The sequence below is a fragment of the Streptomyces sp. NPDC001393 genome (assembly GCF_053597455.1).
Window position 1 is genome coordinate 1 of record NZ_JBSFIH010000065.1, and the last position, 44365, is coordinate 44365.

General features: G+C 69.7%; 39 protein-coding genes and 1 rRNA gene. 9 read left to right on the forward strand and 31 right to left on the reverse strand.

What is annotated here, in order from left to right; translation table 11 throughout:
• Positions 1-114: 114 nt before the first annotated feature.
• Positions 115-1854: a lysine--tRNA ligase gene (lysS, locus tag ACWC2T_RS39690; RefSeq protein WP_450675190.1), complete on the reverse strand. Its 1740-nt coding sequence runs from the start codon at positions 1852-1854 to the stop codon at positions 115-117.
• Positions 1855-2003: 149 nt separating this feature from the next.
• Here lysS and argS point away from each other — a divergent pair, with 149 nt between their 5' ends.
• On the forward strand, positions 2004-3782 hold the full coding sequence (gene argS / locus ACWC2T_RS39695) for an arginine--tRNA ligase (RefSeq protein WP_450675191.1): 1779 nt from the start codon (positions 2004-2006) through the stop codon (positions 3780-3782).
• A 98-nt stretch (positions 3783-3880) separates the two neighbouring features.
• On the opposite strand, the gene ACWC2T_RS39700 is transcribed toward argS, so the two are convergent.
• Positions 3881-4840: a helix-turn-helix transcriptional regulator gene (locus ACWC2T_RS39700; RefSeq protein ID WP_450675192.1), complete on the reverse strand. Its 960-nt coding sequence runs from the start codon at positions 4838-4840 to the stop codon at positions 3881-3883.
• A gap of 72 nt (positions 4841-4912) precedes the next feature.
• On the opposite strand from ACWC2T_RS39700, the gene ACWC2T_RS39705 reads away from it, so the two are divergent.
• Positions 4913-5311: a VOC family protein gene (locus ACWC2T_RS39705; RefSeq protein ID WP_450675193.1), complete on the forward strand. Its 399-nt coding sequence runs from the start codon at positions 4913-4915 to the stop codon at positions 5309-5311.
• Here ACWC2T_RS39705 and ACWC2T_RS39710 read toward each other — a convergent pair.
• Positions 5308-6507: a hypothetical protein gene (locus ACWC2T_RS39710; RefSeq protein ID WP_450675194.1), complete on the reverse strand. Its 1200-nt coding sequence runs from the start codon at positions 6505-6507 to the stop codon at positions 5308-5310. The genes ACWC2T_RS39705 and ACWC2T_RS39710 overlap by 4 nt on opposite strands.
• Positions 6508-6603: 96 nt before the next feature.
• Here ACWC2T_RS39710 and ACWC2T_RS39715 point away from each other — a divergent pair, with 96 nt between their 5' ends.
• On the forward strand, positions 6604-7437 hold the full coding sequence (locus ACWC2T_RS39715) for a DUF4253 domain-containing protein (protein ID WP_450675195.1): 834 nt from the start codon (positions 6604-6606) through the stop codon (positions 7435-7437).
• Positions 7438-7450: 13 nt separating this feature from the next.
• Here ACWC2T_RS39715 and ACWC2T_RS39720 read toward each other — a convergent pair whose 3' ends face one another.
• The 3 genes from ACWC2T_RS39720 to hemB form a co-directional block, all read right to left on the reverse strand.
• Positions 7451-8653 carry an aminotransferase-like domain-containing protein gene (locus ACWC2T_RS39720; protein ID WP_450675196.1) on the reverse strand — a complete coding sequence of 401 codons (1203 nt, stop codon included), beginning with the start codon at positions 8651-8653 and terminating at the stop codon, positions 7451-7453.
• A 115-nt stretch (positions 8654-8768) separates the two neighbouring features.
• Positions 8769-9134, reverse strand: coding sequence for a DUF805 domain-containing protein (locus tag ACWC2T_RS39725; protein ID WP_450675197.1), 366 nt, complete (start codon positions 9132-9134; stop codon positions 8769-8771).
• 309 nt (positions 9135-9443) lie between these two features.
• Positions 9444-10436: a porphobilinogen synthase gene (hemB, locus tag ACWC2T_RS39730; RefSeq protein WP_450675198.1), complete on the reverse strand. Its 993-nt coding sequence runs from the start codon at positions 10434-10436 to the stop codon at positions 9444-9446.
• Between the two features lie 206 nt (positions 10437-10642).
• Here hemB and ACWC2T_RS39735 point away from each other — a divergent pair, with 206 nt between their 5' ends.
• A complete protein-coding gene (locus ACWC2T_RS39735; RefSeq protein ID WP_450675199.1) occupies positions 10643-11635 on the forward strand; it encodes a phospholipase D-like domain-containing protein in 993 nt (330 codons plus the stop codon).
• A 47-nt stretch (positions 11636-11682) separates the two neighbouring features.
• Here the strand turns inward: ACWC2T_RS39735 and ACWC2T_RS39740 are convergent, their stop codons facing one another.
• The 5 genes from ACWC2T_RS39740 to ACWC2T_RS39760 all read right to left on the reverse strand — a co-directional run bounded on the left by ACWC2T_RS39740 (position 11683) and on the right by ACWC2T_RS39760 (position 15903).
• Positions 11683-12384: a hypothetical protein gene (locus tag ACWC2T_RS39740; RefSeq protein WP_450675200.1), complete on the reverse strand. Its 702-nt coding sequence runs from the start codon at positions 12382-12384 to the stop codon at positions 11683-11685.
• Positions 12385-12491: 107 nt separating this feature from the next.
• A complete protein-coding gene (locus tag ACWC2T_RS39745; RefSeq protein WP_450675201.1) occupies positions 12492-13247 on the reverse strand; it encodes a hypothetical protein in 756 nt (251 codons plus the stop codon).
• A gap of 13 nt (positions 13248-13260) precedes the next feature.
• A complete protein-coding gene (gene dprA, locus ACWC2T_RS39750; RefSeq protein WP_450675202.1) occupies positions 13261-14145 on the reverse strand; it encodes a DNA-processing protein DprA in 885 nt (294 codons plus the stop codon).
• Between the two features lie 71 nt (positions 14146-14216).
• On the reverse strand, positions 14217-15200 hold the full coding sequence (locus ACWC2T_RS39755; protein ID WP_450675203.1) for a helix-turn-helix domain-containing protein: 984 nt from the start codon (positions 15198-15200) through the stop codon (positions 14217-14219).
• Positions 15201-15432: 232 nt separating this feature from the next.
• The gene (locus tag ACWC2T_RS39760; protein ID WP_450675204.1) at positions 15433-15903 is read right to left on the reverse strand and encodes an ATP-binding protein; all 471 of its coding nucleotides are present in this window, start codon (positions 15901-15903) and stop codon (positions 15433-15435) included.
• 127 nt (positions 15904-16030) lie between these two features.
• On the opposite strand from ACWC2T_RS39760, the gene ACWC2T_RS39765 reads away from it, so the two are divergent.
• A complete protein-coding gene (locus tag ACWC2T_RS39765; RefSeq protein ID WP_450675205.1) occupies positions 16031-16864 on the forward strand; it encodes a helix-turn-helix domain-containing protein in 834 nt (277 codons plus the stop codon).
• Positions 16861-17040, forward strand: a complete 180-nt coding sequence (locus ACWC2T_RS39770; protein ID WP_450675206.1) for a DUF397 domain-containing protein — start codon at positions 16861-16863, stop codon at positions 17038-17040. Before ACWC2T_RS39765 ends, ACWC2T_RS39770 begins: the two co-directional genes overlap by 4 nt.
• Positions 17041-17098: 58 nt before the next feature.
• On the opposite strand, the gene ACWC2T_RS39775 is transcribed toward ACWC2T_RS39770, so the two are convergent.
• The 10 genes from ACWC2T_RS39775 to ACWC2T_RS39820 all read right to left on the reverse strand — a co-directional run bounded on the left by ACWC2T_RS39775 (position 17099) and on the right by ACWC2T_RS39820 (position 32213).
• On the reverse strand, positions 17099-20332 hold the full coding sequence (locus tag ACWC2T_RS39775; protein ID WP_450675207.1) for a type I restriction endonuclease subunit R: 3234 nt from the start codon (positions 20330-20332) through the stop codon (positions 17099-17101).
• A complete protein-coding gene (locus ACWC2T_RS39780) occupies positions 20329-21522 on the reverse strand; it encodes a restriction endonuclease subunit S (protein WP_450675208.1) in 1194 nt (397 codons plus the stop codon). The genes ACWC2T_RS39775 and ACWC2T_RS39780 overlap by 4 nt, the downstream gene beginning before the upstream one ends.
• Entirely contained in the window at positions 21519-23135 is a 1617-nt protein-coding gene (locus tag ACWC2T_RS39785; RefSeq protein ID WP_450675209.1) for a class I SAM-dependent DNA methyltransferase, read from the reverse strand. Before ACWC2T_RS39785 ends, ACWC2T_RS39780 begins: the two co-directional genes overlap by 4 nt.
• 94 nt (positions 23136-23229) lie before the next feature.
• Positions 23230-25410 carry an N-6 DNA methylase gene (locus tag ACWC2T_RS39790; protein ID WP_450675210.1) on the reverse strand — a complete coding sequence of 727 codons (2181 nt, stop codon included), beginning with the start codon at positions 25408-25410 and terminating at the stop codon, positions 23230-23232.
• Position 25411: 1 nt separating this feature from the next.
• Positions 25412-26092, reverse strand: coding sequence for a hypothetical protein (locus ACWC2T_RS39795; RefSeq protein ID WP_450675211.1), 681 nt, complete (start codon positions 26090-26092; stop codon positions 25412-25414).
• A 405-nt stretch (positions 26093-26497) separates the two neighbouring features.
• Complete coding sequence (locus ACWC2T_RS39800) at positions 26498-28210, reverse strand: uroporphyrinogen-III synthase (protein WP_450675212.1); 1713 nt, start codon at positions 28208-28210, stop codon at positions 26498-26500.
• Positions 28207-29175 carry a hydroxymethylbilane synthase gene (hemC, locus tag ACWC2T_RS39805; protein ID WP_450675213.1) on the reverse strand — a complete coding sequence of 323 codons (969 nt, stop codon included), beginning with the start codon at positions 29173-29175 and terminating at the stop codon, positions 28207-28209. Before hemC ends, ACWC2T_RS39800 begins: the two co-directional genes overlap by 4 nt.
• Positions 29172-30857 (reverse strand): glutamyl-tRNA reductase, encoded by a 1686-nt coding sequence (locus ACWC2T_RS39810; RefSeq protein ID WP_450675214.1) that lies wholly within the window; start codon positions 30855-30857, stop codon positions 29172-29174. The genes hemC and ACWC2T_RS39810 overlap by 4 nt, the downstream gene beginning before the upstream one ends.
• A complete protein-coding gene (locus tag ACWC2T_RS39815) occupies positions 30854-31642 on the reverse strand; it encodes a redox-sensing transcriptional repressor Rex (protein WP_450675215.1) in 789 nt (262 codons plus the stop codon). Before ACWC2T_RS39815 ends, ACWC2T_RS39810 begins: the two co-directional genes overlap by 4 nt.
• A 280-nt stretch (positions 31643-31922) precedes the next feature.
• Positions 31923-32213 carry a glutaredoxin family protein gene (locus ACWC2T_RS39820; protein WP_450675216.1) on the reverse strand — a complete coding sequence of 97 codons (291 nt, stop codon included), beginning with the start codon at positions 32211-32213 and terminating at the stop codon, positions 31923-31925.
• A 127-nt stretch (positions 32214-32340) separates the two neighbouring features.
• Here ACWC2T_RS39820 and ACWC2T_RS39825 point away from each other — a divergent pair, with 127 nt between their 5' ends.
• The 3 genes from ACWC2T_RS39825 to ACWC2T_RS39835 all read left to right on the forward strand — a co-directional run bounded on the left by ACWC2T_RS39825 (position 32341) and on the right by ACWC2T_RS39835 (position 36203).
• A complete protein-coding gene (locus ACWC2T_RS39825; RefSeq protein WP_450675217.1) occupies positions 32341-33258 on the forward strand; it encodes an HAD family hydrolase in 918 nt (305 codons plus the stop codon).
• Between the two features lie 694 nt (positions 33259-33952).
• Positions 33953-34735: an ECF subfamily RNA polymerase sigma factor, BldN family gene (locus ACWC2T_RS39830; protein ID WP_450675218.1), complete on the forward strand. Its 783-nt coding sequence runs from the start codon at positions 33953-33955 to the stop codon at positions 34733-34735.
• A gap of 235 nt (positions 34736-34970) precedes the next feature.
• A complete protein-coding gene (locus tag ACWC2T_RS39835) occupies positions 34971-36203 on the forward strand; it encodes a DUF5667 domain-containing protein (protein WP_450675219.1) in 1233 nt (410 codons plus the stop codon).
• A gap of 228 nt (positions 36204-36431) precedes the next feature.
• On the opposite strand, the gene ACWC2T_RS39840 is transcribed toward ACWC2T_RS39835, so the two are convergent.
• From ACWC2T_RS39840 to rrf, 10 genes are all read right to left on the reverse strand, one after another.
• Entirely contained in the window at positions 36432-37514 is a 1083-nt protein-coding gene (locus ACWC2T_RS39840) for a lysophospholipid acyltransferase family protein (RefSeq protein WP_450675220.1), read from the reverse strand.
• A 14-nt stretch (positions 37515-37528) separates the two neighbouring features.
• Complete coding sequence (locus tag ACWC2T_RS39845; protein ID WP_450675221.1) at positions 37529-38599, reverse strand: NAD-dependent epimerase/dehydratase family protein; 1071 nt, start codon at positions 38597-38599, stop codon at positions 37529-37531.
• A gap of 229 nt (positions 38600-38828) precedes the next feature.
• Positions 38829-38927, reverse strand: a complete 99-nt coding sequence (locus ACWC2T_RS39850; RefSeq protein WP_003948845.1) for a 30S ribosomal protein bS22 — start codon at positions 38925-38927, stop codon at positions 38829-38831.
• 147 nt (positions 38928-39074) lie between these two features.
• On the reverse strand, positions 39075-39287 hold the full coding sequence (locus ACWC2T_RS39855; RefSeq protein ID WP_159045602.1) for a helix-turn-helix domain-containing protein: 213 nt from the start codon (positions 39285-39287) through the stop codon (positions 39075-39077).
• Between the two features lie 129 nt (positions 39288-39416).
• Entirely contained in the window at positions 39417-40232 is an 816-nt protein-coding gene (locus tag ACWC2T_RS39860) for a phosphatase (RefSeq protein ID WP_450675222.1), read from the reverse strand.
• Between the two features lie 128 nt (positions 40233-40360).
• Entirely contained in the window at positions 40361-41533 is a 1173-nt protein-coding gene (locus ACWC2T_RS39865; RefSeq protein ID WP_450675223.1) for an acetoin utilization protein AcuC, read from the reverse strand.
• Positions 41484-42695, reverse strand: a complete 1212-nt coding sequence (locus tag ACWC2T_RS39870; protein WP_450675224.1) for an MFS transporter — start codon at positions 42693-42695, stop codon at positions 41484-41486. The genes ACWC2T_RS39865 and ACWC2T_RS39870 overlap by 50 nt, the downstream gene beginning before the upstream one ends.
• An 82-nt stretch (positions 42696-42777) precedes the next feature.
• Positions 42778-43476, reverse strand: coding sequence for a VC0807 family protein (locus ACWC2T_RS39875; protein WP_450675225.1), 699 nt, complete (start codon positions 43474-43476; stop codon positions 42778-42780).
• A 93-nt stretch (positions 43477-43569) separates the two neighbouring features.
• Positions 43570-44214: an HAD family hydrolase gene (locus ACWC2T_RS39880; RefSeq protein ID WP_450675226.1), complete on the reverse strand. Its 645-nt coding sequence runs from the start codon at positions 44212-44214 to the stop codon at positions 43570-43572.
• A gap of 59 nt (positions 44215-44273) precedes the next feature.
• Positions 44274-44365: ribosomal RNA gene (gene rrf / locus ACWC2T_RS39885) — 5S ribosomal RNA — on the reverse strand; the annotation flags it as partial.

Genomic DNA, 44365 nt, shown 5'->3' on the forward strand with positions numbered 1-44365 from the left:
GGGCAGGTGTCCCACCCGCTTAATACCCCCTAACCCCACCCCAACAAACCCCCGTTCCGATTCCCGCGGGGCGCCCCCCGGTTAACCCGGGCGCCCCCTCCTCGTATGTCGCGGTTACTCCCCGAGCAGGGCCCGCACCCGCTCCTGCCCCACCGCGAGCAGCAGCGTGGGCAGCCGGGGGCCGGTGTCGCGCCCGACGAGCAGGTGGTACAGCAGGGCGAAGAAGGACCGCTGGGCCGTCTTGATCTCGGCCGGCAGCTCCTTCGGTGTGGCGTCGGCCGGGAATCCGGCCTGCACCTTGGGCACTCCGTACACGAGGTGGGTCAGGCCGTCGAGGGACCAGTGCTCGGCGAGCCCGTCGAGCAGCAGCCGCAGCGACTGCTGGGAGGCCTCGTCGAGGGACTTCAGCAGGTCGGCGTCGGGTTCGTCGCGCACGATGGTCCGCTGGTCGGCGGGCACGTGCGTGTTGATCCAGGCCTCGGCCTTGTCGTAGCGCGGCCGGGCCTCGTCCAGGGAGGCGAGGGGCTGTTCCGGGTCGAGCTCGGAGAGGATGCGCAGGGCCTGGTCCTCGTGCCCGGCGGTGATGTCGGCGACGGACGCGAGCGTGCGGTACGGCAGCGGGCGCGGCGTCTTCGGCAGCTCACCGGCGGCCGTGCCGACGGCGCGGGTGTACGCGGCCACGTCGGCCGGCAGCGCGGAGCCGTCGGCGACCTTGGCCGCGAGCTTGTCCCACTCGTCGTAGAGCCGCTGGATCTCCTGGTCGAAGGCGATCTTGAAGGACTGGTTGGGCTTGCGGCGGGCGTAGAGCCAGCGCAGGATCTGCGGCTCCATGATCTTCAGCGCGTCGGCGGGGGTGGGGACTCCGCCGCGCGAGGAGGACATCTTCGCCATGCCGCTGATGCCCACGAAGGCGTACATGGGGCCGATGGGCTGCTTGCCGTCGAAGATGCCGACGATCTGCCCGCCCACCTGGAAGCTGGACCCCGGCGAGGAGTGGTCCACGCCGCTCGGCTCGAAGATCACGCCCTCGTACGCCCAGCGCATCGGCCAGTCGACCTTCCAGACCAGCTTGCCGCGGTTGAACTCGCTGAGCCGGACGGTCTCGGTGAAGCCGCACGCGGTGCAGGTGTAGGCGAGCTCGGTGGTGTCGTCGTCGTAGGAGGTGACGGTCGTCAGGTCCTTCTCGCAGTTGCCGCAGTACGGCTTGTACGGGAAGTACCCGGCGGAGCCGGAGCTGCCGTCGTCCTCGGAGGCGGCGCCGGAGCCCTCCTCGGCCTCCAGCTCGGCCTCGTCGACGGCCTTCTGCTGCTGCTTCTTCGGGGCCTTCTTGGTGCGGTACTGGGCGAGGATCGCGTCGATGTCGCCGCGGTGCCTCATGGCGTGCAGGATCTGCTCGCGGTAGACGCCGGAGGTGTACTGCGCGGTCTGGCTGATGCCGTCGAACTCGACGCCCAGCTCGGCGAGCGAGGCGATCATGGCGGCCTTGAAGTGCTCGGCCCAGTTCGGGTACGACGATCCGCGCGGCGCCGGCACGGAGGTCAGCGGCTTGCCGATGTGCTCGGCCCAGGTCTCGTCGATGCCCGCGACACCGGCCGGGACCTTGCGGTAGCGGTCGTAGTCGTCCCAGGAGATCAGGTGCCGGACCTGGTGGCCGCGGCGGCGGATCTCGTCGGCGACGAGGTGCGGGGTCATGACCTCGCGGAGGTTGCCGAGGTGGATCGGGCCCGACGGCGAGAGTCCGGACGCGACGACGACCGGTTTGCCCGGGGCACGGCGCTCCGACTCCTCGATGACCTCATCCGCGAAACGGGAGACCCAGTCGGTGGTCTCGGTGCTCTGAGCCACGATCGGCACGTCCTTCTTTCTGAACGGGGTGGCACTCCGTCTGATCGGGGTGACACTCCATTCTCACAGACCGGCTCGCGCCCGCGAAAACGGCTTTACCTCCCATGGGATACTGGCTGGGTCTATCCATCCCCACGAGGAGAACGGCACCCATTCCTATGGCCTCGGTCACGTCCCTCAGCGATTCCGTCCAGCAGCACCTCGCGTCCGCCCTCTCGGCCACCCTGCCCGAGGCCGCCGGCGCGGACCCGCTGCTGCGACGAAGCGACCGGGCCGACTTCCAGGCCAACGGCATCCTGGCGCTGGCCAAGAAGGCGAAGGCGAACCCGCGGGAGCTGGCGGCGCAGGTCGTCTCCCAGGTGGTGACGGGTGACGAGCTGATCAAGGACGTCGAGGTCTCCGGCCCCGGCTTCCTGAACATCACGATCGCGGACCGGGCGATCACCCAGAACCTGGCGGCGCGGTACGCGGACGAGACGGGCCGCCTCGGCGTGCCGACCGCCGAGCAGCCGGGCACGACGGTGATCGACTACGCGCAGCCGAACGTGGCGAAGGAGATGCACGTAGGCCACCTGCGGTCGGCGGTGATCGGCGACTCGGTGGTCCAGCTCCTGGAGTTCACGGGTGAGAACGTGGTGCGCCGACACCACATCGGCGACTGGGGCACCCAGTTCGGCATGCTCATCCAGTACCTGGACGAGCACCCGCACGAGCTGGACCACAAGGCGTCCGCCGAGGACACGGCGGCCTCCGGCGAGGAGGCGATGTCGAACCTGGACCGCCTCTACAAGGCCGCGCGGAAGAAATTCGACTCCGACGAGGAGTTCAAGACGCGCGCCCGGCGCCGGGTGGTGGACCTCCAGGCGGGCGACCCGCACACGCTGGCCACGTGGCAGAAGTTCGTGGACGAGTCGAAGATCTACTTCTTCTCCGTCTTCGAGAAGCTGGACATGGAGATCCGCGACGCCGACATCGTCGGCGAGTCCGGCTACAACGACATGCTGGCGGAGACCTGCCGCCTGCTGGAGGAGTCGGGCGTCGCGGTCCGCAGCGAGGGCGCCCTGTGCGTGTTCTTCGACGACATCAAGGGCCCGGACGGCAACCCGGTCCCGCTGATCGTCCAGAAGTCGGACGGTGGCTACGGCTACGCGGCGACGGACCTGTCCGCCATCCGCGACCGCGTGTTCAACCTGAAGGCGAACAACCTGGTCTACGTGGTGGACGCCCGGCAGGCCCTGCACTTCAGGATGGTCTTCGAGACGGCGCGGCGGGCCGGCTGGCTGAACGAGGACGTCACCGCCTTCCAGCTGGCCTTCGGCACGGTCCTCGGCAAGGACGGCAAGCCGTTCAAGACGCGTGAGGGCGAGACGGTCCGCCTGGTGGACCTGCTGGACGAGGCGATCGACCGCGCGTCGGCCGTGGTCCGCGAGAAGGCCCAGGACCTCTCCGAGGAGGAGATCGCCGAGCGGGGCGCCCAGGTGGGCATCGGCGCGGTGAAGTACGCGGACCTGTCGACGTCCGCGAACCGGGACTACAAGTTCGACCTGGACCAGATGGTGTCCCTGAACGGGGACACGTCGGTGTACCTGCAGTACGCGTACGCCCGTATCCGGTCCATCCTCCGCAAGGCCGGCGAGACCCGCCCGGCCGCGCATCCGGAGCTGGCGCTGGCGGAGGCCGAGCGTGCCCTGGGCCTGCACGTGGACGCCTTCGCGCAGACGGTCGCGGAGGCGGCCGCGGAGTACGCCCCGCACAAGCTCGCCGCGTACCTCTACCAGCTGGCGTCGCTGTACACGTCGTTCTACGACAAGTGCCCGGTCCTGAAGGCCGAGACGCCGCAGCAGGTGGAGAACCGCCTCTTCCTGTGCGACATCACGGCCCGCACCCTGCACCAGGGCATGGCGCTGCTGGGCATCCGGACGCCCGAGAAGCTCTGACGCACGGCCCTTCTCCGCCCTTGGGACGCTCTCTGCCCTTGGGGCGCGTTTTCCTCACCCTTGGGTCGCGGCTTCCTCACCCTTGGGTCGCGGCTTCCTCACCCCTGGGGCGCGTTGGCCTCGGCGAGCTCGTACGCGCGGCGCGCCAGGGCCTGCCGTACCGACTCCGGTTCGAGGACGCGCAGGGGTGAGCCCAGGCCGAGGAGGTAGCGGGCCAGGCCGTCCGGGTCGGGGCCGCCGATGTCGACCAGGGTGGCGTCGGGGCCGTCGGCGCGGTGGGTGCCGACCGTCGCCGGGACGAGCCGCAGCGCCTGGTCCAGGGGCAGGGGGAGGCGGACGGTCGCGGACAGGGGGTAGGGGCCGTTCGCGATGTTGCGGGAGACCAGGAGGGCCGGGTCCGGTGGGTCGGTGAGGTCTGCCGGATGGCCGGTGGGCTGGAGGCGGTCGACCCGGTCGGCGCGGAAGGTGCGCCACTGGCCCCGGGTCACGTCCCGGGCGACGAAGTACCAGCGCCGACCGGTGTGCACCAGGCGGTAGGGGTCGACCTCGCGGACCGTGCTCCTGCCCTCCCCGTCGGTGTACGACAGCCGGGACCGTTCGCCCTGGCGGCAGGCGACCGCCAGTTCCAGCAGCAGGCCCGGCCTGATCCGGGGGGCGTCGGCCCCGGGCAGCCGTACGAAGGCGTCGTCCAGCTCGCCGAGGCGGTCCGCGATGCGCCGGGGCAGCACCTGCCGCAGCTTCAGCAGCGCCGACAGGGCCGCCTGGTCGCCGCCGAGCGCGTCGCTCAGGGCCGCCTCGCGCAGGCCTACGGCGACGGCGAGGGCTTCTTCGTCGTCGAGGATCAGCGGCGGCACCCGGGACCCGGCGCGCAGGCGGTAACCGCCCCAGGGCCCGGCCTCCGAGTCGACCGAGTAGCCGAGGTCGCGGAGCCTCGCCATGTCCCGGCGGACCGTGCGGTCGGTGACCTCCATGCGCTCGGCCAGTTCGGCGCTGGTCCAGCAGGGGCGGGAGGACAGCAGGGAGAGCAGGCGGAGCAGGCGGGCGGAGGAGCTGAGCACGGCGGGAAGTCTGGCACATGGCCCACGTGACCAGGACCGGAACTGTCCTGGTCCTGTCCTAGTCTGCCGCTCATGACCACACAGACGACTTCCACGTCCCCTTCCGCACCCGCGTTCCGCTACGCCGCCGTCACCTTCGACTGCGCCGACCCTGCCGAACTCGCGGGCTTCTATGGCGAGTTGCTGGGCATGTCGGTCCTCTTCTCCACCGACGACTTCGTTCTGCTGGGCAAGGAGGGCGCGACCGGCCTCGGCTTCAACCGCCTCGCCGACTACCGCCGGCCGACCTGGCCGGACCCGGCGCAGGAGAAGCAGGCGCACATCGAGCTGGGCGTGGACGACCTGGACGTCGCCGAGAAACGGCTGCTCGAACTGGGCGCCGCGAAGCCGGAGTTCCAGCCGGGCGGGGAGCGGTGGCGGGTGCTGCTGGATCCCGCCGGGCACCCGTTCTGCATCACCACGCTCGTCTAGGACTCGCTCACCAGACTTCCCTGCGCGGGAACCCGGCTTTGTCGTCGGCCCCGGCGGCCGCGAGGTGTTCTCTGGGGCCAGAACAGCACGTAGGCCGCCGAGCCCAGGCAGAACGCCAGGCGGATGAGGCCCCGGGTGGAGTCCGAGGAGATCACCAGGACACTGCCGTAGAGGGAGATGAGAGCGATCCAGCTGACCCAGGGGACCAGCCGGCGCTGGCCGATCGAGTCCCAGATGAGGGTGCCCAGGAGGACCGAGGCGTTGTAGTACGTGTACACGCTGGGGTCGAGGAGGATGCGGGCGTCGGCGGCGAGGAAGATCACCGCCGGCCAGCGGCCCCGTCGTACCGCGAGGGCGCCGAGGCCCATGCCGAGCGCCATCTGGGCGGGGCGGTCCCACCAGGGCGTCACGGGGTCGTTCACGCCGAACCAGCGCAGTGAGGACGCCGGCTGGTTGGGGATGGTGAAGCGGGCCGCGTGCAGGGTTTCCAGGTGGGTCAGGTAGAAGGGCAGCCAGGCGATCGCGACCAGGCCGAAGGTCCAGGCCGCCGCGCGCAGGCGGGTCGGCCGGGGCAGGGCCAGGAGCAGGGGCAGGAAGCCCACGGCCCAGGGTTTGGAGTCGACCGCGAGGGCCAGGAACACGCCCACGGCCGTGGCGTTGCCCCGGACCAGGGCGCGGACGGCGAGCGTGGTGAAGAACAGGGCGAGGACGTCGTCGAGGTGGGCGAAGCGGACCGAGACCTCGACCCACATGGGGATGAAGGCGGCGCCGGCGATCAGGACGCGCTGTTGGAGGCGTTTGTGGTTGAGGCCGGTGCCGCGGTTGTGGTCGGCTGCGGCGCGGCCTATCAGGACGAGCATGTACAGGCCGAGGCCGGACATGAACGCGTCGGCGAGTTTCTCACCGAGATCGGGCCGGAACGGCGCGAAGAGTCCCGCGACCAGGAAGCTGACCGGGCCGATCTGCAGCTCGGGGTGGTTGGCGTAGAGGGCGAGGCCGCCGCCGGAGTCCTGGCCGAAGAGCAGCCGCTCGCCCTCTTGCAGATAGTGCCAGGACACAGCCGCGTGGCGTTCGGTCACGACGAACCACGCGGCCGTCCACAGCGTGAGCAGCACGATGTGCCACCGCACCGGGTAACGCCCGATCTGCACGTTCCTCCGTCCTCCCGTCACGCCGGTCACCGTGTGCCCAGACATCACAACACCCCCCGGTAAGAGAAGCTGAGGCGGGTTGGGGTTGCTCGGGACGGCAGGCCAACGCCGTTGTCAGTGGGGGCCCTTACAGTCACGGGTATGGCGACTCTTCCCAACCCGCTGCCCAGGCTGGCCACCGACCCCAGTGGCCGTTCCCTCGGGCTTCAGCTGCCGCCCGGCAGGCTCATCGACGAGGCGGACGACGGGCCCTGGCACGAGCCTCTGCTGTGGCAGGCGGACAAGCCGGCCGCGCCGGGCACGTGGAAGGCGCTGGGCGCGCCCGCGACACGGGCCGGTCTTCTGCCGGTGCTCGTGGATGTCGGGGGGCGCGAGGGCGGGCCCGCGGAGTGGGAGCTGATGCCCCGGCTGGCGTCCTACCCGGGGGATCACGACGCCGAGGACGTCCTGGTCGAGTACTGGGAAGACTGGACGGAAGAGGAGGAGGACGAGTCGGCCGAGTTGGTCGAGTTGGTCGAGCCGTTCGGGGCCGTGTGGCCGGGTCTGGCGCCCGCGCCCACCCCGACCGCGGATCCCGGCACCCGCGCGGCCCAGGTGGCCGACTTGCTGACGGAGGCCACCTCGGCGTGGTTCAAGGAGGCGCGGCTCGCCCTGGTCCCGGCCCGTCGGTCCGCCGACATACCGGCGGCGATCGGCTGGACCGGCCCGCTGAACCACGACAACGACGTGGCCCGGCTGTGCGCGGTCCTCCGCTCGTGGGAGGACCGCTTCGGCATACGCGTGGTGGGGCTCGGCTTCGACATCCTGGTGGTGTCCGTCGCGGCCCCGCCCAGCACGCCGGCGGAGGCGGAGGCGCTGGCCGCCGAACACTTCGCCTTCTGCCCGGACAACATCACCCAGAGCGGCCCGGGCAGCCTGCGGGACTACGCCAAGGCGCTGGTCGGGAACCCGACCTGGACCTTCTGGTGGGACTGACCCCTCGCGGCCGTCAGCCCTGAAGGCCCCGCCCCAGCCTGCGCAGCCCCTCCGCGATCTCCTCGGGGGTCTGGGTGACGAAGCACAAGCGGAGGGTGGCCGGGTCGGGGGTGCCTGCGTAGAAGGGCGCGCCGGGGACATAGGCCACGTTCTGCTCGACCGCGCGGGGCAGCAGGGCGAGGGTGTCGTACGACTCCGGCAGGCGTGCCCAGAGGAACATGCCGCCCTCGGGCCGGCTCCACTGCGAGCCGGGCGGGAGGACGGCGGGCAGGCCCGCGAGCATGGCGTCCCGGCGTTCGCCGTACACGGCCCGCACCCGCTCCACATGGGCGTCCAGCACGTCGAGGTAACGGGCGGCGGCGAGCTGGTTGAGCGTCGGGGTGTGCAGGTCCGCCGCCTGCTTGGCCACGGCGCAGGCCCGGCGCAGTTCGGCGGGCGCGCGCAGCCAGCCGAGGCGCAGTCCGGGGGCCATCACCTTGGAGAAGGAGCCGAGCAGGACGGTCCGGTCCTCGGCGCCGGGGAGGGAGGCGATCCAGGGGACGCGCTCGCCGTCGTAGCGGAGTTCGCCGTAGGGGTCGTCCTCGATGATCCACAGGCCCTGGCGGGCGGCCACGGCGGCGATCTCCGCGCGGCGCGGGGCGGGCATCGTACGGCCGGTGGGGTTCTGGAAGGTGGGGACGAGGTAGAGCAGCTTGGGGCGCTCGCGGCGGACCGCCTCGGCCAGAGCCACCGGATCCACACCGTCTGCATCCCCCGGCACGGCCACCACGCGCGCTCCCGCGAGCCCGAAGACCTGAAGTGCCGCCAGATAGCAGGGGTTTTCGACCAGGACCGTGTCGCCGGGTTCGAGCAGGGCCGTCGCCAGGAGGGACAGGGCCTGCTGGGAGCCGGTGGTGATGAGCAGGTCATCGGGGGTGGTGGGCACACCCCGGGCCGTGACGCGCGCCGCGAGACCGGCCCGGAGCGTGGGCTCGCCCTCGGTCGTGGAGTACTGCAGCGCCTGCGCCGGGGTGTTCGCCAGGACCTCCTGGAACGCGGCCGCTATGCCCTCCCGGTCGAACAGCTCCGGCGCCGGGAGTCCGCCCGCGAAGTTGATCATCTCGGGGCGTGCGGTGACCGCGAGGATGTCCCGCACGGGCGAGCCGCCCACAGCTCGGGCACGCGCGGCGAGCGACGGGAGGGGGGCGCGGGTCGGTGCGGGTTCGGTGACGGTCACGGCACGTGGCTCCTTCGGCTCCGGGGCGGTGTCTCCCACCGCCCCGGAGCCTAGGGATCAACGTGCTGTGTACACCGGTTCGTTCCGCGATCCGGACCGCACGGCCCCCGGGCGTTTACGCGAACGCCTGGATCTCCTTCGGGTTCGGGCCGTACTTGTTGGCGCCGGACTCGCTGTCCGTGCAGAAGAAGACCAGCAGGGTGATGCCGCCGACGAGCGGGACGATCCCGAACAGGAGCCACCAGCCGGAGCGTCCGGTGTCGTGCAGCCGGCGCACGCCGACGCTCCAGGCCGGCAGCAGGAAGAAGAGGTAGGCGACGCCGATGAGGCCGATGGCGGCCGGCTTACCGGCCACGGCGCCGATGATTCCGAGCACGGCGAAGACGATGTACATGAACAGCACGAACAGCCAGTACTCCTTGCGGCGCGCGCGTCCGCTGAAGACCGCGTACTTCTTGAGCGCAGAGATGAACCAGCTCATGACAACCCCCCTGGGTTCGATGTTCGGACCGCCCATGATGCGGATCCGGCCAGCGCAGAGAGTAGAGGTTTGTCGCGGCCGCGTCATTCCGATAAGGGAAGCGCAGGTCAGCGCCCAGGCCCGGCGTCGGAGCACAAATCGCCCCGCTTCAAACATCGTTTTCCGGACAGATCTCCTCGAGAGCACGGCCCGTTCCCCGGACGGCGGCGGGCCGTTCGGGGCACCGAGTTCGTTCCGTTGCCCAACCGAAGGCGAACCGAGGCCGATCCGCCACCACTTCGGTACCGGAACGAGCCCCGCCCGCGTCCATCAGCGCAGCTTCTGCGCCGCCTCGGTCGCCCAGTAGGTGAGGATGTTCCGGGCCCCGGCACGCTTGATGCCGGTCAGGGTCTCGAAGATGGCGCGGTCGCGGTCGATCCAGCCCTTCTCCGCGGCGGCCTCGACCATCGAGTACTCGCCGGAGATCTGGTACGCGGCGACGGGCACGTCCACGGCGTCCGCGACCCGGGCGAGGATGTCGAGGTACGGTCCGGCCGGCTTGACCATGACCATGTCCGCGCCCTCTTCCAGATCGAGGGCCAGCTCCCGCAGGGACTCACGCCAGTTGGCGGGGTCCTGCTGGTAGGTCTTGCGGTCGCCCTTGAGCGAGGAGGCGACGGCCTCGCGGAAGGGGCCGAAGAAGACGGACGAGTACTTGACGGTGTAGGCGAGGATCGCCACGTCCTCGCGCCCGATCTGGTCGAGCGCGTCGCGGACGACGCCGATCTGGCCGTCCATCATGCCGCTGGGGCCCACGACATGGGCGCCGGCGTCGGCCTGCACCTGGGCCATCTCGGCGTACCGCTCCAGGGTCGCGTCGTTGTCGACACGGCCCTCGGCGTCCAGGACCCCGCAGTGCCCGTGGTCGGTGAACTCGTCCAGGCACAGGTCGGACATGACGAGCAGGTCGTCGCCGACCTCGGCGCGTACGTCGCGCAGCGCCACCTGGAGGATCCCGTCGGGGTCGGTGCCGGCCGTGCCCTGGGCGTCCTTCTTGCTCTCCTCCGGCACGCCGAACAGCATGATCCCGGAGATCCCGGCCTCCACGGCCTCCAGCGCGGCCTTCTTCAGGCTGTCCCGGGTGTGCTGGACGACACCGGGCATGGCGGCGATCGGCACGGGCTCGCTCACGCCCTCGCGGACGAAGGCGGGGAGGATGAAGTCGGCGGGGTGCAGGCGCGTCTCCGCGACCATCCGCCGCATGACGGGCGAGGTCCGCAGTCGCCGGGGACGGGCCCCGGGAAAAGATCCGTACTTCGTCATGCCTTCTACGCTACGCCCGCCGCGCCCCCGCCTTTGCCGACGCCCTGTCGGCCGCCGAGGGGTCGCAACCGGGGCATAGCGGAACGCCGATACGAAGTTTTTGCGCCTCCCTGGCCGTCTCTGGAACCGCACGCCTCCCCAGCGTTCTACGCGCGTGGTGTCATGCACGCGCCACCCCTCCTCGCCCATGAGCCCAGGAGTCACGCATGCTGCGGAAGGTCCTCACCCGCGCGGCCATCGCCCTGACCGCCGGCACCGCCGTCGTCGCCACGGCCGTCCCCGCCAATGCCGCGAGCTACTCGGCGTTCGCGTTCTCCCAGACCGGCAACCAGCCCACGATCTACGACTTCATCGACTCGGCCACCAGCACGCTCGACATGACCATCTACGAGCTGGAGGACACCACGGCCGTCAACGACCTCATAGCCCTGAAGAACAAGGGCGTCACGGTCCGCGTCATCCTCGACCGCCAGCACCAGAGCGCCAACAACACCGCGTACACGTCCCTGAAGAACGCGGGCGTGGGCGTGGTCTGGTCCTCCTCGGCCTACGTCTACACCCACCAGAAGACGATCACGGTCGACGGCACGAAGTCCCTGGTCATGACCGGCAATCTGACCTCGCAGTACTACACGACCAGCCGCGACTACGGCGTCTTCACCGACGACACCCGCGACGTCGCCGCCATCGAGAAGGTCTTCAACGCCGACTACACGGCGACCTCGGTCACCCCCACCGACGGCGACCACCTGCTGTGGTCCCCCACCGACTCCCGCAACCACCTGGTGTCCTTCATCAACTCCGCCACCAAGACCCTCGACGTGGAGGAGCTGGAGTTCAGCGACAGCACGGTGGTCAACGCGATCGTGGCCCGCGCCAAGGCGGGCGTGAAGGTCCGCGTGGTCCTGGAGAATCCTTCCAGCTACTCCAGCGAGGTCTCCGCCGTCAAAGCCGCCGGCGGCACGGTCGTCGGCTACTCCGACCCCAACGGCTTCTACATCCACGCCAAGGCGATGGTCGCCGACTACGGCCTGTCCACCCAGGAGGTCGAGGCCGGCTCGATGAACATCAGCAGCAACTCCCTGAGCAACAACCGGGAGCTGGGCATCATCCTCACCGGCACCGGCGTGGCCCAGCCGGTGGCCCAGACGATCGAGACGACGTTCAACAGCGACTACGCGGGCGGCACGGCGGCCTGACCCGACAGCGGCCGGCGGGCCACCACTTCCCCGGGCCCGCCGGCCGCTCAGCACCCGCCGAACTCGGCGAGCACCCGGTCGGCGAGCTGGCCCCGGTCGCTGTCGCGCGGCATCCGGGAGCGGAACTCCTCCAGGCGGCGGACCACGCCGAGCGGAACGTGCTCCGCTCCCGTCTCCTCCACGCCTCGGCCGACCACGCGCAGCCCCCAGTACTGGTTGAAGGCGAGCGGCTCACTGGTCACCACGTCGACCAGCACACCCAGCAACTCCGGCTCGGGCAGCGCGTACAGGCGCGCGTAGGCCGCGAGCCGCAGCCCGGCGTCCGGGGAGCGCAGCAACGCCTCCGCGTCGAAGTCGCGCACCCGCTGCGTCGCTCGTACCAGACGGGCGAAGACCTGGTCCATCCGGTGGGTCCGCGCCGGCCCCTTGGGCAGTTCCTCGCGCACCCTCCCGTACTCGGCGGCCAGTTCCCGTACCGCGTCCCAGGCGGCCGTGTCGTCCACGTCGTCACCCTGCGGACCGTCACCGACGAGAGCCGCGTTCGCCGTCCGCTGGACCGCGGCGAGCTGATGTTGCATGTCCCGGAACTCGATCCGCCCGAGGCCCGGTACGTCGATGCTGCGGACCAGATCCCCGAGCCACGGCACCACCGCCACCGCGAGCAGCGTGACCGTGACACCGTCGATCTTCAGCCCGGGCGCCACGACGTGCACGACGGCGGCCCCCACCCCGACGCACGTGAGCACCACCGCCAAGGCCCGCCGCCGAAACCAGCCACCAACACCCTGGCCCCGCCCCCGATCCCCCTCACCCATACCGGTCAGCATCGCAGAGACGCGGTTACCGGGGGGATGATTCAGCCACCCGGATGGTTCCAGGGACGCAGGGCGCAGGCGTCCCAGGAATAGCGGCGTAATCGTGCCTGCTCGACGTGGTCGGCCGTGTTGCCGTAGTCGAGGTTGAGGTGGCGACCGAGAACCACGATGGCCACGCTGTTGGCACCGGCCGCTTTGAGCGCGGCGGCCGCGGACTGTGCGTGGTTGCCCGTGGTCCAGGTGTCATCGACGAGCAGGACGTTCTCGCCCCAGAGCGCCGCTGACGCATAGCGCCTGGCAGAGGCCGCCCGGCCCAGGTCGGCTGCCTCCGGTGTCGGCGCGAGCAGGTCACGATAACGGTCCCGAGTGACGCCGACCATTTCGGCGAGCAAGGTACGGAGGGGATGATCCGGACGCCCGCCGGTACTGGGCACCATGGTCACGGTGTCGAAGGAGGGCACGGCACAGCGATCCCTGATGCAGTCCTCGTGCAGAGAGAGGAAACGCCACAGAACGGCCGCCAGACCCATGCGGAAGTACTGCTGCTGAGGGCCTGCCGCATTCTTGTAACGCCAGAGTTCGTTGGCATACTGCTCGCCCTTAAGGGCCAGGCTGACAGGGACGACGGCATCGGCAACTCCCGTACCAAGAAGCTTGGCGGCCTCGCTGCAAGGCCAGCACATGGGATACCCGATCTTGGCTGGACCGCGGCAGACCTGGCATACGCCTGGGCCGGGCAGCAGCAGATGGACCAGGAAGTTGGCATAGCGGGCGGACAGCCCGACGACGGTTGCCACGCCGGTCCGCCGGCTAGGCCCAGGTCAGCTCGCCCGTGGTGGGGACGAGAGAGTCGAGGTGGCTGAAGACGTCGTCCGGGCCGTCGATCACCGTCGTGTTGGGCCTGGTGGCGTACTCCCTCGCCCATGTGTGAGTCATCAGAGAGCGCATGAGGAACACCCGGCGACCGTGCTCCAGGGCGAGTCGGGCCTGCATTCGGGCGCCGCTGCGGTAGGCGGCCTCGATCACTACGGTGGCCAGGCTGTACCCGCTCATCACCGCGTTGCGCATGGGGAAGGACGTCTTCGAGGGAGCAGCGTCCGGCCAGAACTGCGAGATCAGCAGCCCCTTCTGAGCGATCTCCTGCTGGAGCCCTGCGTTCTGGGCCGGGTAGACATGGCGCAGACCAGTGCCGATCACGGCGACGGTTCGGCCACCGGCGGCCAGGGCGCTGCCGTGCGCAGCAGTGTCGATGCCCGCGGCCAGCCCGCTGACAACGGTGACACCGCGCTCGGCAAGACCACCCGCGATGGTACGGGCATGGGCAACACCCTCCGGAGTGGGTGTGCGGGTGCCCACGACAGCGACCCGAAGGTCGTCGTCGGCTGTCGTCCCCCGCAGAAAGAGGAAGGGGGGACGCTGGTGGACCAGTCTGAGGTAGAGCGGATAGTCATCATCGAGGATGGTGACCAGCCGCATGCCCTCTTGCTCCCAGGCTGCGATCTCCGACGCGACGCTGTCCAGGTCGACCGAGGGTCCGGTGTCGAAGAGCTTCCCCTGCCCCGAGAGATCAAGCGCGTTTTCGAGGACGTCACGGGCGCTTCCCACCGCTTCGACCTGGTCGGTGACCTCGGACCAGGAACGGTCGCCGCGCCGCAGCAGTGCGACGAGGGCGGCCCGCTCCAAGTCTTGGTCCATGTCGCAAGTATAGGAACGGCTCCCCCTGACGCAGGCGGCTTGCGCAGACGGCACGAGTCGGTGCAGCAGACTCATGCGGCGCACGCGTTCTCGTCCGGGACCGTCCGGTCTGCGCGGCAGTCACGGCAGCGGCCGGGAAGTGGGGCGCGGAAGGCGCGCTCGCAGCCGTCGCAGGTCTGGAAGGGGGGCCGACGGCCGGCTCCGGACTGCATCCCAACCATCGCTGAGGGCATGGGACGGGCGGGGAGCGGTACTGGCAGCAACGCATGGAGCCGGTAGGCGAGCACACCGGCCGGGTGCGGCATGTCCTCAGGGAGACCCGTGGTCAGAGCGCGGTGAACGGCGGCCTCCGTGGCCCCGACCGTGAACCACGCGACGACGGCGGGAGCAAGTCGGTCCACCTGCCGCTGGGAGAGGGCGAGGCGTTCGTCGGTGCGGCGCAGCCTCGCGAGGAGGGCAACGGCCCTGTCGTGATGCCGGTCCGCGAGGGTGTCCGGTGCAAGCCGGGCGGGCGGCGCGGGCGCGGCTTCGGGTTCGAGTTCGGGTTCGTCTTCCCGGTGCGGGGCTTGGTCGTCCTCCTCGGGCGGTTCCTGTGCTTCCGCGCCTGCCTCAGGCCGACCGTCGCGGGTACCGGTCGTTGATACCGGACGCTCGGCCGCGCGCAGGGGCGCGATGGCGGCGGCGTGATCCGGGACGGGGGTGTGGTGGACGTACGTCCGTGTGACCAGGCGCCCCGACTCCGTGTGCTCGCGGACCCGCGCCAGATAGCCATGCGCCTCCAGCTCGCGCAGCGCGGACGCGATCCGGTCCCGTCCCTCGGGGAAGCGGTCGGCGAGGCTGCGGATGTCGACCGGGGTGCCCTCGGGCACCGACAGGATGTGGGTGGCGAGTCCGATGGCGGTCAGCGACAGCTCGCGGTGCTGGGCGAGGTGGTTGCCGACGACCACGTACTGGCCGGACTGGTACGTGCGTACGTGAGTGACACCGGAGTGGGTGGTGGATCGCCGAACACCCGGAATCGGGCGCAGGGCAGCGTTACGCTTCTTCTCAGCCATGGGGAAGGTGCTTTCTTCCTCGTTGGTCAGGCCCTCGCACTGGGATGCCAGTCCCGGCGGGGGCCGATGTATGTGTGGGCTTGTGGAGTTGTGACGGAGGCAATTGCCTCGGGGCGAGACTGCACGCCCGAGCCGCCGCCGCGCCAGCCAGATCGACCGCATTCACCCGCCCGGGTGACCTACGCGAGGTTTGGTTTGGTTGGTTGGTTTTTTTCCTGGGTTCTTTGGTCTTTTACGGCCCGCAGCCCCGGCCGGTGTGCGACCGGAGCACGTACTCCCCGGCGCCGGTCGCCAGATCCAGTTCCGCCCAGACCGTCTTGCACGGCGCCGGTCCGTGCCGCACGCCCCAGCGGTCCGCCATCTCCTCGATCAGCAGCAGCCCGTAGCCGGACTCGGCGGGCACGTCGGCTGCGGTCCGGCGTGCGGGCAGGTGATCACCGCGCGTGTCTGTCACCTCGATACGCAGAAGTCGCGGCGTGACCGAGAGCGCCAAACGGAAGCTCCGGCCGGTAACCCGGCCGTGCAGCGCGGCGTTCGCCGTCAGCTCGGCGACGATCAGCCGGGCGGGGTCCAACGGCAGCCCCCAGGCGCGCAGTTGCTCGGATGCCAGCAGCCGGCCGAGGCGGGCGCCGCGCCGGGTCGCGGAGAGCGGCACAAAGAACTGGCTCGCCGGGATGTGAAGGGTGGAGATTTGCTCGTTCACGTCACTCAGCGTGTCCGTGCGTGCTTAGCCTGTGAAGAACGGCAGCCCGTGCGGACGGGGGCTGTCCGTGCGGTGTCCGGCTGCGTCCGGGCCGTACGGGGTGAGTGGTGACGGGAGGACGGCTTACGTGAGCGACTGGGACGCAGGGCTGGAAGACGACGAGGCCGGGGCCGTCATGCGGACGGTCTCACGGCAACTGAAGCTGTGGCGGGAGGCGGCCGGCCTCACCCAGGCCGAGTTCGGGACAGCCATCGGCTACGGCGAGGAACTGGTCTCCTCGGTGGAGCGGGGGCGGCGGATTCCCCGGCCGGAGTACCTGGACGCGGCGGACGAGGTGCTGGGGGCGGGCGGGAGGATCGCGGCGATGAAGAAGGACCTGGCCGAGGTCCGGTATCCGAAGAAGGTGCGGGATCTGAAGAAACTGGAGGCGGAGGCGGTCGAGCTGTGCGCGTACAACAACTCCGTCGTTCATGGGCTTTTGCAGACCAGAGAGTACGCGCAGGCGGTCTTCAGCGCTCGTCGGCCGCCCTTCACCGCGGATGAGTTGGAGCAACGGCTCGCAGCCCGCGTGGCACGTCAGGAGATCATCGATACCACGACAGCTCGGCCCGTCTTCAGTTTTGTCCAGTGCGAGTCGACGCTGCGACGGCCCATCGGGGGCAAGATGGTCATGCGTGGTCAACTCGAACGACTGCTTCAGGTAGCCAAGTTCTGCAACATCGACCTCCAGGTACTCCCGCTGGACCGTGAGGAAAACTCGGGGCTCGACGGATCGTTCAGGTTGCTCAGGCTGAAGGACGGCACCACGGTCGGGCACATCGAGGTCCAGCCCATCAGCCGCGTGATCGCCGATCCGAAAGAGGCACAGCTCCTCGATATGCGTTATGGGATCATCCGGGCTCAGGCTCTCAGTCCACGGGAGTCGATGGCCCTCATCGAGAAAGTGCTTGGAGAGACATGAAGCTGGAGTGGATAAAGAGCAGCTACAGCACAGGCGACGGCCCTGACTGCGTTGAGGTGGCCACCCCCGACCCGGATCATGTCCTGGTCCGCGACTCCAAGAACCCCACCGGCCCCCGCCTCGCCCTCACTCCCACCGCGTGGGCGACCTTCCTGCCGTACGCCTCAGGGCACTGACACACGAGCGACCGTGCCCTCGCATCCGCCGCCGTGGGTGCGAGGGCACTCCTGTTGATCAGGCCAGCCCCTCCGCCATCTCCTCGGCCTGCTTCAGCACCCGCTCGATCGCCGCAGGCCGCTTGCCTGGCGGATAGCCGTGCTTGCGAAGCAGGCGCAGCACTCGGGCCATGATCCGGTCCCGTGCCTGTTCCTTCACCTTCCAGTCGACCGTGACGTCCTTCCGGATCTGCTCGTAAAGCTCATGGGCGATCTTGGCGAGGACGCCGTCCTCCATCTCTTCCAGCACGGAAGGATCGGCGGCAAGGGCGTCGTAGAAGGCGAGTTCGTCCTCGGTCAGGCCTAGCTTCTTCGCCCGGCCCCGGTCGGCCGACACCTCCCGTGCCAGATCCACCAGGAATTTCATGAACTCGGCGGCCGTGAGCAGGCCGTTGGTGTACCGGTTCATGGCGCGCTGCATCTTCTCGGTGAAGGTGTGCTGACGAGTGATGTTGTTCGGGTGGGCGTCCTTGATCTCCTTCATCAGTGCGCGCCTGAGGGCAGCGATGGCGAGGTTGGGATGCTTGCTGGCCTGGAGGTCGCGCAGTACCCGGTCGTCCAGGTGGGACAGGTCTGGCTTGGTCAGGCCGGCCGCGTCGTAGATGTCCACCACGCCGTCGGTCGCGACGACGGACTCGTTGAACTGGGCGATCAGGAGGCGTACGTCGGCGGCCGTGACGAGGCCCTGTTCCTCCCTCTCGTCCATGGCGTACTTCTCGCGCGAGGTGCGTACGGCCTCGAAGAAGCGGATGTCGGGGAGCAGGTCCTGCACCCGCCGGTCGGTCGGGCAGAGGGAGAACGCCTGCTGCAGCAGGTTGGCGTGGTGCATGAACCGCTGCCTGCGGGTGGCCCTGCCGGGTTCCAGCCCTGGTTCCGGCGTGATCAGGAACTCCAGCGTCTCCGTCAGGGCTTCCCGGTAGGCAGAGGGACCACCCGCATCGCGGATGCTCCGCCAGGCGCAGTCGGCGAGGAGCGCGTCGATGTGCTGGTGGCTCTCCCGTACGAGCTTGACGGCCCCGTCGAGGTCCGCGCCGAGCATCGGGTTTTTCTGGTCCTGCTCGGAGTACTCGGCCAGGGCTTCCTTGATCTCACGGATCACGCCTTGGAAGTCGACGACCAGGCCGGACGGCTTGCCCGGCCAGGTGCGGTTGACGCGGGCGATGGCTTGCATGAGCGCCGCGCCTCGCATGCGCTTGTCGAGGTAGAGGGTGTGCAGGGGCGGAGCGTCGAAGCCGGTCAGCCACAGGGACTGGACGATGACCAGCTCCAGTGGATCCTTCTCCTTGGTCACACGCTCCTGGATCTTCTTGAGCTGGGCGGGGGTTCGCACGTAGTCGGCGACCTCAGGGCCGTCCTTGGCGGCGTTGCCGGTGAACACCACCCGGATCCGGCCGGTGTTGTCGGTCAGCAGCTGGGTTTTCGGGTCGCGCTCGCCCGCCCACTCGGGTCGGCGGCGGATGATCTCCTCGAAGAGGCGGGCGGCGATGACACGAGACGCGCAGACGATCATTCCCTTGCCCCGGTAACCGGTGAGCTTGAGCATCTCACTGCTGCGCGCGTCCCAGTGGGCGAGCAACTTTTCGGCGAGTTCCCTGATCCTCTCCGGAGCGCCGATCAGGTTCTCGTACTCCCCGAACTGCTGACGGGCCCTGCGCTTCTCCTCCTCCGACAGCCCCTCTATCAACCCCTCGGCGCGGGCGTCGAGGTCGTCGAGGTCGACGTCGGCGGGCAGGCGCACCCGGACCAGGTGCGGCTCGTAGAAGACGGGGACGGTCGCTCCATCGTCCACGGCCTGGGTGAGGTCGTAGGTGTGGATGTCCTCGCCGAAGACACCCCGGGTGCTGCCGACGCGGTTCTCGATGGGCGTGCCGGTGAAAGCGATGAAGGTGGCGTTGGGCAGGGCGTCACGCAGGTTGCGGGCGTAGCCGTCGATGAAGTCGTAATGGCTGCGGTGGGCCTCGTCGACGACCACGATCACGTCGCGGCGGGGGGAGATGAGCGGGTGCCGGACACCGGCTGCCCGCTCCTCCTCAGTGAGGCGGAACTTCTGGAGCGTGGTGAAGATGACCCCGCCGGCCTGCCGTTGGAGGAGTTGCCGCAGTTGACCGGCGTCGTCCGCCTTCTCCGGCGGTTCACCGATGACCTTCTCCAGAGTGCGGCTGGTGGTGAAGGTCCTGCGGAGCTGGGTGTCCAGGTCGATGCGGTCGGTGAGGAGGACGAACGTCGGTTTGGCCAGCTCGGGGCTCCGGGTCGCCTTGACGACGTAGAAGAGCATCTCCTCGCTCTTGCCGGCCCCCTGCGTGTGCCAGACGACGCCGGCCCGACCGTCGGTGGCCACGGCGGATTCGGTGGCCCGTACGGCGGCGTTGACTGCGATGTATTGGTGCGCCTTGGCGAGCTTGACCGTGTCGACGGCACCGGACTCCGGGGCGGAGTAGGAGAGGAAGTTCGCGATCAGGTCCAGGAAGCGGACGGGCTCGAACGCGCCGTAGATCATCCGCTCCAGAGCACGGCCGTCCTGGCGCTCGTCCTTGCGGAGCATCACGTCGTGCTCGTCGGCGTGCCAGGGGGCCATGTGCTGCCAGGGCGTGAACGGGGTGCCCATGCGAGCGGTGATGCCGTCGGAGACGAGGGTGACGAGGAGCGTGTGGAAGGTGCCGGTCTCTTTCAGCTCACGCCGGTAGCCCTGGAGCTGGTCGTACGCAGTACGGGCGCTGTCGTTGCTGTCGGCCTTCTTCAGCTCTACGACGGCGAGGGGCAGGCCGTTGACGTACAGGACGATGTCGAAGACGAAGGTCCGGTTCTTGGTACTGCGCACCCGTACCTGGGAGGCGGCCACGAGGTCGTTGCCGTGCGGGTCGGCGAAGTCCACGGGGCGGATGGTGGCGTGGCGCTTCTCGCCGGTGGTGGGGTCGTCGTAGGGGATGCGGACGCCGCCGGTCAGGCGCTCGTAGAAACGGTGGTTCTCACGGAGGTCGTTCCGGGTGTGCCAGCGCAGCAGCTCGTTGACAGCGTCCTCGGCAACGTGCTCGGGCAGGCGCGGGTAGCGGTTGCGGATCGCCTTGAGCAGGCGCGGGCGGAGAACGAGGTCGTCCCAGTCCGCCCGCACGCCGTAGGCGGGGCCGAGCTCCGGCCCCGGAATGTGCCGCCAGCCGTATTCGGCGAGCAGTTCGAGCGCGTGCGACTCCAACTCCTTCTCGGTGAGCCGGTCTATCGGCGGCTCACCGAGCGACGGCTCGGCACCTGCGGTCATACGACCTCCTCGACGGTACGGACGGCGTCTTTGACGCGGAGCTTTCCGGAGAGCAGTTGGGGGAGGAGGGTGTCGCGGAGATCGGCGAGGGTGCGGTTCTCATTGGCTCCCTGTGTGACGGAGGCGTGCAGCGCGTCGAGCTTTGCGGACAGTCGCTCTCGCTCCCCTGCCGCGGGCAGCGGAATGCGCCAGCCGGGCATCTCCTTGAGCGGCAGTCGGTCGACCGTCGCGCCGTGAACGGTCCTCCGCTTGATCTCCTCCTGGAAGGCAGGACTGAGGTATGCGTGCAGTAGCAGGGAGCCGCTGACGCTAGCGGATTTGCTGCGCAACAACGCCATCCGACGCCCAAGGCTGCTGCGAACTCCGGACGGCATGAGCGCTGCATCACCGAGCCGCGTTTCGTACGAGAAGAGAACGTCTCCGGCTTGTGGTTGCACGCGCCGCGTCCAACGGGGAAAGTCCTCTTCGGAGAGGTGCGCCGACTCGGCAAGGTCGAGAAATCCGTTCTTCAGGCTACTGATGCTGAGGAACCAGGGGCCGGTCTCGGTCTTTTGCGGGGTGGCGTGCGGACCGTCGAAGACATCGGCGAGGTCACCGATGAGCTGCGGCTCACCGCCAATACCGGCGTCCTCGTAGCAGGCGCCGGCAAGCCCCAGAGCCGTCGCACGCATCTGCTCGTTGAGCGCGATCTTGCTGTCCAGGGCGCCGAGGACCGCGACAATGGCCTGCTGCTCAACGAGGGGTGGCACGTGCAGCACAAGCTTCTTTGCAGAGGTGACATTGAAGTGCTGCTGCACAGCCCCGACGGTATGCGCCCGTACGAATTGCTGAGCAGTCTCATTGATGGCATAGCTCAGAAACTGAGCAGATACATCACATCTCGGTTTGGCGATGACAAGATCCGCACAGTTCAGCGGTCCAAGCCCCTCGGGGACAACGGCTGCCGTACCTGGCTCACCCGTACGCACAATAACCAGGTCGCCAGCGTCGAGCTTCGACTTGGCCAACTGGCTATGAAAATCCTGATCGATGAATTTGAGTCCAGAGAGGTCCAGGCGACCGGGCTTGACGTTCTGAGATCGGAGAAAAGGGACCCCCGCTGACACATAGCGGGAAGCCATCGAACCAACATGTCCAACCGTGATCCGCTCGCACAAATCACCAAGCTCGCGCTTACTCCAGCCGTTCACGCCAACCTGCCCAACTGCTCATCCACAACCTTCGCCAACCGCTGCGACTCCGCGAACTGCTCCCGCAGCAGAGCCGTCAGGCGGGCGATCTTCTCCTCCACCGGCTCCGCGTCCGGGTCCACCTCCGCCTCAGCCGTACCCACGTACCGCCCCGGCGTCAGCACGAAGTCGTGCTCGGCGATGACATCCAGCGAAGCGCTCACGCAGAAGCCCGGCACGTCCTCGTAGGGACCGGCCCCCTCCACGCCCCGCCACGCACGCACCGTGTCGCCGATCCGGTGGACGATCTCCTCCTCCGTCAGCTTCCTCAGCGTGCGATTCTCCATCTCACCGAAGTCGCGCGCGTCGATGAACAGCACCTCGCTCTTGCGTCCGGGCGCCCACCCGGAGTGCCGTCCCTTGCCCTCCGCCAGGAACCACAGACAGGCCGGGATCTGAGTGGAGCGGAACAGCTGGCCCGGCAGGGCGATCATGCAGGCCACCAGGTCGGCCTCGACGATCGCGCGGCGGATGTCGCCCTCGCCCGACTGCTTGCTGCTCATCGAGCCGTTCGCAAGGACGACGCCCGCACGGCCGCCCGGGGCCAGCTTGCTGATCATGTGCTGGAGCCAGGCGTAGTTCGCGTTGCCGACCGGCGGGGTGCCGTACACCCACCGCTTGTCCATGCCGAGCAGTTCCCCGCCCCAGTCGGAGATGTTGAAGGGCGGGTTGGCCATGACCACGTCCGCCTTCAGCTCCGGGTGCTGGTCGTTGCGGAACGTGTCGGCCGGCTCGTCGCCCAGCTTGGCCTCGACCCCGTGGATCGCGAGGTTCATATGGGCCAACTGCCAGGTGGTCTGGTTGAGTTCCTGGCCGTAGACGGCGACGTCCAGCGGGTTGCCACCGTGTGTCTCGATGAACTTCTCGGCCTGGACGAACATGCCGCCCGAGCCACATGCCGGGTCGTAGACCCGCTCGCCCTGCTTCGGCTCCAGGACCTCGACCAGGAGCTTCACCACGCTCTCGGGGGTGAAGTACTCGCCGCCCTTGCGGCCCTCCTTCAGGGCGAACTCGGCGAGGAAGTACTCGTAGACCTCGCCCATGATGTCCCGCGCGCCCTTGCGCCTGCCGTCCTCGCCCAGCTGTTCCTGGAAGACCAGCCGGTCCAGCAGCTTCACCAGGCCGGCGAGGCGTTCCTCGTCCACTTGGCCACTGTTGTAGATCTTCGGCAGCGTCCGGTTCAGCGCCGGGTTGAACTTCTCGATGGCACGCATGGCCGCGTCGATGGTCTCGCCGACGCTCTCGCCCTCGACCGTGCCCCTCGCCCGCTCCAGCACGCTCTCCCAGCGGGCGGCCGGCGGCACGTAGAAGATGCCGGAGCCCGTGTACTCGCGGCGCTCCTCCAGGGTGGCGAGGATGTCCTCCTCGCTCCAGCCGCCCTCCTCGCGCAGTTCGGCCTCCAGTTGCGCCCGCTTCTCGGCCATGGCAGAGGAAACGTACTTGAGGAAGACCAGGCCCAGGACGAAGTGCTTGTACGCGGCTGCGTCCAGGCTGCCGCGCAGCTTGTCCGCCGAGGCCCAGAGCACCCTCTTCATGTCCTGCGGTTCAGCCGTCTTCTTCTTCCGTGGCGGCACGGGTGCCTCACTTCTTTCCTGATCGTGGTGTTCTTCCGCGTACGCCGTGGTGGCCGGCGCTGCCGTGTTTCTCATCGTCACGCCTGACCGCGCCTCAGGCGCTGCCAGGTCTGCGGCGCAGTGCCAGGTCTCCGTCGGCAACTCCGGCCGCCAGCCGCAGGGCCAGGTTGTCCAGCGCCGCCAGTTGCCGCCGTATGTCGGCTCGCTGCCGGTCCGTCTCGGTCAGGATCGCCTCCAACTCGGCGACCTCCTCGGGCGGCAGTTCGGGCAGGTCCATGTCCCGCACGCTCACCCTGCGGACCAGCGAGCCGCTGCCGCGCTGCTGGTTGCGCGGGGCGGCAAGCAGTTGGGCGAGCGGGTGCGGGCGCATCCACACCTCCTCGGGCCGGACCTCCTCGGCCAGGAACCTTCGGTACGCAGGAATCCGCAATCCCTGAACGGGTGCGAGCAGTACGCACCCGCCGGCGTCGTCCACCCGCGTGCGTACCCCGTGCTCGGTGAGCAGGAAGACGTCGCCGAGCTCAGTGGTCTGAGCCTGCGGGTACTCGGCCAGGTCTTCAAGCGCGATCCGCCGCTGCCCGAGCGGCAGGGCGCCGAGCATCTCCTCACGGCCGACGACCATCAGACCGGCGTCCCCTATGTCCGACTCGCGGATCCGATGCCCGGCCAGCAGCCTGAGCTGGCCGGCCCGCAAGTGTTCGCCGACCTTGCGGTGTGCCACCTCACCGCCATGGGTCCGCCTGGCAATACCGAGATCGCCGACCCACTCTTTGAGATGGGGCAGAGCCGTCGCGGCCTCGCGTCGTGCGTCCAGGGTGGCGGAGAAATGGTCAAGTCCCTGTTCCTTCGCGCCGAGCCGGTGCGCGGGCAGGACCGATCGGCCATCGAGGAGCGCTTCCCCTCTCGGGCCGGTGGCGGACACGGGAAAGTCCCTGGCCTCCTCGGCCGCCGGTGACCTTCCCTCCTCCAGCACCTTCGCGACGTACTCCGGCCACGTCCCTCCGACCCGGCGGGCGATCCGGTCGGCGTCGACCAGCAGCGCACGGCCTCGGTTCTCCGGTGCCGCCTCGTCGCGCAGCACGAGCAGCGCGTGTTCCGCTCCCGTGCGGAACCGGTGGATACGGCGCGGCAACTGGATGATCGCCGCGACGGCGTCCCGGCTCAGCAGCTCCTCACGCATCCGCGCGTTCGCGGTGGGTGTCGTGCCGCGCGGCCGGCTCAGGGTCCAGGACGGTACGACGACCAGGCCGCGACCGCCGGGGTTCAGGCGGTGCACGGCTTCCAGAGCCCAGCTGAGCGGCCCCTCCTCATCAAACTCCCGCTCTCCCGCGGCATAAGGCGGGTCGGCGAGGACGACATCGCCGGACGGAATACCCCATGGGCGTTCCGGGTCCAGGTCGAACTCCCGCTGTTCCCACGGCCGCAGGGTGTCCAGTTCTTCAGGGCGCGCACAGATGTCCACGGCGGTGCAGTGATACGCGAAGAGCCGGTAGAGGATGATCTTGCGGCGCAGCGGATCGGGCTCCACCGCGACGATGCCACCACGTCCCTTGATGCTGTCGAGGGCGAACAACAACTCCCCGGTGCCGGCGCACAGGTTGATCACCGTCGGATGGTCCGGGCCGGACGACATCACCCCCACAGGACCGGCCAGCCTGCTGACCAGCTCCGTGAGCGCGGGCGGCGTCGTATCCATGACCAGGTCCGACTCCAGCCGCTCGGCCAGATTCAGCACGATGTCAGCCGCGGCACCCGGCGAACCCATCTCCTCGATCAGCTGCCGCACGGCACGGACGACGCGTGGGTCGGCCGCTTCCATATCGGCCGTCAATTCTGCCGGGAGAGCCTCCGGGTACCAGTCGCCGCCTTCCCCAGCCATGGCGCATACGGCAAGCGCGTCGACGATGAGCCGCTCCGCCGAGCCCAGTTCGTGACGCAGGGCGACGAGTCCGCGCAGGCGCAGGCCGCGTCGGAACCGGTCGCCGTAGGTCGGCAGGGAGCCGTCCTCACCGGGCTCCGCGTCCGGGATGGGCCGCAGGTCCAGCCAGGCCGCCACGTCTTCCGCGTCGAAGAGGGGCCTGCTGTCGCTGCCGCCGACCGGATCGGGGAACGGCGGGCGCCTGTCCCCGCCCACCTGAGGGGACTCCTTGGAGAACCTGCGCCGCCAGTTGCTGACGGTGGGCCGACCGACCTCGGCGAGCTCCTTGATCTCACCCAGCGAAACCAACGTGGACGCCTCGCAGGCACCGTCTGGCGTCGCTTCTTCCATCGTCATCTCACAACCTCACCGGGTCACGGCCCGACAGCACGCCACTCTTGCGAGCCAGCACCTCAGGCACCTGGCTGTGCTTGTCGTGCCGCTCGGCCATGGGCGAGGACAGATGGCGCAGAAGAGCGACCGCCGTGCGGAAGTCCTCGTCGAGGTGCCGGTGGAAGATGCGCTCCTGGTGCGCGATGCGGTTGCGCAGCGTACGCATGCGGTCGAACTGCTTGTGCAGCGCTTCACGACCGCCACGGTGGTCACGAAAGAGATGCCTGAGCGAGGGGTTCCAGTACTTCATCTCGTAGTTGCCGCCCCGCCCGCCCTTGCCCAGCAAACTGATCCAGAACCCGAAGGACAACTGAGCCACCACGTCACATGCCTCGTAGTTCCGCCGACGCCTGGCCAGCTTCCCCTCCGCCGCCTGGATCTCCTCCCGCCCGTACCAGTTGGGCTCAGCGCGGCGTTCGTTCCACCAGTCCGGTCGGCCGTAGCGTCCTCCGAGCTGTCGGTGGACCCGGTTCCGCAGACTTACCTCCAGGTCGCGCAGCGGGCCCTGAAGAGCGCGGGCGATCTCCGAGTCCCAGGCGTACAGACGCATGGCCCGCACGTCGTCGCCTCCGCACTCGTCCAGGAAGGGCTGGAACCTCTCGGCGGAGATGACCTCGATTAACGCGCCATGCTCACCCTGTGTCATCGTCGCTCTCTTTCACGCTACGACGCCACGTGGTAGTGTCGTCGTCGTAAGCCTTGGAGTCCTGTCACCGCATCGCACACAGCCCAGGGCAGAGCCTGGTTGTTCGCCCCCGAGTCCGCCCGCCCAGTTCAGGCGGACTCGGGGGCACAACTGCTTCTAGAGCAGGGTGGGTTGAGCCTGCATCATCAGGACTGCGGCGCCCACGAAGCACAGTAGTAGTCACGACAGACTCCAGTCAATCACTTCAGGTCAGCTGATCCTGAGAAGCAGGCTTCTCAGGATCAGCTGACCATCTCACGCAGCGCTGAAAACTTCTCTCGGTACCCTCCAATGCGAACGCCCCGCCGTGTCCCGAGCGAGGGACGGCGGGGCGTCGTTGGTGCTCCCTAAAACCACTGAGCAGGGCTACGTCGTAGACCGCCGCCTCCGCGCCCCCGGCCGGCGCTCGCTCGGCCGCGTCACCGGGTCCCCGTTCTCCAGCGCGACGGCGCGCCGCTTCAGTCCGAAGTCGGCCAGGGCCTCCGCCAGCTTGTGCACGGAAGGCTCCGGGGCCATGACGTCGACCCGCAGGCCGTGCTCCTCGGCGGTCTTGGCCGTGGCCGGGCCGATGCAGGCGATCACCGTCACGTTGTGCGGCTTGCCCGCGATGCCCACCAGGTTGCGGACCGTCGACGAGGACGTGAAGAGGACCGCGTCGAAGCCGCCGCCCTTGATGGCCTCCCGGGTCTCCGCCGGCGGCGGCGAGGCGCGGACGGTCCGGTAGGCCGTGACGTCGTCCACCTCCCAGCCGAGCTCGATCAGACCGGCGACGAGCGTCTCCGTGGCGATGTCGGCGCGCGGGAGGAAGACGCGGTCGATGGGGTCGAACACCGGGTCGTACGGCGGCCAGTCCTCCAGCAGGCCCGCGGCCGACTGCTCACCGCTGGGCACCAGGTCCGGCTTCACGCCGAAGGCCACCAGCGCCTTCGCGGTCTGCTCGCCCACCGCGGCCACCTTGATGCCCGCGAAGGCACGCGCGTCGAGGCCGTACTCCTCGAACTTCTCCCGCACCGCCTTCACCGCGTTGACCGACGTGAAGGCGATCCACTCGTAGCGGCCGGTGACCAGGCCCTTGACGGCACGTTCCATCTGCTGCGGGGTGCGCGGAGGCTCCACCGCGATCGTCGGGACCTCGTGCGGCACCGCGCCGTAGGACCGCAGCTGGTCGGAGAGCGACGCCGCCTGCTCCTTCGTGCGCGGCACGAGCACCTTCCAGCCGAAGAGCGGCTTGGACTCGAACCACGAGAGCTGGTCGCGCCGGGCGACGGCGCTGCGCTCACCGACCACGGCTATGACCGGCCGGCCGCCGTCCGGCGACGGCAGCACCTTCGCCTGCTTCAGGGTCTGCGCGATCGTGCCGAGCGTCGCCGTCCAGGTGCGCTGGCGGGTCGTCGTACCGGCGACGGTGACCGACAGGGGGGTGTCGGGCTTGCGGCCCGCCGACACCAGCTCACCGGCGGCCGCGGCCACCGCGTCCAGGGTCGTGGAGACGACGACCGTGCCGTCGGAGGAGCCCACCTCGGTCCAGCAGCGGTCCGAGGCCGTACGGGCGTCCACGAACCGGACGTCCGCGCCCTCGGCGTCCCGCAGCGGCACACCGGCGTACGCGGGCACACCGACCGCCGCCGCGACGCCCGGGACCACCTCGAAGGGCACCCCGGCGGCGGCGCAGGCGAGCATTTCCTCGGCCGCGTACGTATCAAGTCCCGGGTCCCCGGACACCGCACGGACGACCCGCCTGCCGCCCCGCGCAGCCTCCATGACAAGATGAGCGGCATCCCGGGCAGCGCCCGGGAGAGCGGCGGTTGTTGACGTGCCGTCAACGACCGTCAGCTGGGGCGTGCCCGTGCCCGGCGGCGAGACCGAAGAGGGGTCTGCGTCCGTCTGGACCACGGAGACGCCCTGTCGGGCGTGCGTCCGGATCACGTCGAGCACCTCGTGCTCGGCGATCAGGACGTCCGCGCTCGACAGCGCCTCCACGGCGCGCAGAGTCAGCAGTCCCGGATCTCCGGGTCCGGCACCGAGGAAGGTGACGTGCCCGTGCTCAGGACCGGCGGCAGGAAGGGCGGTGGGGCTCAATGTGCTCGCTCCCCCATCAGACCGGCCGCGCCCTGGGCAAGCATCTCGGTGGCGAGGTCGCGACCGAGCGCCAGCGCTTGGTCGTGCGTCTCGGGCACGGGACCGGTGGTGGACAGCTGCACCATGCGGGTGCCGTCGGTCGTGCCGACGACGCCGCGCAGGCGCATTTCCTTGACAATCTGCCCGTCGGCCAGAAGGTCGGCCAGCGCGCCCACAGGGGCGCTGCAACCGGCCTCCAGGGCGGCGAGCAGTGACCGTTCGGCGGTCACGGCGGCCCGGGTGAACGGGTCGTCGAGCTCGCCGAGCGCCGCGATCAGGTCCGCGTTGCCCGCGGCACACTCGATCGCCAGGGCCCCCTGGCCGGGGGCGGGCAAAACCGTGTCGACCGACAGGAAGTCGGTCACCTCGTCGATCCGGCCTATCCGGTTCAGTCCGGCGGCGGCCAGCACGACCGCGTCGAGTTCGCCGTCCCGGACATACCGGATGCGGGTGTCGACGTTGCCGCGTATCGGGACCGTCTCTATGTCCAGGCCGTGGGCGCGGGCGTACGCGTTCAGCTGCGCCATGCGGCGCGGCGCACCGGTGCCGATGCGCGCCCCGCGCGGCAGGTCCGTGAACTTCAGCGCGTCCCGGGCGACGATCACGTCCCGCGGGTCCTCGCGCTCCGGTACGGCGGCCAGGACCAGTTCCTCGGGCTGCGCGGTCGGCAGGTCCTTGAGCGAATGAACCGCGAAGTCGACCTCGCCCCGCAGCAGCGCGTCGCGCAGCGCCGTGACGAACACGCCGGTGCCGCCGATCTGTGCGAGGGCCTCGCGGGAGACATCGCCGTAGGTGGTGATCTCGACCAGCTCGACCGGTCGACCGGTCACCCGGCGGACGGCCTCGGCCACCTGCCCGGACTGGGCCATGGCGAGCTTGCTCCGCCTGGTTCCCAGTCGCAGTGGCCTCAGTGGGTTGTCACTCATGCCGGTCGGTCCTTCGTGTCTGTGCTGTCCCCGGCCCGGGAGACGGCGGCCACCGTCTCGGGGTCGAGGTCGAACAGGGTGCGCAGCGCGTCCGCGTACCCGGCGCCGCCGGGCTCGGCCGCGAGCTGCTTGACCCGTACGGTCGGCGCGTGCAGCAGCTTGTCCACGACCCGGTGCACGGCCTGGCGGATCTCGCCGCGCTGGCGTTCGTCCAGGTCGGGCAGGCGGCCGTCGAGCCGCGCGATCTCACTGGCGACGACGTCGGCGGCCATGGTGCGCAGCGCGACCACGGTCGGCGTGATGTGCGCCGCCCGCTGTGCCGCGCCGAAGGCCGCGACCTCGTCGGAGACGATACGCCGGACCTGGTCCACATCGGCTGCCATCGGCGCGTCGGCGGAAGCTTCCGCCAGCGACTCGATGTCCACCAGCCGCACCCCGGCCAGCCGGTGCACGGCCGCGTCGATGTCGCGGGGCATGGCCAGGTCGAGCAGGAAGAAGAAGGGCGCCGGGCGCTCGGCCGGCGGCTCCGGCCTGCGCCGCTCGGGGATCCGGCCGACCGTCGCGGCGGTCGCGGCGAGCGCGGTGATCAGCTCGGCGTCCGCCTCGGGGCTACGGCGGCCCGCGCGGTCGAGGGTGCTGCCCGCGACCCAGGCCGCGTGCTGCTCGAGCGTGGCCGCGTCCATCCCGGCCACGGCGGCCTCGCCCATGAGGGAGAAGCCGGGCTGTACGGCGGCCAGGTCCAGGGGGCAGTTCTCGTCGGCGCCGGCGGCCGGCAGCGGAGTGACGGCGGCCTTCGGGGTCGTACGACCGCTGTCGGCGATCTCGGCGGCGGGGGCGCCGGTGCGGCCCTCGACCGCCTGCGCGACCGCCTCCGCCGTGAGCACCAGGCCCGTCGCCCCAGTACAGGAGACGACGACGTCGGCACGTGTCAGCTCGCCCGGCACGGCGTCCATCCGTACCGCGCGGGCGGTCACCGCGTTGTCGTCCGCCTCGGTGAGTATCTGGGTCAGCCGCTCGGCGCGTTCGAAGGTGCGGTTGGCGACGACGACCTCGGCGACCCCGGCCCGCGCCAGCGTGGCGGCGGCCAGCGAGGACATCGATCCGGCGCCGATGACCAGCGCCTTCTTGCCCAGGGCCCAGTCCTCGACGGCCCCGCCGAGGGCCAGCTGCTGCAGGCCGAAGGTGACCAGGGACTGCCCTGCGCGGTCGATGCCGGTCTCGGAGTGGGCGCGCTTGCCGACCCTGAGGGCCTGCTGGAACAGGTCGTTCAGCAGCCTGCCGGCGGTGTGCAGCTCCTGCGCCCTGGCCAGGGAGTCCTTGATCTGGCCGAGGATCTGCCCCTCGCCGACGACCATCGAGTCCAGACCGCAGGCCACCGAGAACAGGTGGTGGACGGCCCGGTCCTCGTAGTGCACGTAGAGATAGGGGGTGAGTTCCTCCAGGCCGACGCCGCTGTGCTGGGCGAGCAGCGTGGACAGCTCGGCGACACCGGCGTGGAACTTGTCCACGTCGGCGTACAGCTCGATGCGGTTGCAGGTGGCGAGCACCGCGGCCTCGGTGGCCGGCTCGGCGGCGACCGTGTCCTGCAGCAGCTTGATCTGGGCGTCCGCGCTCAGCGCGGCCCGCTCCAGCACGCTGACCGGGGCGCTGCGGTGGCTCAGCCCGACGACGAGGAGACTCATGCCGGCATCACGGCGGGTACGTCCCCGTCGGGCCCCTGGTCGGCGGAAGCGTCGGCGGCCACGCCACGGGGAGCGGTCGCGGGCAGCGCGCCGTCGCCCACCGCGGTCTCCATGGGGGTCTCCTCGCCGGCCTTGCGCTGCTCGTGGAAGGCGAGGATCTGGAGTTCGATCGACAGGTCGACCTTGCGCACGTCGACGCCGTCCGGGACGGACAGCACGGTCGGCGCGAAGTTCAGGATGGAGGTGACCCCGGCGGCCACGAGCCGGTCGCAGACCTGCTGGGCGACACCGGCGGGGGTGGCGATGACACCGATGGAGACCCCGTTGTCCTTGATGATCTTCTCAAGGTCGTCGGTGTGCTGCACGGGGATACCGGCGACGGGCTTCCCGGTCATCGCCGGGTCGGCGTCGATCAGCGCGGCGACCCGGAAGCCACGGGAGGCGAAACCGCCGTAGCCGGCGAGGGCGGCGCCGAGGTTACCGATACCGACGATGACAACCGGCCAGTCCTGGGTCAGGCCGAGTTCACGGGAGATCTGGTAGACGAGATACTCCACGTCGTAGCCGACACCGCGCGTTCCGTAGGAGCCCAGGTACGAGAAGTCCTTGCGCAGCTTGGCGGAGTTGACCCCCGCCGCGGCCGCGAGCTCCTCGGAGGAGACCGTGGGTACCGAGCGCTCCGACAGCGCGGTCAGGGCTCGGAGGTACAGCGGAAGCCTGGCGACGGTGGCCTCGGGAATCCCTCGGCTACGGGTCGCCGGTCGGTGTGTTCGGCCAGTTGCCACGGTGCTCCTGCGGGTAGAGCGGGGCTGCGGGCGGTCATACGTCCCCAGACCGCCCCGTCGACAGCAGGCTATGTCTTTGTGAACGCGTGCACAAAGATGGTGTCCGATTTGCCCGGCAGAAGTGACCGGGGTCACGCGCCTTTCGCGCCCTCGTCGGGAACCGGCGCATACGCACCGACGTTCCTTCGTTACTGGGGGCAAAATCGCACACTCTCCTCACGAATCCCGCCCCCGAGATCAGACCGCCGTCGATCCTAAGCGACTTTCCGACCTGTTTGGACTAGTCGGTCAGTGCCCGGCGCAGCCGCTCCTCGTTCACGCGCCAGAAGGTGTGCTGTTCACCGTCGATCAGTACGACCGGGATCTGCTCCCAGTACTGGTCGTGCAGGGCCTGGTCCTCGGTGATGTCCTTCCGTTCCCAGGACACGCCCAGCTCTCCGCAGACCTTCTCGATCACGACCTGCGCGTCGTCGCAGAGATGACAGCCGGGCTTGCGGATCAGCGTGACCAGCCGGTCGCGGGGGGCGGCGGGGTCGGTCGGCTCGGCCTTGCGCCGGAAAAGTGGACTCATACCGGCCATTCTCGCGCGTGCCGTGCACGCTTCGGATCAGGGCTTTAACGGCCCGGTCGCGGAGAGTTCACACGCACCCAACCTCTCGACCGACGGAAGCACCGAACAAACTGGCTATGCTCACGACATGGCCGCTCTCGGATGGCTCACTCCTCGTAGGCGCTCCGCCACGGCGCGCAGCGTGTTGGCAGGCGAGGCCTCGGCGGAGGCTGCCCGCAAGTCCTCGCAAGAGGCCCCGCCGGTGAAGCAGGAACCGGAGTTCCCCGTCATCGGCGACGACAAGGCCGCCGCCTTCTTCGACCTCGACAACACCGTCATGCAGGGCGCCGCGCTGTTCCACTTCGGCCGGGGCCTGTACAAGCGGAAGTTCTTCGAGACCCGCGACCTCGCCAGGTTCGCCTGGCAGCAGGCCTGGTTCCGGCTGGCCGGCGTCGAGGACCCCGAGCACATGCAGGACGCCCGCGACTCGGCGCTGTCGATCGTGAAGGGCCACCGGGTCGCCGAGCTGGAGTCGATCGGCGAGGAGATCTACGACGAGTACATGGCCGACCGCATCTGGCCCGGCACCCGCGCCCTGGCCCAGGCCCACCTGGACGCCGGGCAGAAGGTGTGGCTCGTCACGGCGGCCCCGGTGGAGATCGCCCAGGTGATCGCCCGCCGACTGGGGCTCACCGGCGCGCTCGGCACGGTGGCCGAGTCGGTGGACGGCATCTACACGGGCCGGCTGGTCGGCGAGCCCCTGCACGGTCCGGCGAAGGCGGAGGCGGTCCGCGCCCTGGCCGCGGCGGAGGGCCTGGACCTCTCCCGCTGCGCGGCCTACAGCGACAGCCACAACGACATCCCGATGCTGTCCCTCGTCGGCCACCCCTACGCCATCAACCCCGACGCCAAGCTGCGCAAGCACGCCCGCGAGAAGGACTGGCGCCTGCGGGACTACCGGACGGGGCGCAAGGCGGCGAAGGTGGGGATTCCGGCGGCGGCGGGGGTCGGCGCGGTGGCCGGTGGCACTGCGGCAGCGATCGCCCTGAGCCGACGGCGCCGCTAGGTCCTCTCTCACATTCCCGCCGTCCGCCCGGAGGGCGGGCCCTGCGCCCGCCGCGATGGGGGTGCCCCCGCGCGAGCCTGTTCGAGCGTGGGGGAGGCTCGTGTATGCCGTAGGTGCGTGCTCTGGGGGTCCCCCCGGCCGAAGGCTGGGGGAGTGCCGGGGCCTGGCCCTCGTACTGGATGTACTTGGGCCCGGGCCCGGTGCGGCGAGTGGGGGCACCTCCCACGCCCTTGAGGCAGTGGGGGAGCGTGCATGACATCGCGGGGCAGGCGGGAATGTGACGACAGGGCCTGGCTCCGCTCGGGACGGGTGCGGTTCACCGCCGTAGGGCTATCGGCCGCACCCGACTGCGGTCCGTCGCGGGCTGGTCGCGCCCACGTGGCGGAGCCGCACATCGATACGGCCCCGCGCCCCTTCGGGCGCTTCCGCGCCCGGATTATGCCGCGGCCATTTCAACACGCCCTGTACCTCACCGAAAGCGGCCGGATTTCGGTCAACAAGCGATCAGAGTACGGCACTTGATGCGGCGTCAATCGGTAACAGAAGCGACGCAATCGATGATTTGAGCAACTCGGTGTAGCAGTGCCTGCACGAAGCGTTATTCTCCTCAGACGCAAACCGGTACCCCTCCGTCGCCACGACGGGTGAACGGTCCCGCACTGCACGTGATGGAAGCTCTGCCTCTGGGAGTCCCGTGTACCCACACGTCGGGGTTGACGCCTCGGGCCTGGCTACGCTGCGCGCAACTGTCGCAACGGTCAAAGAGACGCTGCGCGGCCTCGTCCCCACCGCGTACGCCGTCCCCGCCTTCGCCACCGCCGCGCCCGTAGGCCCGTGCTACGCACTGGCCGAAGGCAGCGCCGCGGTCGGCAGACGAGGGCGCTCCGCCGGCGCCGCCACCACCGCCCGCCGTCCGGCAGCGGACAGCGACAGCGCCCGGATGATGGACCTGGTCGAGCGCGCCCAGGCCGGCGAGGCCGAGGCCTTCGGCCGGCTGTACGACCAGTACAGCGACACGGTGTACCGGTACATCTACTACCGCGTCGGCGGCCGCGCGACCGCCGAGGACCTCACGAGCGAGACCTTTCTGCGGGCCCTGCGCCGGATCGGCACCTTCACCTGGCAGGGTCGCGACTTCGGGGCCTGGCTGGTCACGATCGCCCGCAACCTGGTCGCCGACCACTTCAAGTCCAGCCGCTTCCGCCTGGAGGTCACCACCGGCGAGATGCTCGACGCCAACGAGGTCGAGCGCTCCCCGGAGGACTCCGTCCTGGAGTCCCTGTCGAACGCCGCGCTGCTGGACGCCGTACGGCGGCTCAACCCGCAGCAGCAGGAGTGTGTGACGCTCCGCTTCCTCCAGGGCCTCTCGGTCGCCGAGACCGCCCGTGTCATGGGCAAGAACGAGGGCGCCATCAAGACCCTCCAGTACCGCGCCGTGCGCACGCTCGCCCGCCTGCTGCCGGACGACGCCCGCTGAACCGGGTCACTTTCGGCGACTGTCAACTCACGTTCCGTGAAAGCCGGTTGCCTTTCGGATCCGGGCATCCGTCGTCCGTAACCCAAGTGCCGCGCCAGTCGTTGTGCGGGATACAGGCTCCCTGTGGTCACGTCTTGGCCGACCTTGATCACTCGATCGTGTGAAGTGGTCGCGGGCGTGCAACCCTCAGGACCCCCTGGGGAGTCGACCGTCATGACGAGAGGAGGTGCCGCCAGTGATCGCGAACGTATCGGCGCACCGGCGGGCGAACGCCTTCGCCCAGGCCCTGGAAGAACAGTCCGACCGGGACACGGCGGCCGAGCAGTCCGTAGGCACGGCGGGATCCCCGCCGACCACCGAGGAACAGACCGAGCAGGGCGAGCTGCTGGCCCTGGCCGCGGACCTCGACGCGCTGCCCAAGCCGCAACTCGACCCCGAGGTCAAGGTCGTGCAGCGCGCCCAGCTGGTGGCCGCGATGGAGGCCATGCTTCAGGAGGGCACGGGGGCGGCGGATGCGTCGGTACCGGAACAGCGCTCTTCGAGGTCCCGGGGCGCGCACCGGGCGAACCCGCTGGGCAAACTCCGCCCGCGTTCCCGCCTGACCAAGGGGCTCGCGGCGGGCGGGCTCAGCGTGGGCGTGGCCGCCGGAGCCTTCGGCGGAGTAGCCGCCGCCAGCTCGGACGCCCTGCCCGGCGACTCCCTGTACGGCCTCAAGCGCGGCATCGAGGACTTCAAGCTCAACTACCTGACCAACGGCGACGACCAGCGCGGCCAGACCTACCTCGACCAGGCCTCCACCAGGCTCAGCGAGGCCCGCCGGCTGATGGAGCGCGGCCGCGGCGGGCACCTCGACCACGAGTCCATCAGCGAGATCCGCCGCACGCTCTCCGGCATGCGGCAGGACGTCACCGAGGGCCACCGGCTGCTCCACGAGGCCTACGAGGCCGATCCGGGCTCCCTCGGCCCCATCCAGGCCCTGTCCACGTTCTCCCGCTCCCACCGGGAGGTGTGGACCGCGCTCAGCGACAAGCTGCCCGTGCAGCTCGGGGACGTCAAACAGCAGGTGTCGTCGGTGTTCGACGCCATAGACCAAGAGGTCGCCCCGCTGCAGTCCCTGCTCCCGCAGTCGCCCGCCCAGGGCGGCGACGGCAAGCGGCAGGGCTCCGGCTCGGCATCCTCCGGCTCCTCCGGGGGCCACCGGTCGACGGCGCCCAGCTCCTCCGGCAGCACCCCGTCCTCCGGCAAGCACGCACGCTCCGGCGACCCGAGCAACTCGGCCACCGGCAGCAGCGGCATGGGCCTCATCGGCGGCGACACGGGCGGTCTGCTGGAGCCCCCGAAGACCGGCACCGGCAGCAGCGCCCCGTCCACCAGCAAGCCCCCGACGACGGCCCCCGACGTCACCCTTCCCCCGCTCCTCCCCGGCCTCCTGCCGGGCCTGGGCATCGAGGGCGAGGAGACGCGCTAGCGGCGATACGGCTACGACAGTGGGGGGCGCCTTCCCGAGCGGGGCGCCCCCCACACGGCTTGTCAGGTGCCCCCCACGTGGCCGGTCGGCGCCCTCCCGGCGGACGTCACGGGCGGGCGGGTGGGAAAGCGAGGCAGGACAAGCACCGGGCGCCCGGACAACGCCGAGTCGGCAGGTCCCCTCCACGGCGCCCTCCCGGCCGACCGAGTCGGGCGGGTGGGCAAGGAATCAGAAGAACACCGACCGCCTCTGCACCAACAGCTTGTACAGCGTGTGCTGAATCTGCTCCCGCACCTGATCGGTCAGGTTGAACATCAGCATCGGATCCTCGGCCGCCTCCGCCGGATACCCGTCCGTCGCAATCGGCTCCCCGAACTGGATCGTCCACTTCGTCGGCAGCGGAATCGCCCCGAGCGGCCCGAGCCACGGAAACGTCGGCGTCAACGGGAAGTACGGGAAACCCAGCACCCGCGCCAGCGTCTTCGCGTTCCCGATCATCGGGTAGATCTCCTCCGCCCCCACGATCGAGCACGGAATGATCGGCGCCCCCTGCCGCAGCGCGGTCGACACAAACCCGCCCCGCCCGAACCGCTGCAGCTTGTACCGCTCGCTGAAAGGTTTCCCGATGCCCTTGAAGCCCTCCGGCATCACCCCGACCAGCTCCCCCTGAGCCAGCAGCCGCTCGGCGTCCTCCGCGCAGGCCAGGGTGTGCCCCAGCTTGCGGGCCAGCTCGTTGACCACCGGCAGCACGAACACCAAGTCGGCCGCCAGCAGCCGTAGATGGCGGTCGGCCGGATGGTGGTCGTGCACGGCGACCTGCATCATCAGCCCGTCCAGCGGCAGCGTGCCGGAGTGGTTGGCGACGATCAGCGCCCCGCCCTTCGCCGGGATGTTCTCGATGCCCTTCACCTCGACCCGGAAGTACTTCTCGTACACCGGCCGCAGCAGCGACATCAGGACCTGGTCGGTCAGCTCCTCGTCGTAACCGAAGTCGTCGACGTCGTAGTCCCCGGTCAGCCGGCGCCGCAGAAAGGCCAGCCCGGCCGCCACCCTCCGCTCCAGGCCGCCGCCCTGACCGTCGGCACCCGGCGCCCGCTCCGGCGGCGCCTCCCGCTTCTCCTCACGGCTCACAGGCCCATCCTCCCGTGCCCGGCCGCGACCCGGCAGTGGCTGGACCTCCCCCATCTCCCCGGCCCCGGCCTCGGCGAGGGCGCCGCGCCGGCTGCCCGTGCCGCGGCGCCGCGCCGGGCGCTGTGCGGCGCTCCCGCGGGACCGGTCGTCGTCGAACGGAATGACCTTGGCGTCCGCCATCGTTGCCGCTCTCCTCAGTTGGCGCTGTCGGCGCTGTGCGTCGTAGGCCGGCCGCCGCCCCTGACGGCCAGCGCGGCGATCCGGTCGACGGCCCCCGCAAGAGCCTCCGGCGGCACCAGGCCGGGGCCCTGGCCGCGCGCGAAGTCCGCGAACGTCTCCGCCGTCGTGTACCTGGGCGTGAAGCCCAGCGTCTCGCGCATCTGGTCCGTGTCGACCACCCGCCCGTGGGTGAGCAGCCGGATCTGCTCCGGCGAGAAGTCCGTCATACCGAGCGTACGCACCAGCGAACCCGCCCAGGTGACCGCCGGCAGCAGCAGCGGCACGGTCGGCCGCCCGAGCCGCCGGGAGCACTGCGAGAGCAGCAGCACGCCGTCGCCCGCGATATTGAAGGTCCCGCTGTTGAGGGTGCCCCGGCGCGGCTCGTGCGAGGCGATCCTGAGCACCTCGACGACGTCGTCCTCGTGCACGAACTGCAGCCGCGGGTCGTAGCCGAACACGGTCGGCAGGACGGGCAGCGCGAAGTAGGAGGCGAGCGGGGTCTCGGCGGTCGGCCCGAGGATGTTGGCGAACCGCAGCACGCACACGGCGACGTCCGGCCGCCGCCGGGCGAACCCGCGCACATACCCCTCGACCTCGACGGTGTCCTTGGCGAACCCGCCGCTCGGCAGCGACTTGGGCGGGGTCGTCTCGGTGAACACGGCCGGATCCCGCGGCGCGGACCCGTACACGTTGGTACTGGACTTCACCACCAGCCGCTTCACGGTCGGCGACTTCTGGCAGGCGCCGAGCAGCTGCATGGTGCCGATGACGTTGGTCTCCTTGACCGTGGCCCGGTTGCCGCTGCCCAGCGCCGTGCCGGTCACATCCATGTGGACGACCGTGTCGGCGCCCGTCTCCGCCAGCACCCGCGCGATGGTCGGGTGCCGGATGTCGGCCTGGATGAAGTCCGCCCCGCCGAGATGGTGCGCCGGCGGCACCGCGTCCACGGCGATCACCCGGTCGACCTCCGGATCCCGCTGGATCCGCCGTACGAACCGGCCGCCCAGTTGCCGGGCCACTCCGGTGACGAGCACGACCTTCCCCAAGATCAGCGCCTTCCCTCGTACGTGATGCGTACGGCCAACCTAGCGGGTCGATGTTGCACTGTGATGACCGCCCGATGCATGAGGTGACGGAAATTCACTCATCGGAACTTCCGGGTTCCCCGGGCGTGCCTGGGTTCCCCACATGCCTGGGTACCCCACATATGCCTGTGGCCCCCCACCAATGCTGATGGGAGGCCACGGACCACGCTGACACGCTCTCGCGCGTCGCCTACTTCTTGTTGCGACGCTGAACGCGCGTGCGCTTGAGCAGCTTGCGGTGCTTCTTCTTGGCCATCCGCTTGCGCCGCTTCTTGATAACAGAGCCCACGACTACCCTCGCTCACTTCTCATCACTCGGTTGTTTGGGCGCCATGGGCCCACACGACCTACGAGGGGCTAGCCTACCCAACCGAGCGCCAAGGTCGTAATCGAGGGGGGTACCCGGGGTCACCCCCAGGTCACCCTCGGGTCGCCGTCAGGCCGTCTCCACCCCCACATAGCTGTCACGGAGGTACTCGTGTACCGCTTGCTCCGGGACACGGAACGACCGCCCGACCCGGATCGCTGGCAGATGACCGCTGTGCACCAGGCGGTACACGGTCATCTTCGACACTCGCATCACCGAGGCGACCTCCGCCACGGTAAGGAACACGACCTCGTTCAGAGGCCTCTCGTCAGCTGCAGCCATGACACACCTGAACCTTCCGCACTCGACGGCCACCGGCTTCCCCTTCCGGTGACTCTTCGTCGTTGCGTGCTCACTCCCCAATGTAGGGGCGGGTGATGCAAGTGGGGAAGAGGTGCACCCATCGCAGGCCTACTGTGACAGACACGCTCGTTTGAGTACGTAGCGGGTGAGTGGCCGGTAGTACTCAGACCGCACGCCGTCATCAACCGGAACGACGACGGACACGCGCCCCTCCGCCTCCCCCACGAACAGCGCCGGATCGTCGGTGTCGGCAAGGCCGATGGCCTCGAACCCCAGCTGACCAGCGCCGCAGACCCAGCCGTGGTCCCCCACGACCAACTCGGGCAGCGGCCCGCCGCCCTCCGCCGCGGCCTCCAGCACGACCCGAACCGGCAGCGGCGAATGACTGTGCACGCCGGGCTCACAACCGGGGCGCCCATCGTCGGTTTCCCGCACCAACCCGACTCCTCGTGCGTAGTCCAGTGCACACGTACGTAGACCGAACCGGGTCAATATGTCGACACAGCGACCCTGCGCGGGGGTGAGCACGTCACACCCCGCCGCCGAGAGGGCGTCCGCCAAGCCGGCGTAGAACCCGAGCAGCCGCTGCGGGTGCCCGGTGCCGAACAGCACGGGCGCGCCGCGCCTGGCCACCTCCCGGATCCGGCCCGCAAAGGCGTCCAACCCGGCCAGCGTCAGCTCCGGATCGATCACATCCGGTCCCGAAGTGTGCCGAGGATCGCCCGACACCCCGCACTTCTCCGCCATCAGCTCCAGCAACTCCGGCTGTCCCCAGTCCCCTTCGGGATCAATCCCGATCAGCACCCGAGGATCCCGGGCCGCGAACAGCCGATAACTGCGCAGACTGTCCTCCCGAGAGGTCCCCACCACCCCGGCAAGCCGAACAGCCACCAGATGCGCACGCAGAGCTCCGCCGGTCGCCATGGGTGCGATGGTGACGTACCGGGAACGGGCACGGGAGGAAATCCGGTGAAATGCCCACGGTTGGCGTAAACACCCACCACGCAACCTCGAGAGGACGGGGGTCCAGGGGGCGGAGCCCCCTGTTCGGTTCAGGGAAGAAGCCCCCGCAGTGGAAACACCGCCCGACGAGTGGCCCGTACCGCCTGATCCAGGCGATCCGCGGGGTCGTAACCCGACTCCCACGACGCCCAACTCACCGGCCACCGCCCATCCGTCATCCGCTGCGGCGCCAACTGCCGGGTCCGCGCGAACGCCTCCTGCCGCCACCCCTCCGGAATCACCGCCTCCGGAGCGATCGGCCTGCCCGCCGCGATCCCCACCAGATGCGTCCACGACCGCGGCACGACGTCCACCACCGCGTACCCCCCGCCCCCCAGCGCGACCCACTTCCCCCCGGCGTACTCGTGCGCCAGCTCATGACACGCCACCTGCACAGCCCGCTGCGCGTCCAGGGAGACGGCCAGATGCGCGAGCGGGTCCTCGAAGTGCGTGTCCGCCCCGTGCTGCGTCACCAGCACCTGCGGCCGGAACTCCGCCAGCAGCTCCGGCACCACCGCGTGGAACGCCCGCACCCACCCCGCGTCCCCCGTCCCCGCCGGCAGCGCCACGTTCACGGCCGAACCCTCCGCGGAGTCCGCCCCGGTCTCCTCCGGCCACCCGGTCTGCGGGAACAACGTGCGCGGGTGCTCGTGCAGCGAGATCGTCAGAACCCGCGGATCCTCCCAGAACGCCGCCTGCACCCCGTCCCCGTGATGCACGTCGACATCCACGTACGCGACCCGCTCGGCCCCCAGCTCCAGCAGCCGGGCGATCGCCAGCGAGGCGTCGTTGTACACGCAGAACCCCGACGCACCCCCGGGCATCGCGTGATGCAGCCCGCCCGCGAAGTTCACGGCGTGATCGGCGTCCCCGCGCCACACCGCCTCCGCCGCCCCCACCGACTGCCCGGCGATCAGCGCGGACACCTCGTGCATCCCCGCGAACGCCGGGTCGTCGAGGGTCCCGAGCCCGTACGACACGTTGGCCGCCCCCGGATCCGCCGACGCGGCCTTCACGGCGTCGATGTAGTCCTCACGATGGACCAGCCGCAGCGTCGACTCCCCGGCCGGCTTGGCCGCGACGACCTCCATCTCCCGGTCGAGCCCGAAGGCACCCACCAGCTTCCGGGTCAGTGCCAGCCGGACCGGATCCATCGGATGGTCCGGGCCGAAGTCATAGCCCGTTACTGCCTCGTCCCACATCAGCTGTGCGCGGCCGCTCATGCCCGCCACCGTATCGGTCCGGTTGAGCGGCGAACGACCTGGCGTACACCAACGTCACCAGCACCAACACCATCGGCACGAGCATGGCGCCCCGGTAGCTCCACGCATCGCCGAGCGCCCCCACCAACGGCGAACCGACCAGAAAACCCACGTAATTGAAAATGTTCAGCCGCGCGATCGCCGCATCCGAAGATCCGGGGAACAGCCGCCCCGCCGCCGCGAACGTCTGCGGCACCAGCACACACAACCCCAGACCCAGCAGCGTGAACCCGAGCATCCCGACCCACGCCCCGGGCGCCGAGGCCACCACCGCGAACCCGCCGGCCGCCACCAGCGTCCCCAGCCGTACGACCGCCGCCGCCCCGAACCGCCGCACCCCGAAGTCCCCGATGGCCCGCCCCAGCAGCGTCGTCACCATGTACACGTTGTACGGCACCGTCGCCAGCTGCTCCGAGCTGCCCAGCACGTCCTTCAGATACTTCGCGCTCCAGTTGGAGACGGTCGAGTCCCCGATGTAGGCGAAGGTCATCACCAGACACAGCGGCAACAGCAGCTTGAAGACGACGCCCCCACCCTGGGTGCCCTGCTCCTCCAGCGGCGCCGGATCCCCGTCGACGTACCACCGGCTCCCCACCAGGGTGGCCGGCAGCAGCACCGCCACCACCGGCAGGTACGACACCCACAGTGCGAGATGCCAGTGCGCCCCGACCCAGGCCAGTGAGGCACCCAGGATCCCGCCCAGGCTGTACGCGGCATGGAAGCTGAGCATGATGCTGCGCCCGTACGACCGCTGCAGGCTGACCCCGAGCATGTTCATGGAGGCGTCCAGCGCGCCCACGGCCAGCCCGAACGCGGCCAGCGCCGCCGCCAGCTCCGCGAGCTGCCCGCCCGCCCCGGCGCCGAGCAGCGCGAGCAGGACGACCGGCTGGGACCAGCGCAGCAACCGGCTCGGCCGTATGCGCTTCACCAGCTGCTCGGTGGTCACACTGCCGACGCCGGCCAGGATCGGCACGGCGGCCAGGAAGACCGGCAGCAGCGCGTCGGAGACGCCGTACCGGTCCTGGATGGCCGGGATCCGCGTCACCAGGAGGGCGAAGGTGGCGCCCTGGGCGAAGAAGCTGAACGCCAGCGAGGCCCTACCGCGCCGCAGCACATCAGTCATGGCGGCGAGCGTAGGGCCCCGGGCTACCTGTGGGTAGATCCAGCCAAAGATGAATTTCCCTCAGCTTTACCTCTCGGCCTGCTCAGGCGGCGACGGCGACCTCCGGCCGGTCGGCCCGGCCGGCCTCCACCTCGGTGGCGAGCATCTTCTCCATCGGCGCGACGGCCAGCCCACCACTGACGATGAACGCGATCGCCATGGCGACGATCAGGAAGACGGTGCCGAGCCACACCATCGTGTCCACGGGAATGGTGTACGCACCCACGACCCGCGCGATGCACTCGCTGAGCAGCGTCAGACCCCAGACGGCAGAGAACGCCTTCTCCTTGCGCCGGAAGTCCACCGACCGGGCCGAGGCCCCGGAGACCAGCCGCTGCCAGGCCGCTTCCTTCGCCGTGTCGCCCTTGACCAGGAAGGGCTTCATACCGGCGGTCATCATCGGCTTCCCGAACCAGACGGAGACCAGGATCCCGATGCCGACCGTGCTGCTGATCGCACTGTCCTTGGCGAGCATCAACCGCGGGTCGCCGGAGACGAAGCTGAGTACCAGGCCCATGACGTTCACGACCAGGATGAGCAGCGCGAGCCCATTGGCCGCCCGCTCCTTGACCAGTCCCCACACGGTCCGCACCGCCGGCACCACGCTGCTCCAGGCGAGAGCGGCGAAGGTGCTCATCCCGAAGGCGTCCTTGAAGAGGTAGTACGAGCCGAGCGGCAACGCCACATCCAGCAGCAGCGGCCGGAAGTTGTCGATCCCCGTGTTCCCCGTGTTCTTCGTCATGCCCTCAGCTTCGCCGCCGGACAGGGTCCGCCAGTAGAAACGATCGTCCGGACGTCCGCATGACAATTGTCAGGCACCGGCCGATGGCTTCCGTCAAACCAGCAGATCGGCCAACTCGCCCATGGTGGAGAAGAGTTGGTCGGCGGCCGCCAGCTTGGCCGCCGGAGTCATCGCGGTGAACCCGTAGACGGTCATCCCGGCCGCCACGGCCGCCTGCACGCCCAGCGGAGAGTCCTCCACGACCAGACACCGCTGCGGCGCCACCCCCATCCGCTCCGCGGCGTACAGGAAGAGATCGGGCGCCGGCTTGCCGCGCCCCACGTCCTCGGAGCTGAAGATGCGGTCCTCCGCGAACCACCGGTCGAGTCCGGTCGTACGGTGCCCGACCCGGATGCGCGCATGACTCCCCGAGGAGGCCACGCAGTACGGCACCCCGTCCGCGGCCAGCTTCTCCAGTACCCCGGCCACACCGGCCACGGGCTGCAACTCGCGCTCGAACGCGGCGAACACGCGCGCGTGGAAGACGTCGTCGAAGTCGTCCGGCAACCGCTGCCCGGTCCGCTCCAGCACGAGCTCATGGATCCGGTGCATCGCCGAGCCCATGTAGTCCCGTATGGAGTCCTCGTACGAGGTCGGGTGCCCCAACTCGGTCAGATAGGCGGCCAGATGCCGATTGGAGATGGGCTCGCTGTCGACGAGCACTCCGTCGTTGTCGAAGATGACAAGGTCATAGCGCATGGAGCAACCTTAAACGCAGAAAGGCCCACGCCAGTCGGCGTGGGCCTTTCCCAAGAATTGTTCGGCGGCGTCCTACTCTCCCACAGGGTCCCCCCTGCAGTACCATCGGCGCTGTGAGGCTTAGCTTCCGGGTTCGGAATGTAACCGGGCG

Coding starts and splice junctions, on each gene's coding strand:
- ACWC2T_RS39755 (WP_450675203.1), bottom strand. CDS start 15,200: ATGGCTGAGAAGAAGCGTAACGCTGCCCTGCGCCCGATTCCGGGTGTT.
- ACWC2T_RS39865 (WP_450675223.1), bottom strand. CDS start 41,533: ATGAGCGGCCGCGCACAGCTGATGTGGGACGAGGCAGTAACGGGCTAT.
- ACWC2T_RS39880 (WP_450675226.1), bottom strand. CDS start 44,214: ATGCGCTATGACCTTGTCATCTTCGACAACGACGGAGTGCTCGTCGAC.
- ACWC2T_RS39735 (WP_450675199.1), top strand. CDS start 10,643: ATGCTGCGGAAGGTCCTCACCCGCGCGGCCATCGCCCTGACCGCCGGC.
- ACWC2T_RS39820 (WP_450675216.1), bottom strand. CDS start 32,213: ATGAGTCCACTTTTCCGGCGCAAGGCCGAGCCGACCGACCCCGCCGCC.
- ACWC2T_RS39855 (WP_159045602.1), bottom strand. CDS start 39,287: ATGGCTGCAGCTGACGAGAGGCCTCTGAACGAGGTCGTGTTCCTTACC.
- ACWC2T_RS39715 (WP_450675195.1), top strand. CDS start 6,604: ATGGCGACTCTTCCCAACCCGCTGCCCAGGCTGGCCACCGACCCCAGT.
- ACWC2T_RS39710 (WP_450675194.1), bottom strand. CDS start 6,507: ATGTCTGGGCACACGGTGACCGGCGTGACGGGAGGACGGAGGAACGTG.
- ACWC2T_RS39875 (WP_450675225.1), bottom strand. CDS start 43,476: ATGACGAAGAACACGGGGAACACGGGGATCGACAACTTCCGGCCGCTG.
- ACWC2T_RS39775 (WP_450675207.1), bottom strand. CDS start 20,332: ATGACCGCAGGTGCCGAGCCGTCGCTCGGTGAGCCGCCGATAGACCGG.
- ACWC2T_RS39705 (WP_450675193.1), top strand. CDS start 4,913: ATGACCACACAGACGACTTCCACGTCCCCTTCCGCACCCGCGTTCCGC.
- dprA (WP_450675202.1), bottom strand. CDS start 14,145: ATGGACCAAGACTTGGAGCGGGCCGCCCTCGTCGCACTGCTGCGGCGC.
- ACWC2T_RS39840 (WP_450675220.1), bottom strand. CDS start 37,514: ATGGCGGACGCCAAGGTCATTCCGTTCGACGACGACCGGTCCCGCGGG.
- ACWC2T_RS39770 (WP_450675206.1), top strand. CDS start 16,861: ATGAAGCTGGAGTGGATAAAGAGCAGCTACAGCACAGGCGACGGCCCT.
- ACWC2T_RS39860 (WP_450675222.1), bottom strand. CDS start 40,232: ATGGCGACCGGCGGAGCTCTGCGTGCGCATCTGGTGGCTGTTCGGCTT.
- ACWC2T_RS39825 (WP_450675217.1), top strand. CDS start 32,341: ATGGCCGCTCTCGGATGGCTCACTCCTCGTAGGCGCTCCGCCACGGCG.
- ACWC2T_RS39790 (WP_450675210.1), bottom strand. CDS start 25,410: ATGACGATGGAAGAAGCGACGCCAGACGGTGCCTGCGAGGCGTCCACG.
- argS (WP_450675191.1), top strand. CDS start 2,004: ATGGCCTCGGTCACGTCCCTCAGCGATTCCGTCCAGCAGCACCTCGCG.
- hemB (WP_450675198.1), bottom strand. CDS start 10,436: ATGACGAAGTACGGATCTTTTCCCGGGGCCCGTCCCCGGCGACTGCGG.
- ACWC2T_RS39725 (WP_450675197.1), bottom strand. CDS start 9,134: ATGAGCTGGTTCATCTCTGCGCTCAAGAAGTACGCGGTCTTCAGCGGA.
- hemC (WP_450675213.1), bottom strand. CDS start 29,175: ATGAGTGACAACCCACTGAGGCCACTGCGACTGGGAACCAGGCGGAGC.
- ACWC2T_RS39795 (WP_450675211.1), bottom strand. CDS start 26,092: ATGACACAGGGTGAGCATGGCGCGTTAATCGAGGTCATCTCCGCCGAG.
- ACWC2T_RS39810 (WP_450675214.1), bottom strand. CDS start 30,857: ATGAGTCTCCTCGTCGTCGGGCTGAGCCACCGCAGCGCCCCGGTCAGC.
- ACWC2T_RS39870 (WP_450675224.1), bottom strand. CDS start 42,695: ATGACTGATGTGCTGCGGCGCGGTAGGGCCTCGCTGGCGTTCAGCTTC.